Genomic DNA, 53,264 nt, shown 5'->3' on the forward strand with positions numbered 1-53,264 from the left:
CACACCAACACTCATGCCCGGTTGACTCTGCCGACGCACCCGCTTCAAACGCGGACCGACAAGGCCGGTCAATCTTCATGACGGTTGTGGCTATGACGTCTCCGTTGTTTCGGCGGATACCGGACAACCGATCGTCGGAGCACGGATCTCGTTCGGCTGGACCGACATCTCGCGAGACTATCAAACGGGCGATGACGGCACGGCGAGGATTCGGAACTTGGGAGCGGACGATTGGTACTTTGTCATTCAGGCAGACGGCTTTGCAACGGAATTCAAAAAGACGTCCGAGCAGAAACTCGGGTCGGTGTTGCCGATGCGATTCGAATTGAAACGCGGGGGTAGCCTCGTCGGCACCGTTCGCGATGAAGACGGAGTGCCCCTCGCCGACGCCAAGGTCTCCGTCTCGCCCGCTGACATCAGCATGTCGCCCGGCTACGGGAAAACCGCGACCGACTCGAAAGGAAACTACTCCTTCGACGGATTACCGATCGGACGACCGCTCCGGGTGATTGGGAAAGCTTAAACAGTTGACGCTAAAGGCCGAGAAGCCGTCCGTCGTTCACATTGCGATCGACTTCAAAAAGTATCCTTCCGCTCACAGCGTCTCACTCTCCGCCGAGGACTACTCGCGAGGCCCGAACGCAGTGAATCTGGCGTACAGCAGCGAATCGAAAACGCTTGCCGCAGACGACCAAGAAGTGACGTTCGATCATTTGCCATCGGGGCACTACGTGATTGGGCTGAGCGAAAAACCCGTTCCGATGGAACGCACCGGAGGTTACCGCGTCAACACGATCACAAGCAAGTCGATCGTCATCCCCGAAGGCAGCGAATTGCACGTCGGATTCTAGTGCGTTGTCAGGCTTAAGAAGTGGGGTAAGCTTCTAGCTTGCCGTCTCGTTTCACTCGTGAAACGCAAGCTGGAAGCTCACGCTACTTTCTTGCTGACGCTAAAACTTAGAATTGACAAAGCACTAGTTTCCCGACGCAACAAAGCGACCTGACCCTTTGTTGACCTGCCCCCAACGTTTTGCCCCCATGTACAGTTAACCCGGCCGGATCGGGCGAGACGCAAAATCGCTTGTGAGAAAATCTGAAAAGAATCAGCAACGAATCCCTGGATGCGACGAAAACCAAAGATCACGCAGTCGATGGCATTCTAAACGGGGAATTCAACGTGAGCTGGTCCTATGACAGTGCAAACCAAGTGTGGCGCTGCACCAACTTTTCGGATCTTCAGTACGCCGAAATCAATAACTTTGCCGAATACGGCCAACCCGTCAGCCCTTATCAACCGGGTTACGACCACGACCACGTTCCCGATTTCGGCAATGTGGTGATCGAAATGTCGCAGGCCGCGGTGATGAACAGCGGCTACGGCGAGAACATCACCGCACTCGATTTCCCGCTGGTTAACCATTTCTTGGACAACGGCGTGATGATGGGGGACACCCGTTACATGCCCCAAGTGGTCGAACGCGGTGCCGATGCCGTGTTGGCAGCCATCGGCGCGATTGATCGATTGCCGTCCGGCCGGCACCAGCTGGGGCACTTGATTGCTCGGGGAACCGTGCGAAACAGGGATCGATTCATCTCGACCAACCTGTACGGATGGGGTGACTACGGCATCACGCCGGGTAGCATTTCGGCCGGTGACGCCGCCTACATTCACGGCACCGTCAGCTTTGCCTTGAAACGCAACACCGTCTTCGTGGTGACCTCGGCTGAACGCCGCGTGGAAGCGGAGATCGGTGCCGGCGACGACAACTGGGATTTCAATTCCAGCACCATCAACCCGGTGATCAACGCGACCGTGGCCACGTTACTTGGCCCGGACCACTACAACCTGACCGCCCCGATCCGAATTCAATTCCGCGGCACCGGCAAACGCATGACTGCGACGAAACGACTGTGAGTGGCGTAAGCTTCCAGCTTGCGTTGCCGGAACCCAAAAGAGGTTAGTGATCCGCAGCGCTAGACCATTCCCCAACGCCTTCTTAAAAACCACTCCGCCGACAACATCCCGGCGAACAGGGTGAACACCAGCCAGCCGCTCGCGGGTCCATCGCCCAAGCGATTCTTTTCGATCACCGGCGTTTCGGCACTGCGGCGTTTTTGGGCAATCGCATCGATCAACGCATCGATCTGTTGCGGATCGAACGAGGCACCGCCGTGGTCGGACGTCAGGTCGGCCAATTGTTTCATGTACACCGGATCGGCCATCGGTCGCGCCAGTTCACGACTGGTTTCGGTCACTTGAAACGCGACTTCGTCGGGTTCGATCGATTCGTCACTGGCCCGAACGACCAGCTTGTAAAAGCCCGGTTCCAATTTGGGAATCGTCCCGCTGATCCTCGCTTCGCCGCTGGCCGTTGCGGTCACATCCAGTGACGTTTCGTTGCCTTGATCGTCGACCACCACTGCGGAAAGCGTCACATCGGTCGCGGTCTCACCGACACGCATCAACCTGGCACGAAACTCCGGTCCGCGGTCGGATTCGAATCGCCGCAGGTCCAGCTCCGCGATCAGGCGATCGCCGCTGGATTCTTCGCGCGACATCAGCCACAACATCAACTGTCGCCAGAACCGTTGATGGGCTTCTGCTTTCCCCGCCCGCCACCAGCGATAGGTTTCATCGATCGCCAACGACGCCACGCGGCCCTTGCCGTAACCGCCGATCACCAACAGCGGTTGTTGCTTGTCGGTCGCCAGCAGCGTTTGCACCCCGGCGGCGGCCTTCGCGCCGACCAGTCGGTTGGCGCCGGACAGATCGGGCAACGACTTCCAAACCGACGCAGGGTCTCGTCCGCCCAGATCAACAATGGGGTGGCGCCGGGCGACTTCGATTTTGATTGGTCCTGGAACTTGCGCGGTTGATCGCGCCGCCCGCTCCGCCGCGCTCATCACACCGCGTGTCGGTTGCCGACGTCGTGACGGATCCATTTTGATCGGCAGCACGTCGGCCAATGCTCCGTCAGCGTAGCCGCCGGTGCCATAGGTTTGTAGCCCGCCGAGGGTGATCAGTCCGGCACCCTGGCTGACGCGCTCGGCAAGCTGTTTCAGCTGTGCATCGCCCAAGGCACTGGAATCCAAATCGCCGATGATGAAGATGTCGTAGCGTCCCGGTTTCAAGACGGCATCCAACGAAACCGGCCAGGTCCGGTCACCGCGAATCGGAGCGTAATCCAGTTCCAGATCGGGGAAGCGTCGCAGGGACCGCCGCAAGAACGTTTGCTCCGGCCGCCCGGGACCTTCTAAGATCAAAATACGACCGCCGCCTTCACGGACGTCGACAAATGCCGTTTGAGCGTTGTTGCTGGTCACCCATTCGCCGTCTTGTGCGGCCGCCTCCACTTGCAAGCGATACAGCCCTGGCGCGGGAGCCGTCATCGGGATGGTCAGCGCGACCGATTCACGCGCGCCGCGGGGATCGATCTGACGTGACCGCGCTTCGGTCTTGGTTCCATCGGCATCGATCCACGACACCGTCACGGGGATTTGTCGATTCGCCAACCCACTGGCCTCGACCGTCACGGAGACATCGAATTGATTGCCGGCGAACAATTGAAAACTGTCCGGCAAATTGGACAGCGCGACGTCACGAGCCGACGCGTCGGTGCTGGGCGGCCCGATCGGGACCGTCCACAGCGGAACCGCCAACGCATCGAGCACTTCGGCGCCGCGCCGGGCGGCGGTACTTTCGTCCGCCGTCTGGCTTTCGGAATCCGTAACTGCGGTTTGCGTTCCGTCACCGAACAACACGACGCCCGCCATCGGTTTGCCGGCGGCCGCATCGATGGCGCCCTGCATCGCCAACCCCAGGTTCGTTTCATCGCCGGCCGGTTTCATGGAGTCCACGGCATCGGCCAGCCGCGCGATCGCATCACGTTGTCTGGCCTGGGCAATCGATTCGGATCGGGAATCATAGCGGAGCAGCTGCACTTCCAACATTTCATCCAGCGTGCCGACTTCCGACAACAAGCGTCGGAGCGCCGTTTGCTGGCTGGTCCATCGATCCGCCCCGTCACCATCGGGCAGCGACATGCTGCGTGAGGTATCGACCGCCACGACCAGCGTCGCCGCTGCGGGGCGATTGTCGGTTCGTACCACCGTCGGGCGCATCGCGGCGATCAACAGCACGATCGCGGCCAAGGATCGCAGCAAGATCAACCACTTGCGTTTGCTGGGATCGTCCGTCGGCGGTGCAACGAGAGTGATGACCGCCGCGATGGCGATCATTGCCGCCAGGGCAACCCAGATCGATCCATACAGCGGTTCCAGGGTGAATCGTGTCATGCCGCCGATCTCCGCCTCGTCGAGCCGGACTTTGCCGCCGGCGAGCGACGGTAAAACCGGTTGCCCAACACTTGTTCCAACATGAAAACAAACAGCGCCAACAGCATGATCGGCGACCACAGCGAGACGACCCGAGCGTCATCGCTGGAGGTCCACTCCATTTCATCGAGCGAATCGATTCGCCGCAGACGGTCGGGACCGAACAGGCGTTCCAATCTGGCCGCATCGATCCGCGTGGTCGCCAGTTGCTCGCGAGGCAAATTGGTCGTGAAGCCGAGCCCGATTTCATCGCCACGAATCCAATGCACGCCACTGTGTTTGGGTTGCCCGACCACGATTCGCAGCGTCCCAACGCCGCCCGCGTCGTCGCCCTGCGGGACATTGATCGGAATCGGAGTCGCTCCGACCGGAGGAAACCATTGCAACCGTCGTGGATTGCCGTCGACTTCGGCCGCGACTTGTTGACGAATCGGAATTGAAACCGGCGCACCGACGCGGGTCATCCAGCTTTCGGCGCTGCGGCCGGTCACATAACGCGTGAGATCGCGAACCAACGAAAACGCCGGCCAGTACTCGTCGGCTTGAAACAGTTCGTTCCAGGCCGAAGAGGGAGGCGTGATGGCTGGGATCGGTGTGGTCATCAACAAAATCCGCCCGGAGCCCGATGCGTTCTCGGTTGTCGAACCCTCGGCGGCGGATTTCAAACGCCATTCGACGACCGCGGCATGATCCGTGCCGGCGTATCGCATCAACACCTGGGCGTTGTCCGAGGAGGCGAGTTGCCAATACTGGTGGATTCGAAAATCTTGAAAGGGGACACCGCCGGGCGTGTTGGCCAGCGTGACGAGGGCGGGATGGGATGCGGCAGAGATTTCCAGGAACGTTCCCGGTTCGGGGACGCGCCAACGTCGCCGAAACACCGGCCAACCTTCGACCGCGACGTTTTCTTCGCCCAGCCGATCGCCTGCGGCGACCCACACCGAACCGCCCTGTTCACGATACCGAATCAGCTCGGGCTCGCCGAGCGCGCTTGCGGGCGGGTCGAGCAGGATGACCCCGTCAAAGTCGGTCATCCGCGAGGCAGCAATGTCATCGTAGCCGATGCGTTCGATCGCGTACTGGGATGCAGGGTCATCGATCGGCGCCGGCGCCGAGACGGCCCAGGCAATTTCTTCGGCTTCTTCGGGTTGGTCGCTGACCAACAACAATCGACTCGGCGGCAACACCGCCACGCTAAAGTAACTCGCGTCATCGATCGCCAACGCGTCGGCACCGACCAATCGGATCGCACCGTGGTGCAACCCGACCGGCAACGGCGGCAAGGTCATCTGCAGCTCGACATCGCGGCCGGGTTGCATCGTTACACTCAGGCGGTCCACCGGCTTGGCCTGGGGGCGAACGATGTCGCCGTCGCGGACCACGGGCAGGGCGGCGCTGCTGGGAAACAAGACGCATTCGGCGGTGACGCTGAGAGAACCCGGCGGCGTTTCGCTCGTCTCGCCGGGCGCGCCGTCTCGATTCGTCTCCGAGTCGACCGCCTCGTCAGCTGGAGTTGCGACGGCTTCAAGTGACAGGACCGCCGCGACGGTGATTGAGGTTTCCGGAGCCGGCGACACATCGGAAAGGGTTGGCGACGAGACGGAGCGATTGGTGCCGACGGGACCGCCCATGTCCCAAACCGTCACAGCGACGCCGGACGATTCCAGCAGCGCGGCCAGCGACTGACCCGAGAGCTCATTGGCGAAACTCGACTCGGTCAATCCGCTCAAGATCACCACTTGTCGCGACGGAATCTCGGACGTCTGAAGCAATCGGGCCGCCGCTTCGACCCGCGATTCCAGCGGTTGCACCACTTCCAGTGCACGCAGGGCATCGGTTTTGGAGAGCGCCCCGGTCACGTCGAGTGAAAACGCGGCGGGGGCGCTGGACCGATCGATCACGGCGAACCGGCTTTCCCGGTTGGCGGCCAGGATCAACTGCTTGGCGGCCGCACGGAGACGATTGAGTTGTGTTTCATCACCCGTTCGCCAGGCCGCCAGCGGGGCATTGTCGACGACGACGGCCAGGGCGACCGGCGACGCGTCATCGATCTCCGGCTTGGTGCCGCTGGCCAACGTGTACCCGCCCCACCCCAGGGCAACGATCAACGCCAGGGCTGCCGCAGCGAGCAACGACCGAACCAGCGTTTTTTGATTCGGTTTGCCGGCCGCAATCGATGCCATCGCCAACAGTGCGATCCCAGCGATCGACAGGATTCCGATCGTCGACCAGGTCAGCGAGAGCGCACCGGCGATCACCGGGCGGGCCAGAGCCAACGCGACCACGGCGAAGGCCGCGATACGAAGCGCCAGCAACCACCATCGTCGCACCCGGACCTTGCTGCGGTTGGTCTCGAACCGTTGGGTCAGCAAGCGGACCGACGGAAACATCACCTGCTTGGGTTCTTTTCGCGCGATCAGATGCAACGCGATCGGAATCCCGACCGCGGCCAGTGCGAACAACAGGGCGGTGTTAACGAACGTCACAGATTACTCTTCCAGTGCCCGTTTCCGCATCCGCCGAACCTTGTCTTGGTGATGACGGTGGGTGCGAAAGGCATCCAGTCCGGCAAGGATCACGATCACCATCAGGATCAACGACACGATCGACCAAGCCGCCACAAAGACAACCCCCACGTCGGCAAACGTCGCCGCCAGGATCAGTAACCCACAGATTCCGATCAGCACGTTGACGCGCAGACGAGATTTTTTGCGGCGGCGACGGTATTCGACGTCTTCATCGCCGTCGAAGGTGTCGTGGGGCCAACCGCGGTGTTCGGTCCACTGCAACCAGCACGCGAAAAACAACAGCGTGACGCCCAGCAACAACCCTCCGGGAAACATCGCAGACACTCCTATCGAGTCGGATCGGTTGCGGTGGAACTCAACGAGACGAGCCACTGGTGTGCGACCCAAACGACCGCCGCGATCGACTCGCCGCTGCAGTTTTCGGGCACGTCTTGTTCGGTGTGCCAGTACGACGGCGCCCCGATTCCCGGCCGCGGATAGTCGAAATCGATCACATCAATCGTGGGGATCTTGGCGATCTGGTTGAGCGGCAGATGGTCGTCTCGCAATTCATGCCGCGTCCGCATGACAAAGGCTTGGACACCGAGCTGATCCGCCTTCTTCCAAAACGATCGCGCCACCGTTTTGGCGAATCGGATGCTGTTGACTTCATAATAAAGCTTCAGCTCCTTGTCCCCGATCATGTCAAACAAGACCCCGGCGGCGTAGGGCACCGTGGGAGGATTGTTTCGGTATTGTTCGGCGAAGTAAGTCGATCCTAGAAAATAACGACCGCCATCGCGTTGCCAAATGAATTCTTCGCCGTCAAACAGGACCAAGTCGACGCCGATGTCGCTGGGCAGGTCATGCAGCTGATTGGCCAATTCCATCAATCCGGCGGTGCCGCTGGCGCCGTCGTTGGCACCGACAAACACGCCTCGTGGATTGTTCGGATCGCGATCCGGGTAGGGGCGGGTGTCATAGTGGGCGCAAAACAAAAAACGCTTCGGGCGCTCGGGATGCCAGGACGCGATCAGATTGACCATCGTCAACGGCGAACCGTCGCGGGGGTCGCGTGTTTCAAAGGCCTGCCGGGTCACCGCGCCGCCACGCTCGCTGAAGAACGCTTCCAACAGACGTTGTTGACGCACCATCGCGGCGCTGCCCGAGGGTCGCGGTCCCAGATCGCACAATTGTTTCAAGTACGACATCGCCCGCTCGGCATCATAGCGATCGGGAATCGGATTTCGCGTCGGGCTCTCCACCGCGACCACTCCCCGTTGGAACGCACCGGTGGAGACGATGATCAACCACGATCCGGCCCCGAGTAACAGACCGATCAACAGCCAAGCGATGGCGGAGCGTGATCTGGCGGCCGGCCCGGACGACTCCGCCGGGCTGGGATCCTCGCTCTGAGGCATCGGCTGGCGGGATCGCGCACGCGGCGAAGACGTCATCGCAGCATCGGATGTTGGGGTCATTCGAAGTCCATTTGAAGACGTCATTCGGTTCGCCGGTGGCACCACAGACATACCGGCAGCTTCATTGTACGCGTTCATGCCGCCCTCGGGCTAGGAGTTGATGCCGGCACGGCGATCATCAAAACAGCCGGTTGTACCCATTCAGCGCCGCGACGCGGTAGGCTTCGGCCATCGTCGGATAATTGAAGGTTGTTTCGACAAAGTATTCCAACGTCAGGTCTTCGGAATCCATCACCGCCTGCCCGATGTGAACGATCTCCGACGCGTTGGCCCCGAAACAATGCACCCCCAGGATCTTCAAGGTTTCGCGATGGAACAAAATCTTGAGCATCCCGACCGTGGTGCCCATGATTTGAGCCCGCGCCAGACTCTTGAACTGGCTCTGGCCGACTTCGTAGGGAATACGATTTTCGGTCAATTCCCGTTCCGTTTGGCCGACCGAGCTGATTTCGGGACTGGTATAGATTCCGGTGGGCAGATCCTTGACGCGGAGGTTGCCGTCTTTGCGTCCCAGGACGTGCATCCCGGCCGCCCGGCCTTGGGTGTAGGCGGCACTGGCCAGCGAGGGATAGCCGATCACGTCCCCGACGGCGTAGATGTGTTCTTTGGCCGTTTGGAATTGTTCGTCGACATCCAGTTGCCCACGCTTGTTGGGCACCAAACCGATCGCCTCCAGCCCCAGATCGTCGGTGTTCCCGGTACGTCCGTTGGCCCACAGCAAGACGTCGGTTTTGATCTGTTTGCCGCTTTGCAAGTGCAAGACGACGCCGTCGTCTTGGCCTTCGATACGATCAAACGTTTCGTTGTGACGTATCACGACGCCCTGGTCACGCAGGTGATACGACAATGCGTCGACGATTTCATCGTCCAAGAACTCCAGCAGCTTACCGCGTGTGTTGACCAGATTGATCTTGACGCCGATGTTTCGAAACATCGAGGCATATTCGGTGCCGATCACGCCGGCGCCATAGATCGTGATGGAACCCGGTTTTTCAGGGAGATCCAGAATCGTATCGCTGTCAAAGATTCGCGGATGGTTGAAATCGACTTCCGGCGGCCGATAGGGGCGTGTTCCGGTGGAAATCACGAACGCCTTGCTGCGAATGGTTTCACCGTTTTCGATCTCAACGGTGTGGTCATCGACAAACCGTGCATGGCCGAAATAAATGGGGACGCTGTTGCGGTCGTAAAACGACTGCCGCATCGTTACCTGTTTGGCGATGATCTCGGCGGTGCCGCGACGGAGTTGCTCCATCGTCGGGGTGGTGTGAATCCCGAGTTCGCGGAAGATTGGGTTTTTCAACACGTTCATCGTGTTGGTGATCGTGTACCGTAAGGCTTTGCTGGGGATCGTCCCCCAGTGCGTGCACCCGCCGCCGATCTGTCGGTATCGTTCGGCGATGCCGACGCGCAGCCCGCCCTTGCGTGCCTGCATCGCGGCCCCTTCCCCACCGGGGCCGGTCCCGATGACAAACAGGTCAAAATCAAAGTCGTTGTCAGCCATTTGCGTCCGCTTTTTTCGTTCGAGTTCTCAGTTCTTACTCCGCTTGTTTTACGATGTTGATCGCTTGTGTCCAATCCGATGTGAGTTTTGCTCAGCCTGAGGCCAATTTAGCGAGAGTCCTGGCGTGGATGCAAAAAGCGGCTCATGGCCCGTCCGATTCGGCGCCCCACGCGGCAGGCCCCGCCGCCGCAGAATTAGTCGTTTTTCCCGAGTGCATGCTCACCGGATACACGTTTGACTCGCGCGAGCAGGCCCGCGAGGCGGCACTGGAAACGGAAAGTCCAATCTTTACCAGTTTGGTCGAAGCGGCGACTGATTGGAATCAACTGGTCACGATCGGTTTTTTGGAGCGATCTGGAGAGCGACTCTACAACTCCGCCGCGCTGCTGGGGCCCGACGGCATGATCGGTTGCTACCGCAAAATCCATTTGCCGGGTTTGGGGGTGGATCGCTTCGTCGACCGCGGCGAACAAGCGTATCAGTCCTATCCAGTTGAGACCGCCCGATCGGGTGAAGCCAGCATCGGATTGGCGATTTGCTACGACGCTTCGTTCCCGGAGCCGATGCGCGTGCTGGGGCTTTCCGGGGCCGACGTGATCGCGTTGGGAACCAACTGGCCCAAGGAAGGTCTCCACACGTCGATGATCGTCCCGCCGGCGCGAAGCATGGAAAACCACCTGTATTTCGTCGCGGCGAACCGCGTCGGCAACGAGAACGGATTCGCGTTCTGTGGGCGAAGTTCGATTTGCGGCCCCGATGGCGTGGTGCTGGCAAGGAGCGACGATGACCAAGAAACGATCCTATTTGCCGAAGCCGATTTAGCGATCGCCCGCAACAAATCGATCGAGCGCACCCCCGGTGCGCATGTCATCGACCGATTTGCCGACCGTCGCCCGGAATTCTACGGGAGGATCGTCGAAACCCCGGACAAGTAACATCACGTGGCATTCTCATCAACACGTTGTTCGACCCTCCCTGCCAGGGAGGGTTACTGAAGACGTTATCGCACTTCGATGTTCAACGGTGGGATCGCCGCATACACGCCGCGGGTAAAGATCTGTTCGATCCAATTGTCCAGGCGGACGATGGGACGCTGGGGCACGATCACCACGTCGTTGTCACGCAACCAGATTTCGTCCGCCGGTGTCGGTCGCTTTCCAAAGACCGCTCCTTGCAGATCCAGCATCGTCGAAATCAATCGCCAATCTTCGGCCCGTCGCAGCACGACGACTTGACGCATGTTCCCACCGGGCAAGTGGCCGCCGGCTTGGGCGATCGCGCCGAGCACCGTCGTTGGGCCTTCCAATTGAATGCGATTGGGTGTCGCGACTTCGCCGAGCACGTACACGAAATGACTGGCCTGCTGCGTCAAGATCGGTTCGGCTTCCAATCCGACGACCAGTTCGCGATAACGCAGGTTGATCTCTTTCTTCAACTCGGGAAGCGAGAAACCCTGAACACACAGTCCGCCGATGCCTGGCAGACGAATCTTTCCATCGGGCATCACGGTGACCGCGAGTGCTTGTTGCTGCAATCCACTCTGTCCACCGACGGCGTTTCGAATGTCATCGGCCAATCGGTTGGTGCGAACGGGCGTGACATCGATCGAAGGCTCGTCGTAGAGTTTCTTGTATTTCTGTTCCAGCACCTCTCGCAGCTGACTGATCGAAAGGCCAGCGGCATGGACTTGCCCCAACAAACGTACCGTGATCGTTCCATCGGGCTGAATTTCCAAACCGCGTTCGAGTGTTCCTCGCTGCAGATCCGCATCGGCCACCGACTCGATCAAAACTTCGTCACCGGGAGCCAACCGATAGTCGCCCTGTTCTTGGCGTCGGGTGATCAAATAAATCACTTGCAGTTCGTCGCCTGGACGCAGACGATATTCGCCCAGATGCGCGTAACGTGATGGACCGGCATAGCCCCCCGGTCCGTAGGCATCAAACGGCATCGGCGACATGTCTCGCCAACGTCCTTCGGCCCCGCAATGGTCCTGACAGTCGACCGCCATCATGCATTTGGCGCAGCCGCCCCGGCACGGATATCCACCGGGGACGTTTCGACAGCCACAATCGGTTTCGCTGGCTTTGCCTGCGCCGGTAACCGACAGCTGGGGTGCCGCTGTCATCGACGTCTGGGCGGACCCCTCCTGGCAAGTGCACAGGCACACGGCGACTACGACGGTCGCGGTCAGCGTTGATACGAGATTCAGGCGAATGGATGATGGAGACTGCATGCCAAATCTCACGGACTCGAATGACGTTGGGAGTGATCGAATGAAACGCTTGCGGATGAACGCGGATGAACAACGAGCGACACGCCGCTACCACAAGGTTGGGAACTTGCCGAAGAATCGTTTGATCGCTGATCCTTGCTGCTCCGGCGCGGGGCCGGTCGCCGACGCATCGTAAACCTCGAACTCGTCAGCGCGATAGCGTTCATCCACCCTGGCTTCGATCACATCGGGATCATACGTTGATGCTTCGTTCGGTTGCGGTTTCGAAGTCAGTTTCGGCAACCGAAACCCGGCCAGTGAGGCGGGGATGAATCGAGACGTTTTTTTCTCCGGCTGTGTCGTGACCATTGCGTTCGGTTCGCCCGACGATGTCGGACGCTGGCCGTCATCGCGGGACGCGGGGCGGGCCACCGTCGCAGGTGATGTCAGCGTGTTGACCGCCGGTGAGATCGACGCGAACTGGGTCGGTGAAAGTTCAATCACTTTCGGAAAACGCGTCTGTGCGGCAGCGGGCGTCGCAGCTTGGACCACACGTCGGTCAAAGGAGTCGTCGTCGACCGAATGGGGCTGTCGCGCCGTCACGCGGTCTAAAGCTGTTGCGATTTCTCGTGTGGGTGAAAGCGACATTGCGTGTCGAAGTGTCCATTGTGCTTCTGCATCAAGCCCCATGTCGGCCAACTGCATGCCCAAACGCGCCGCCAGACTGGCGTTGGACGGTTGGCCCTGGAGTGCTGCACGACGGAGACAAAGCGATGTTTCTTCGGGCAACCATTTGGTTTCATTGCGGCCGAGCTGGATCGCCGCAATCAGGTCCATTGCCTGGGCGGCTTGCACGTGACGGGCGGCAAGCGGTGCCAGTTTCACGCGTGCATAATCCAGATAGCGGTCGGCAGACTGAGTCGGCGTCAGACCGACCGACCCGGCACCGGCCAGCGCGGGTGTTTGGTGCGACGCGGCGATCGCGGCGATCAATTCGTCATCGACCGCCGCCCCGGATGCAACGAAATCCCTCGCCTCGCGAATCGCGGTGCGAGCGATGCGAACCTCCTTGGCAGCGGTCGCGGGACGCTGCAACGATGCGGTCTGTCGATCGGCGACGTCGATTCCCGTCGCGGTGAGTTCCAGCGCTTTCCAAGCCGACGCTTCGGCCGATGACCACGCCCCGACGGAATATTCGCGGTACGCATCGTCCAGATGTCGGCTGGCTCGCGTTAAGCACGAATCGGCCGTGATCGACTGCAACCAAGGCGACGAAACCACCTCTTCAGCGGCCATCTGCGGCGGTGCCGATGGCAGGGCAGCCGGCTTCGATTCCTGCGGCGATTGAATCGAGCGTGATCGCACCGGCGGTAAACGACGGGGCACCGTGACGGTGGCTGGGGCCACCAAGGCAACGTCGTCTCGCCCGATCCCCGCGTGTTCGACCTCAGCGGGCGGATCCGGCAGGGGGACCGTTGTGGTGGGACGGTTCGTCGGGCCGGCGGTGATGGATGGGCCGGCGGTGATGGATGGGCCGGCGGTGATGGATGGGCCGGCAATCGACGGGGCGGCGCAATACGGATTCTCACGCGTTCCGGCGTGCACCGTCGAAGCGGCTCCAGAGAGCACGATGCCGATCAGCACAACGCGTGGTCGATTGCGAAGCGTCATCCGTTTCCGCTGTGTTCGGTTCATTGGTCTTCCGTGTCCGTGCCGTCCGGTCGGGCGTCAACTCAAACGTGCTCACCCTGTTGAGAGAGTGATCACCGTGGTGATGATCGGACAGGTTGCAACGATGATCCCTGTCATTTCGGCGATCGGCACCTGTCGTTGGCGGTTCTGGACGGTTGATCTGCTACAACCGGCATAAGTTCGCCAAAGATGAGAAATGACAGCAATAGCTGGTTGCACTACAGCGGTGCGGGGCGACCGTAGAAATAGCCCTGGGCCAGGTCGAAGCCGAGCCTTTGACAGGCTTCCGCTTCGGTGGACGTCTCGATGCCCTCGGCCAGCGCCTTGATTTCCAGATCGCGGACCATTCGGACAAGCGTTTGGAGCATGCGGTGCCGTGGCTCATCGGCGTGATCGATGGCGTGAATCAGCGAGATATCGAATTTCACGTAGTCGGGGCGTGCTTCGATCAACTCCGCCAGCCGCGCTTGTCCGGAACCGAAGTCGTCGAAGGCCAATTCGATTTCCAGGTCTTTGACCGCGGCGGACAACTCTCGCATGACCTTGCGATTGGTGACACTGGCTTCGTGGATTTCGAGCACGAGGTCGGTATTGCCGGACATCTGACGAACTTGGACCAGCGATTCGATCAGCTTGTCGGCATCCTCCATTTCCTTGGGGTGCGTGTTGACGAACAAGTTCGGCCGCGCGGGCAGGTCTCGTCCGACGCGAACGCCTTCCCAACGCAACAGTTCACTGAGTTCGACTTCCAGATTCAATTGGCTGGCGGCGTGAAACATGGCGGCGACCGATTCGAGCCCGAACACGCTGCCGCGTCCCAGAATTTCGTGCCCGACGACGCTTTCGCTGTCGACGTCGACGATCACCTGGAAGTGCGGTCGCACGAGTTTTTCACTCATCATTCGATCGAATTGCACCAGCGCCAACGCTTCGTCGCAGACGTTGCGGGCGATCGTTCCGGCAGACTGCCCGGTGGGCGATTGTCGAAGGACTCGGAAGGGTGCTTCGGCAAAATGGATCAAGTCTTCTTCATCGACACTGACTTGCCCCTGGATTCGTTCGCCGTTGACGTAGGTGCCGTTGGTGCTGCCCAGGTCGGTCAGCAGCAATTTTCCGTCTTTGGCCGATAGGATCGCATGTCGTCCACTGACGGTTTTGAAATTCAGTTTCAGCGAGGATCCGGGTTTTCTGCCGATCGTGAATTCGGGCTCGTCGATCGGCAAGTGACGCAGATTGTCTCGCGGCTCGAGGGCCCCAGACAAAAACCAAACGTCACTCCCAACCACCGTGCTGTGGCAGAGTCGATCGAGTGCGGAAGTGTCGAGCGAGGTCATTGGGTAACGAGCGGATGGGGGCATCAGATTGAGAGGTTCGGGAGGGACAGGTCCGGCGATGGACTCAAATCCCCCCGAGTGAATCGGTGTCAGGGAAACTGTAGGTCGTGAATTGGCCCCCCCATCAACCGATTGCGGAATTCTTTGGGGGGAAGGATTCTGCGGAGGGATTTGTTGCGCCAGCGGGGGCGGGGAGGAAAACCTGCCAGGGAAGCGTTTCCCTGGACGCAATCGCCGTGACGCCGGCTATTGGTGAGCTAGTTTTCATCCAATCGCGTTGACAGAACCTGCCGTGATCGCCCCGTCGGCGATTGCGCCACCTGTCACGCGTCCCCAGGATCCGATCTTCCCGACGACGTCCTGCGACACCCACCCCACTCCCAATCCATTCATTCGGTATGAACGCCGCGATCCACGAAACCCATGCCGTTGATGCGGGCTTGCTCGGCAGCCTTCTGACTGACGATACATTTTGGCCTGCCGAGACCCAATCGCTCTCCGAAACCGGATTGAGCGACTCGTTTATTGAAGGGCTGATTCTGAAATCCGTGTTGAGCGTCGGCACGCTCAGCGGCCGCAGCTTGTCGGAGTTCATCGGTTTGCCCTTCAAGGTGGTCGATCCGCTGCTCGATGTGATGCGAACCCGCAAGATGATCGCGCACGTCCGTCCGGCGCCTTTTAACGACTACTATTATTCATTGACCGAACTGGGGCAGAATCGCGCCGCCGCTCAGATGAAGCAGTGCAGCTACGTCGGCCCCGCGCCCGTCCCGCTCTCGGATTACGTGCTCAGCGTCGAAGCCCAGTCGGCCGGTTTGGAGCCGGTCACCCAAGACCAATTGCGTCAAGCGCTGTCGGGAATCTCCTACCAGCAAGACCTGTTGGACTTTATCGGGCCGGCGATCAACAGCAACACCGGACTGTTCCTGTTCGGTGAACCCGGCAACGGCAAAACCACCATCGCCCGCTGTTTGACGCAATGTCTCGGCCAGGAGATCTGGATCCCCCACTCGATCCTGGATGACGGCAACCTGATCAAACTCCAAGACGACGCCTTTCATTGCCCCGCACCGGTCCCCGAAACCGCCGCAAAGATTTTGAAGGCTCAGGAATGGGACCGTCGCTGGTTGCGGATCCAACGACCGACGGTGATGGTCGGCGGCGAACTGTCGATGGAAAACCTCGAAGTCCGACATGACGCCCGCAGCAACATTTGTGAAGCACCGTTGCAAATGAAGAGCAACTGCGGCTGTTTGTTGATCGATGACTTCGGACGCCAACGCATCGAACCAGAAGAATTGCTCAATCGCTGGATCGTTCCGCTGGAAAACCGCTGTGATTTCCTGACCCTTCCGACGGGCAAGAAAATCCAAATCCCGTTTGAACAGATGCTGATCTTTTCGACCAACTTGGATCCGGGTGACCTGGTCGACGAAGCGTTCTTGCGTCGAGTGCCCTACAAGATCTTTGTCGGTGATCCGGGGCCGGATGAGTATCGACAATTGATGAAAACGGTTGCCCGGCAAATGGGATTCCCCGAGACCCCCGAGGCGGCGGAATACCTGCTGTCGTTCTATCAGAAAAAATCTCGCAAGCCCCGACGTTGCCATCCACGCGATCTGCTGAAACAAATCGAAGCCTTTTGTCGGTACCGGCAACTGCCCTTGGGGATCCGCCCGGAGTACCTGGAACGCGCTTGCCGCAGCTACTTCAGCGACCTGTAGCGGCCACCCGAATCCACCAGAGCTGAGTCCACCAGAGCAACGGAAGATGACAACTGTCAAATCGAAACGTATTCAAGCAGGCTACGAGCCGATCGAAGGGTACGTGCTGGAAAAACGAATCGGCCGTGGCGGGTACGGCGAAGTCTGGCGCGCCGTGGCCCCCGGTGGATTGAAGAAAGCTGTCAAGTTCGTTTTCGGACAACAGGACGAACGGCGTGCCGAACAGGAACTGAAGTCGCTCGAGCGAATCAAGAGTGTGCAGCATCCGTTCATTCTGACACTGGAACGATTCGAACTGATCGAAAACCAATTGGTCATCGTGACGGAGTTGGCCGACGGATCGTTGGAGGACGTGTTCAAGCAACACCAGGACCGCGGTTCCTGCGGCATCCCCCGCGACGTGCTGCTCGGGTACATGAAAGACGCCGCAGATGCACTCGATTATTTGCACCAGCTCTACAAGCTTCAGCATCTGGATATCAAACCGGCCAACCTGTTGATCGTTGGCGGACGGGTCAAAGTCGCTGACTTCGGTTTATTGAAAGACCTCGGCGAGGTCGAATGCAGCATGGTCGGCGGGCTGACTCCGATCTATGCGCCGCCGGAAGTCTTTGACGGTCGCCCCAGCCTCCACAGCGACCAATACAGTTTGGCGGTGATGTACCAGGAACTGCTGACGAGCACGCGGCCGTTCAGTGGACGGACGATCGCGCAGCTCGCGACCCAACATGTTCACAACGCCCCGAATCTGAAGCCGCTGCCGGCCAGCGATCGCCCTTGCGTGGCACGGGCATTGGAAAAGTCGCCGGAACGGCGATTCGCCAGTTGCACCGAATTCGTCGAAAAACTGCTGCGTCCCCATGCCGGACACACCGCTGCCGCTGATCACCCCGTCGAAGCGGCGACCCAACCGGCCGCCCACGTGGTCGAAAACCTGCCGCAACTCGATGGCACCGTCGGCTCGGCGAGCGATGTGCACCAGTGCCAAGCATTGGTGGTCGCTCTGGGCGGAACCGGTGCGGATTGTCTCAGTGAGTTGCGGTCGCGAATTTATGAATTCGGCGCCGGATCTCCCGTCGTCCTGCACAGCGTCCTGATCGATACCAACCCCGTCACGACGCAAACCGCGTTGATGGTCGACGGCACCGATGTGGTCCCGCGCTGCCGCGTCGTCGAAGCCCGATTGCGGACGCCCAACGAGTATCGCAACAGCGGGACGGAGCGTTTGAAGACCATTTCGCGACGCTGGATCTATAACGTTCCACGAAACGGCCATACCGGTGGGATGCGGCCACTGGGGCGTCTGGCGTTGATCGATCACGGCGAACAAGTGATGCAGACATTGCGTGACGCGGTCAAGGCCTTGAACGTTGCCAGCGGCGACAACGCCCCACCCAAAATCTATGTCGTCGGCTCCTTGACCGGAGGGACCGGCAGCGGAATGTATCTCGACATCGTCTACTTGCTGCGCCATTTGCTCGACGAATCGGCGTTGGAAAACGAACCGATCTTGTCGTTTCTGACGACCAATCGATTCCAAGGCGATCCCTCGCGACCGCTCGCCCTGCACTCGACCAAATCCGCGATCCGAGAATTGGCGCACTTCTTGATGCCGGGCAATAGTTATCCCGGAGACGCCGGCGTGGGGTGGCCGAGTGTTCCCGCTGCCCGAACGCCATTGCACCACACCTACGTCATCGCCCAGTCCGATCGTCCCGGTGCCCCCTCACCGCTGCACTCGGTCGTCGATTACCTGTGGGCCGATGCGAGCGATTGCGGCGAACTGTTTGCCAGGGGACGACTCGAAGAAGACGACTCACCATCGGGGCAGCGGACCATTCGGACCCTGTGCGTCGCCCAAATCGGTGACCCCGGGGAACGACAACCGAGTCTGCTGGCGCCACATGCGATCAAATTGCTGTTGCTGCGATGGCTGGGCAACCCGCGTGATGCAACGCCCGCAGCGAAAGAGTTTTCATCACGTGTCTGGCGACGCTGCCGTTTGGACGGCGATGCGCTGCGCGGGCAAACCGAACAATGGTTCGGCAACAACCGCCAAGACCGTCGAGCCAAACTGATGGAACGACTCGGCAGCCTGGACTCATCGCTGCTGAAAAATCCAGCCGCCGTCAGGTCGCATCTGGTCAAATGGCTGACGGGCGTGATCGATCTGGACCAAACCGAGGTGTTGGCCGGGCAGATCGTCGAACAGATCGAACGCGAAATCAATGCTCGAATCCAAGACGCCAGACTCAATCTGTCGTCGACGATTACCGGGCTGAATGAAATCCGTCACGCGCTGACAGAACTCCAGCAGACACTGCTGCAGAAATCGGAAGACGAATTTCGCCAGCTTGCCGACCAAGGCAAAGCTCCGCAGGACCAACCGTCGACGATCGGTGGCCAGCCACCGCGACGGCCGATGGCATCACTCCGCAGCGCCTGTGGCATCGGCGAATTACTGGTCGGAATCATCGCCTGCCGCGCCGCCGCATCGGTCGCGACGACGCTCGCGGAGAAACTGGCCGACCTTACCGAAACCTATGTCGACGCCTCGACCCGTCTCGCCCAGGCGATCGCCAACCTGGCCGAAGACGACAGCCGAGCGGTTGACCAATGGTCGATGCTGCCCCCATCGATTCGTGACCAGTTGCCCGGCATCGTCGACCGACTCCACACCGCCAACGCCGTCAGTCAACTGTTCCGCATCATTCAGGCTCCGGCGAGCGTGACCGCGGACACGGTGGTCAACGATTTGTCGATCATCGCGGCCGGTCTGATCCGCGAAGCCATCACCTCCTCGGGCGATTCGCAGGCCTCCGACTCCCGGGCGATTGAGTCACGCGGTTCGGACTGTCTGGATACCAAGACGTCGTCGATCGCCACGACCGATGAACTTGTCCTCGGCAAGACCACATGCTTCAACCCGCAATCCGATCCGGTCGCGATGACGCAGACCCATTCTTGGTCGTCTCCCAGCAAACCGCCCAGCCTGACCGCGGAGTCCGCGTTGGAAGCCGTTCGACCACCGCTGTTGGAATGTGGCGGCAAACAACGCATCTACCTGATCACTCGCGATGCATCGGAACAGCGGATGCTGCAGTCGCAACTGCCCAGCTCCAAGGATGTGTCGCTGACCACGTTCCAGACGCGGGCTGCGATGCCCATGCTCATCCACGAAGCGCGGGACATCAAGTTGGACAACGTGCTGTCTTGGCTGGATGCGTTGACCGGTGACGACGGTCGCATCAGCGATCGTCTCGCCACGCGATGCGATCTGGATTGGGGCTGAGGATCGAGCCGGTGGCGCAAGCTGCCAGCTTGCGACTCTACGCCCGCGGCAGACGAATCGTGAATGCCGTCCCGACGCCCACCGTGCTCTCGACTCGAATCTTGCCGCGATGCGCGTCGATGATCTCTTTACAGGCTGCTAGCCCCAGTCCTGTGCCGCCTTTGCCCGATTCGTCGGGCCCTACTTTGGTCGAAAAGAAGGGATCAAAAATCTGCGGCAGCGTCTCCGCGGGGATCCCCGACCCGCTGTCACGGACGACCAATTCGACCCACTGGGGGTCCTCGCTGTTGGCCAGCCGGATCAACAGGTTGCCACATTCGCCGATTGCCTGTCGGGCGTTGATCAAAAGATTCAGCAACACGCGTTGGATTTGATTTCCACTGACGACCGCCTTGGCCACCCCCGGCTCAATTTCGGTCGTCACCGACACCCGATACTTGTTCATTTCGCGTTCGAGCAAGACCAGGGTGTCCAGGATCAGGCCGCCCAGGTCGGTCGGTTCGAACGATTCGCTGCGATTGCGTGCCTGGGCCAAAATCGTGCCGGTGATTTTCGAGGCACGTTCGGACGCTTCCAGGATTTTTCCGAGCGCCTTGTCGCGTGAAGCGTCGTCGCGATTACGGATCCCGAGCCGGGCGTAGTTGATGATCGTCATCAACACGTTGTTGAATTCGTGGGTCGCGGTGCTCGTCAATTCACCCAGGGTGGCCATCGATTGCGACTGCCTGAGTTGTGCTTTGAGGTGTTGGATGTACTGCTGCTCGTCACTCAACGGGGAACCACCCGCCAGCGCACCGGTGGAGACCGGTTTGCCGCTTGACGAGGAGGTTGACGTCGCGGGCGGCGTTGGGATGGCGTTGGGTGCGTTCATGATCCCCGGGTGGGTTGGCTGGCGATTGCATCGTGACTCCTTTGACCTATCGTCTGCCGCAGTTGATTTGCTACACCCCGTCCTGGGCCGCAGGCAAAGCTTGCCAGTGCTGGTGACGGCCCGCACAATCGGAAAAGTTGCCGGAGAAAGAGATGCCAACCGTGCCCCAACAGTCCCACCCACGTTCTGTGACCGAATCTCCCAATATCGTCCAGCGTTTGGCCCAAGCGATCGGCACCGCCAAAGAAATGGGCTTTGAAGTCCGCAAAATCGTGTTGCACGACCAAATGCCCGGCTGGTGTCAAATCGGCCCGAAAAAAATCCTGTTTCTCGACCTGACTGCCTCCACCGGCGAACAACTGGAGCAGATCGACGAGATCATCGCGTCGTATTGCAACCAACGCGAAGCTCGCCGCGAAGCCAGAGTCGCTGCTTAGAGCCAGAGTCGCTGCGGCCAGCGTGCGGGGAAAAACGACGGGCCCAGCGGAACGTCGCTTTCACCGCGCAGCGTGCGGCCTGATCGATACAATGGAGGCGCTCGGGTACAACGACACCTCTTTTTATCAATCTTTCAGGCGTAGCGGATGTTCTTTAGGCGAATGGGAATAGCGGCAGCCGGCGGGTTTTGTCGGCGGATGGGGATCGGGTTGCGCGCCGGTGCCGATCTCCTGCGACTGCTCCATGCCGAAACCCAATACGGTTCGCCACGCCAGCGTGAAGCGATTTCGCATGTGTTGGAAAGTGTTAAAGCGGGCTTTCAGATCAGCGACGCGATGAAACAGCGTGGAGGTTTTTTTCCCCGCTTGATGATTTCCATGACGCGCGTCGGGGAGAGCACGGGCACCTTGGAACGCACCTTCCTAACGTTGGCGACGCACTTCGAGCAACAGGTGACGCTCCGACGTCTGTTTCTGACCTCGATCGCTTGGCCGGTGATTCAGCTGGTACTCGGATTGGGCGTCATCTCGATTGTGATCTACTTGATGGGAATCTTGACTCCGTCCACCGGAGGCCAGATGACGGACATCCTGGGATTCGGGCTTCGCGGTGGCAAAGGCGTGTTGATTTTCTGGGGCTACATCGCCTGTGTCGCCGCCATCCTGTGGTCGCTGTACTACGCCTATCGACAGAACCTCGCGGGCGTCCAGAACCTGGTTCCGCTGTTGTACCTGATTCCGAAATTTGGACCTTCCCTTCAAACGATCACCTTGTCCCGATTCACCCGCACGCTCGCGCTCGCCCTCGGCGCCGGCTTGGATCCGATCCGCAGCGTCAAACTGAGCTTGGACAGCACCGACAGCGACTATTACCGCAGCGGCGGCGAGATGTTTGAGGCGGCGATCCGTGATCGGGGCGACACGCTCGCCGGCGGATTGCGGGGGACCGACTTGTTTCCCGATCCGTTCTTGCACCTGGTCGAAGTCGCTGAGATGTCGGGCACCGAAAGCGAATCCATCGACCACTTGGCGGTCGAGTATGAAGAGCGAGCCAAAATGGCGATGCGAACGCTTGCGGGCGTTGCCACCGGCGTCATTTGGCTTACCGTCGCCGGCATCCTGATCTTTTTTATCTTCCGCTTTGCGTCGGTGTACCTGGGCGCGGTCAATGAAGCAGCGGGATTGAACTAAAACACTTCGGCAACGAACGTGTTAGCGGAAGGGCGCGAGCGGGCTGTCGNNCAGCGGCTCACCATTGACTCAGCAGATCCCGACTCAATCGACAGCCCGCGAGCCGTCCGGTTTCGGATCAAATGAAAAACGTGAAAGACCGGAGGGCTCGCGCCGCCCGGCCAACAGATCGCCGTTAGACTCCCGACGGACGCCGCACTTGTCACCGACTGCCCTCGGGCCATTCGGCCGGGATCAACTGAACGCCGTGACGTCCCCTGGGTTCGGCGACCCGCAACGAATCGCGAACATAGTCGTGACATTGAATGCACAGGTTCGTCATTTGCAAGTAGGTGAACGTCACACCCTGATGATTCTGTTCCTCGGCCAGCTCTTCGAGCTGATTGCATTGACGGCGGAACTCGGCACTGAAATGCTCGTACACCGTATCCCGTGCCCTCGGCCATTCGGCCGCTTCGCTGATCAACTTCATTTCCTTCGCACCACGGGCGATCGCGGGGAAATCTTTGCGCAGCAAACCCTCCAAAACGTGCTGTGATCGTTTCAACTTGGAACGCATCAGAACGCCTTCGGATCGTTCGATCGGCTGAACCACCGGATCGGCCCACGTGAGCATGGCGAGCGGAATGCTGGTAAGAATCGCCAACAGGACGAATTTGAATCTCATTTCAAAGCCTGGTGCTGAAGCGCATCGCAGCCAAGCCTCCCGGCGGCGACACCACGGATCGAAGTCTCATGGACAAGCGTCATCAATTGCTCTTCAGTAGCAAAATTGCCGGACACCGAAAACGGCAACACGCAGTCGAGAATCGATTTGAGCCAAAATCCCATTCGGGTGTGCAACAACGCACATGAAAAGAGCGATGCGTTCTCACCGCCCGAGGGACGCACGGAGGAGGAATTCCCTCAACCCGGTGGCTTTCGCCGGTTGATGGTGAACCGCGTGTTAGCGTTCCCATGAGGAAAAGGTCAGCCGACAGCGGTCGACGGCTTTTTAAAAAACGTTTCATTGCAAATCACGTTGATTTGCGTTACCGGGAGTCGGCTAGGGTGACCGTCTTATTCGTCGATGATGAACCGCACGTGCTGCGTCAGCTGGAACGGCAGCTGATTGCGGAGGATGTCGATTGGGATTGCGATTTCGCGACCAGCGGCGAACAGGCGATTGAGATGTTGGCGACCGCCAAGTACGACGCCGTGGTCACCGACATGCGAATGCCGGGCATGGATGGCGCGGCGCTCTTGAACTATGTCAGCAAGCACTATCCCAACACGGTGCGGATCGTTCTGTCCAAGCCATCGGATCGCGATGCCGTGCTTCGATCGATCATGGCGATGCATCAGTTTTTGCCAAAACCGTGCGACGCACTCGAACTTCGCACGACGATTGACCGCGCCTGCGCGTTGCGAGACGTCTTGATTTCCGATTCGCTGCAACGCTTGGTCGGTGGGCTTTCTCGTTTGCCCAGTGTCCCGGCGGTCTATCGAGAACTCACCAACGCACTGCGCAACGAAGACGCCTCGATCTCGTCCATCGGCCAGATCGTCGCCAAGGACGCCGTGATGACGGCAAAGGTGCTGCAGCTGGTCAACTCGGCGATCTTCTGTTTAAGCCATCATATTTCCGACCCGATCAAAGCGGTTTCGTTGCTGGGTGCATCGACACTGAAGTCACTCGTGCTCGCGATCGGCATTTTCCAAGAATTCGAAGCACTCGGCGTGAACGGGTTTTCCGCCGAAGTGTTGATGCAACATTGCTTGCGCGTCTCCCGGATGACCAAGCTGATCGGCCGACGGGAACGACTCGACTCCCAGGCACTTGAAGACGCCATCACCGCGGCCACGCTCCACGACATCGGCAAGCTCGTGCTGCATTCGATCGACCCCAAAACGTGTGCCCAAGCGGCGTTGAAAGCGGAGATCGATGACATCCCCTTGTGGCGGGCCGAACGCCAGATCTTCGGCGCCGATCATGCCGCCATCGGTGCCCACCTACTCAGCGTCTGGGGGCTGCCACAAACGATCATCGAAATCGTCGCGTTGCATCACACGCCGACCAAAGCATACGAGATGTCGTTCTCGCCGCTGACCGCCGTCGTTGCGTCCAATTTTCTCAGCCGGGCCGGCAGTCAGTTGCCTCTGCCTACGCCGGATGACGAGCTGATCCGCTATTTCGAGATGGTCGTGTGTGGCGAAAAGCTCGAATCGTGGCACAACCTTTGCTCCGACGTGGGCAAGCGAAACGACGAGTCACGCAAAGCACCGCTCCCGCAAGACGTCAGTCTCTAAACGGCGTCACGGACGCGCCGCGGATTTCTGCGCCAGAAGCTGCCCCTCGACGTTGGCCGTTAATGCCGACAGCGCTTGTTCGATCGATTCCCGATTGCCGAGTTCGGTTTGTCCATACCGGCAGCGTTCAAAGGCATCGGTCAGAAACCGCAAATCGGGATAACGCTCGCCCACGCGTTGCAACAATTCACTCGGTGTTTCGTCCGAACGTCGTGTGACCCCGGCACGTCCGAGTTGCTTCAGTGTTTCGGCATAAAAAGGCAACCGGGGCTGCAGGGCGTGTGCCTCTCCGCTCGCCTTGCCGCGGCGTCGAAACTGTGGCCATCGCAACCGCAGCAACACGGCGAGTATCGCGAACACGGTGGCGGCGATGAAGACGGAAATCGCCAAGGACTGCAGGGGTAAATCAATCTCCCCGCCCTCCAGTCGCCCGGCACGGATCGCAGCCAACTTGCTTTTCAGATCGCTCCACATGCGTTGATACGAACTCCGAACGTCGCGCAGTCCGGTCGCTTGCACCAGGTCATCGCGTTGGCGTTGCGCATCCATCTCGACGACGTAATCTTCCCAAACATTGTTCGCCAAGTTCAACAGTCCATCGACGCCCTCCGGATTGCCGTCGTCGAGCGCACTTTCGGCGGGTGTCGGGTCGAGTCGCATCCAGTACCGCGGGGATCGCCGCTGACCGGCCCGCTGACCGGCCCGCTGACCGGCCAAACGACCGTCCGCCGAAATCTGGTCTCGCTCGATCAACGCTTCGACCCAGGCATGGGCGTGCAACTGCCTGGCGATGTAGTACTTGCCGATGTTGTTGTATTCCTCGGTCCGATACCCCACGATGACGCGACAGGGAATCCCGACGCTGCGGAGCATCAATGCCAGCGATGATGCGAAGTACTGGCAGTGACCCCGTCGATCGACGGACAGAAACTGCTCGACCGGATCAACACCGGGGATCGGCGTCGCGTCCAAGTTCAACGTGTAGGAAAACGCAGGATCGGTCTTCAAATATTGCTCCATCGCCACCGCCGCGCGCGACAGGCTGAGGGTGTCGCCACGGATGTCGTCCAAGACCTGTGTCGCCAACCGGACCGCGGTCGGCACACTGGCCCGATCGATTCGAAGCAAGTCCGTTTCGTAGTCCCGCTTCGGCCGCGGCGCTCGGGTATTCAACCTCTGTTGCCAAGTCAGTTCGTAGGGTGAGATCACTCGCTCCGACTCCGACGCTTGGGCGATCCAGCGTGTCTGAATGCCATCGAAAAACGCGTGCGTGCCGAATTCGTAACTGATACGTGGATACGGCGGTTCGGACGATTCGCGGGCCAGTGTCCATCGATCGATCGCGTGAACCACGTCGATGGCGTCGCCGTCTCGATGGTAGGGTGCGATCGAAAACAACGCCGGCCGGCTCATCGCTTCACACGTGATCTTGACATGCACACGGTCATACGGCATGCGGTCGGATCGTCCGCGGGGGCGATCGGCGCTGGGAATGCGGCCGCGGCGACTGATCGAATTCTGGTCGGTCGAAACCCACTTGGCGATCGGCCGGTCCGTGGAGTAGTCGACTTCGTAGGACTCCAGCACTTTCCCCCGCAAATACAAACTGTCGTTGATCAGGTAAGGTTCACCGCTGTCCTTCTCGGTCAACTTGACCCGCACCGCCGGGTCAGAGTTTTGCATCACCTGGCCCAATTGTTCCATCCGCACTTCATCATCAAATCCGACCATCGCGGGACCCCGCGCGTTCGATCGTGACGGCTGGACGCGACGCGGCAAAACGTAAAAAAACGCCGCCGCGATCACAATCACCGCCGGCGAAAGCACCAGCAGGGCGTAGCGTGACCAAGGCCCGGCCGCCCAATAAATCGAAATCACCGATTCCGGCGACGACGTGGCCACGATCGCGTTGCGCGGCGGCACGTCGTCACGACTCCCAATGATGAACTGGACGAAACGTCCGAGTCTGGTTTTGGGAGGCTCGGGGACCGGTCGGTCCAAGGTCACATCGAGACTCTCCATCATCGTGACCAGCCCCAACAGGCTGAGCGCACTGGCGCCGACAATCGCGATCGGAATCATCCACACGCCGAAGCCGATCGCATCACTGAAGATCGCCGCGACAACCAACTCCAGTAAACAGAACACCGCCAACTGTTCCAAGATGCGCCGCGATTTCCGCTGCATCATCAACACGCCCTGGACCAAGACCAACAACAACGCGACGGAGACCATCTGCGGCTCGCCCCGCTGTTGCAGCCCCCAGAAATCTTGCACGCAGTACACCGCGGCGCCCGCCATTGCCAAATAGGCGCCGATCGGCGGCAATTCGATCAAACGCAACCAATCGACGAATACGAATCCGACGACCGCGGAAAACACGGCCAACAGGGCGATGCTCTCGGTGCCTTGACCGCCCGCCAACACCAACCCACCGGCCGCCGACAACAACGCAAATTGGAACTCCAATCGCGTCCGGACCGACGGCACGGCCAGCAACTCACCACGCAGCGAATCGGGAAGATCCGCAGTGTCCCCCTCAGTCATGGACATACCCGGCCTCCTCCGTCTTGCCATCGGTCACCACACGGTCCGCGTCGACGGCCAACAATCGTCGCACCGGCGGCGAGCTGACATCGATCCAAGACAGCCGCGACCGTTGATCAAAGTAACGCCACACCGACAACGCCTGTTGGCTGGACCGATCCGACGATTGACACGCGTCTTTGAATCCTCGCTGGCTGACCACCACCAGATCGTAAGCCTGGAGCTGGGACGATCGATCGACGACCGCGCGCAGCAACGGATCGGCTTGCGACGCATCAAGATGCACGGATTCGGCAATGGCCAGACGCTCCAGCAGCGCCGTGGCATCCGCCCCGATCGACGCATGGACGTTCGAACGCGGCGATGCGTTGGCGACAAAGGCGTCGGCGACCAGCAACGCCACCGAGCTGGTCGGTGATGCCAGTTCATTGATCAGCGTCGCGGCGACTTCCAAAACCTGTTCAACGATGCCGGGTGCGTCGGGGCGGTCGACCGCATCGACCACCAGACAGATTTGATGTCGGTTCCGCTGTTCGAATTGTCGCACGGCCGGTTCGCCGATCCGCGCCGTTGTCCTCCAATGGATGTGTTTGATGTGATCGCCCGATTGCCAGGGACGCAGCCCGAAGAACTCGCCGTCTTCATTGCTTCCACCGGTCGACCGATGACCATCGCCGCCCCGCCGTGGCGGCAACAGCGACTTCCACCCCCGACGCAACGTGATCAGCCGCGGGTAGATGTAGAGCGGTTCGACCGTCTCACGAGAAAGTCGTTCGCAACTCATCAGACAGAACGGAAACGTCGTGGAGACGACAACCGGCCCCAACTGGTATCGCCCGCGACGATGGAAGCGACACAGCACCGACATGCCGCGTGTTTGACCGGCCGGAACATTGCCCACACTGCCGATCAAGGGGACCGGTTGCCGGAGTTCTGATTCCTGTGGTTTTGGCAGTGGATCGTCACTGGATTGGTCGGAACGATCGGCATCGACGTCTGGCTGTGCGATCACGCGGTCTTCGATGCGCAAACACCAAAGCGGCAGCAACCGTCCCGCATTGTTGATCTCATAGCGGATCGCCATCGGTGTCTCGGCAAACACGCCGCTCACCTCGTGACGATGCAGTCGCACTTGCCGAATCGCATGGCGTCCCTGACGCCATTGCAACAGAACGATGCTGATCAGCAACCCCGCCAACACCAGCAACAGATTGAATCCGCGCAGCGACCCGCCGATCATCGCGAACAATGCGACGAACAAAAAATGGAATCCCAGACGCGTGATGCGGTAACGGAACAGCGGTTTGGATCGACTTGTCGCCATCAGTACCGTTGGAGGAGAGGTTTTTCAAAGGCTATAGTATCACGACCGGCCGATTCACGTTCGCTCCCCCCATTGTACCGCTCGCCCCGATGCCCTCTAGCGCCGATCAAAACGACTTCATTGTGATCGGTGCCGGCATCGTAGGGCTAGCGACCGCATGGCGTCTGGTGCAGCGTTTCCCCGACTGCTCGGTCGTCGTCGTCGAATCGGAATCCGACGTCGCCGCTCACCAAAGCGGCCACAATTCCGGGGTATTGCATTCCGGGATCTACTACAGACCGGGTTCCATTCGGGCCACGACCTGTCGCAGCGGCAAAGCGGAGCTGGAAGCGTTTTGCGAGGAACACCAGATTCCCTGGGATCGCTGTGGCAAAGTGATCGTCGCCACCGATCCCGACGAATTGGAATCGATGGAAAAAATCGCCGCCCGGGGTTCCGAAAATGGCATCGTTTACGAACGTCTTGATAGCGATCAATTGCGCGAGCTGGAACCCAATGCGGCCGGTATTGCAGCCCTGCACGTGCCCGAAACCGGGATCGTGAACTACGCGACGGTGTGCAAGAGACTGGCCCGCTGTGTCCGCGATGCAGGCGGGCGGATCGTGTTCGGATCCGAAATCGTGGCCATCGATGCGACGGTCCGATCGATTCGTCTGACCGCCGCCGACGGCAAAGTGTTCCACGCCGCGATGATGATCAATTGCGGCGGATTGCAGTGCGATCGAATCGCTGCCTTATCTGGCGTCTCGCCGGAAATTCGAATCGTCCCGTTTCGCGGTGAATATTATGAACTGGCGCCTGGCCGCGAAACACTGGTTCGAAACCTGATCTATCCCGTCCCGGATCCCTCGTTTCCTTTCCTGGGGGTGCATTTCACGCGGATGATCGACGGGGGTGTGGAATGTGGCCCCAATGCCGTGCTGGCATTTTCTCGCGCGGGATACGATTGGAAAACCATCCGGCTGACGGACCTCGCGCAAACCCTTCGGTTCGGCGGGTTTCGAAAACTGGCGCTGCGACATTGGAAAACCGGGTTGGGAGAGATGCACCGTTCGCTCAGCAAAGCGGCCTTCGTCACTGCGCTGCAAAAGTTGATGCCCTGTTTGACCGCGTCCGATCTGGTCCGAGGCCGTGCCGGTGTCCGTGCCCAGGCGGTTTCGCGTGACGGCGAATTGGTGGACGACTTTCTGTTTCAGCGGAGTGATGCTGCCGTGCACGTCTTGAACGCTCCATCGCCCGCGGCAACGGCTTCGTTGGCGATCGCCCAAACCATTGTCGACCAGGTCGAGCGTTAAAGCGTGAACGCAATGATGCCCAACGATCGGCCGGACGCCTCATCGATCCATTGCCGCGACGTCACGGTCCAATTCACTCCGTCCTCGGTGGCGGTCGATCGTGTGGAACTGACGGTCCAGAGCGGGGAAATCGTTTCCCTGATCGGCCCCAGCGGTTGCGGCAAGACGACGCTCTTGCGCGCGATCGCGGGCCTGCAACCGATGACCCAGGGCCGCGTCGAACTCGATCCGGTCGCCATCGCCAGAAAAGGACAAATCGGCTTCGTCTTTCAACAACCCGGCCTGCTGCCGTGGGCGAGCACGCTGCAAAACGTCCTGTTGCCGCTGGAGTTGATCGGACGGGGAACCAGCCGACAGCGACGTGAGGCCGCCGAACATGCCCTGCGGTCGGTGAAACTGGCCGACGCCAGAGACAAGCGACCGCACGAACTTTCCGGCGGCATGCAGATGCGGGCGTCGATCGCGCGAGCCCTGGTGACCGGCCCCAGCATCTTGCTGTTGGACGAACCCTTTGCCGCCCTGGACGACATGCTCCGGAACGAACTGGGCCGGCTGCTGCTGTCGCTTTGGCAGCAGCAACAATTCACCGCCGTGATGGTCACCCACAACATCAGCGAGTCGATTTTGCTTTCGCATCGAATCGCCGTGATGCGTGCCGGAGTCTTGGAATCGGTGATCGACAATCCGATCGCCTGGCCGCGCAGCCCGTCACAAATGAGAACGCCCGACTTCGCTCAGTTCTTCGGCGTCGTCAGTGATTCGCTACGCGGCCCCTCGTCCGCGACCGACCGATCGCAGGAGGACACGCCATGAGCGGTGCCGCCCAACGCTCTCCGGCAACTCAAGTCTCCGACGCGGCACGCCAGTGGGGACCCGCGCTATGGGTCGCCGTGATCGCCGTCGCGATTTGGCAGCTGGTGGCCTGGGGATTCGACATGCCGTCGGCGCTGTTGCCCAGACCGGCGGAGGTTTGGAGGGCGGCGGCGGAGAACCGAATGGAATTGTTGAAGGCCTTGTATGCGACCGGATTGGCCGCGGCTGCCGGCTTGCTGGCCGCCATCGGGCTGGGATCGCTGATCAGCGTTGCGTTTTCCCAGTCCCGGCGTGTTCGGCTGGCGTTCTTTCCCTATGTGATCTTCCTGCAAACCGTGCCCATTGTCGCGATCGCCCCGCTGTTGATCATCTGGAGCGGATACCAGTTTCGCACCGTGGTCATTGTGACGGTCATCGTGTGTCTGTTCCCGATCGTCAACAGCGTGACGGCTGGACTGATGGCGATCGATCGTCAGTGGTCGGACCTGTTTTCGTTATACGGGGCCGGGCGGGCAAAAAAGCTGACGCGATTGCAGATCCCCGCCGCCGTGCCCTACCTGGTCTTGGGGGCAAAGACGAGTAGCGGGCTGGCGGTGATCGGCGCGATCGTGGCGGAGTTTTTTGTCGGCAATGGCACCGATTATGACGGCTTGGGAACGCTGATGACGCACTGGCAAGGCTTTGTCAAAACCGACGCCCTGATCGCCGCCGTGTTCACCTCGACGCTGTTGGGCCTGTTTCTCTTCGGCCTGGTCCACGGGATCTCGCGGACCCTGCTGCGGCGCTGGATGGACGCCGCGTGAATTGTTCCGGGGCCAAGATACACGCCCCAGCGCCGGCCACCGGAGCGTGCAAGGTGCGGTCCAAAACCCGCTTCGGTCGCCGACACCTCCGCGCTAAAGCGGATTTCGTTCGAGCTGGCGGTTGGTCCAACTTCGGCGCTGAAACCGGCCCAATCTCGAATTGCCGAATGGCGTGGATTCTGGCATTGAGGTGTCTGGATATTTTAACGCGATAGATCCTGAGGGAGCCACCTCGACGAGGTGTGAAGTGATCTGCCGGTGCGGGTTCGCTACATACTCTTCAGGAAATTCAGCCCAAAGCGACCATAGTCTTGACCGTCGATATCGCCATCACCATCCGAATCAAGGGGGGCATCGTAGCCGGGATCGTCGAATGACTTCAAGAAACCCAGGCCGAACCGTCCGTAGTCCTGGCCATCAACGTCCCGATCGCCGTCGGTGTCTCCGAAGAAACGAAACAGTAGATCGGTCGCGTTGTCGCCGAATTGTTCATCGCGAAATAATTGCTGACCGTTACTCGATTGAACCTGCTGGGCAAAGATGTCTAATCGATAGTTTCCGTCTGCGAGAGAGTTTCCGAGTGATCCGGTGCCTTGACGAGCAATCGTGGAAACCCCATCAAACGTCAGTGTCGCGATCGTCTGCGTGCCTTGGTCGACCGCGGCAATCTGGATCGTGCCAACTGCCAAGCCGGAATCAAGATTGGTCAAACGGAAAGCAGTGGCGAGATCCGTGTGATCGACCAGGGCGTCAAACGTGACCACCAGCGACGTGATCTGAGATCGCGTCGACGATCCGTCATTGATCATCACGACAGGGTCAATCGCGCGAGCAAGGATTGCGTTCGCACCGACGAAGACATCAAGAATCGGTTCCGCGTCCGGATCGATCAGTTGCAGACTACTGGCGAGCGTTCCGCTGGTGATGATCTTTGCCACCTCCGCCGCCGCTCCGATCCCCGCGCTCGGATCAACCGCCACGTCGATCGAAAACAGGACGACTCGCTCCCCTTCTGCGAGTTGCAAAACGTCGCCGAGCGATGCTGCCACTCCGTAGGCATTCGGCAACGCGAACGCAGTCACATACTCATTCCCGTTTTGAAAGGACGCGTTAGGATGGAAAGCCGACGCATCGCCCGCAAACGTCACACCGGGAACATCAATCATCAACGGTGCGTTGAAACCGGCGATCGAGACCGGTCCCCCCAGCGCTTCGGCCATGAAATCCAGCGTATACGTCCCCGCGCCATTGAACTCCTGAACCGCGCCGGTCAATTGGATCCCCGGCCCGGGCGGAGCCAGCACGGCGCCGCGAACAAAATTCGGCGGGTCGATCACCTCGATGCCGGTTCCGATGAATTGAATCCCCTGCGCATCGGGCCCCTCCGTGATCGGCACGGCGATTTCCAGCTCCGATGCGACGTCGACCGACGCTGAAACATCAACGACGATGCTGAACAGTACTGCCGTCTGTCCCTGGGCCAAGGCAAGGCCGCTTGAACTTGATGCCGCGACGCCGAAGTGGTTGGCTTGGCTGAGCGGCGCAACATATTCATAGCTGAACGCTGGGTTGCGAACGAAATCGTCGATCGTTCCGCCAAACGTCACTCCGGGGACGTCGAAACGCAGCGGCAGATTGAATCCGGCGATGGTCTGGTCCCCGCCAATTGCCGTGATCGTAAAATCGAACGTGTAGGTCCCTGGACCGGAATAGGTTTGACGACCACCGACCAGGTCCAGGATCACGGTCGGTGCATCCGACAATGACTCAGTCGGCGCCTCGGCCGCCGCAACAGTGGTGCTCGATCGCAACGCAATCGGTTCGGTGGGTGACGCTTCACCCGGCTTCAGATCGGATAAAGACGCTCGTGCGATCGCGTTGATGACGAACAACGCATCGCGAGGAGTGATCTCGGCGTCACGATTGACATCGTATTGCCAATCGGTCGTGCCGACGAACTGTGTTGCGATTCGGTTGATCACATTCAAGGCGTCCAAGGGCGAAGCCATTCCGCTGCCGTTGACATCCGTCCGCTCGATGATCGTCGCTTTCGCACGCTCGAACGCTTCGGCATCGATCCATGCTGGATCAATTGATTCGGTCATCCCCGGCACATCCAGCTTGACTGCATAGTTGGCTTCAAATCCGGCCAGGTCGTCGATCGTGATGCCCCCGATGCCGTCGTCATTGACATAGTCGGGTACGCCGCCGGGGATGCCGGACCAGTAAGCAAAAGTCTCGAGGTCTCGCAGGTCGACACTGCTGTTCCCGTCCCAATCGCCGCGCAAGACAAAGAACCGGTTTTGATCATCAGCGATGAAGGCGAACGCCGACCCGCTCGTGACCTCCGGCGACAATTCCAATTTGTAACGTCCGTCGGGCAATTGGTTCGCGTCCAGCAAGATCGTGATCGCGATTCCGTTCGCATCGAGCGAAACTTGGTCGACTCGCAGCTCGATGACCGTTTCCGGATCGCCGTCGTTGGCGCCTAGGTTTGTCAGCGTGATTCCACCGGCGGGCAGTGCCGCGATCGGCGTTTGAAGTTCAATCACGATGTCGCGGATTTGGTCGCGCTGGATGTCCCAAGACGAAGGCTGGGCGCCTTGCGGCAAGTCTGCGGGATCCGTCGCAAGTGAATTCAGCAAAACGACCGGCGGGACAGGCACGGTGATCCGAGCCGCCGACTCGATGGTGACATCTTGGATCGTTGCCAAATCCGCATCGGTGAATTGCAACGCGGATGCGAACGGACCTTCGGTGATGATGCTGACGACATCCGCGGCGGTATCAAAGTTCGAATCGACCACCAGATCAATCGAGAACAGAATTTCACTTTGGCCCGCATCAAGTTGCAATCCCGGCCCCAAAGATCCGGCCACGCCGTAGACGCCGGGCGTCCCCAGTCCCGTCACGAATTCCAGATCGAACGAAGCGTTGGGCGCAAACGCCGTGTCGTCACCGGCAAAGCTGACGCCGGTCCCATCGACCAACAGCGGCGCGTTAAAGCCCGCAATCGAAACCGGCCCGCCGACCGCCTCGACATACATGTCCAGCGTATAAGTTCCCGGTCCGTTGAACGTCTCGATTTCGCCAAACAATTTCACTCCGGCCGCGCCAGCGTCTTCGCCTTCGGCCTCCACCATCAGCGACACCGGGGCTTCCCCTTCGGCGGGCGGACTCGGCTCTGGGGGCAAGAACGTGAATTGTCGACTATTCGTCAGTAACACATCATTGGCAAAGACCGCTCCGGAGCCGTCGATGTCGCGGAAGGCGTCGTAGCCCGCCGCACCGGCGAACGTGAATTGACTGGCATTGATCGTCAGCACATCGGTGGCCAAGACACCGCCACTGCCATCGACGTCACCAGGCAGCACGTTGAACCCAAAGATCGAGTTCCCGCCGAGTGGATTGCCGGCCAAATCGACGATCGAATCTCCGATGCCCAACGCGATGCGATCCGCGCCAAAGTCAACCGCTCCCGCCAACTGAATCGTCAACAGGAACGGACCATCGCCTCCGCCATTGGTATAGCTGGTTGTGATTCCAAACTCCGGTGCGGTCTCATAGTCCGGCACATTGGCACCGGCCAACGTCAGGTCGGCCGCATCGATCGAGCCGCCGGTCGTTTTTTGAATGTCTTCACTGAACTCAATAAAGAGCGTGTCCAGGCCGTTCCAAGAGAGCGGCCGCAACGCAGTCGGTCCCGGAAGTTCGACACCGCGCAGATTTTGCGGATCAACGGCGGATCGAAAACTCGTCGTCCAACCGGACGCGGCGATCCGCACGTCCGTGACCAACGGGGGAACCACGTCACCGGTCGGTGTGACGATGAAGTCCAGGCCTGAGATCGAGTTCAGCCCATCCAGAGCAATCCGGTGACCGCCATCGACGAGTCGATTGAGTAGCACATTGATCGTCGCCGTCGATTTCGGAATTGCAACAATATCGATTGTTCCCTCGCCGTTGGGTCCGGAGACATCATTGTCAAAGTTGGCGAGAACGATCGGTGCGCGTTCAAACACCGAGAATTGCCCCGTGCCAAAACTCTCCAGTGGTTCAAACCGAACATGAACGGGACCAGCGGATGTGTCCGTAATGTTGCGAAAAACTGTTATCCTACCGTCTTGTAATCGTGTTGCGATGATGTCTAGGTCACCATCACGGTCAATGTCAGCCACTCCCATGCTATCGACGCCCAGAGTTCCACTGCCGACGGGATATTCCGTCTCGTTCTTGAGAGTACCGTCGCCATTGCTGGTGAGGATCGACAGGGTATTTTGCAGGACGTTTGCAACGGCCAAGTCGGGAATCGCATCACCGTTAAAGTCTCCCGTGACCATCTCCAGAGGTCCGCCTTCGACAAGGGATCGACCGGAAAGCGAAAACCCGCCACCTCCGTTTCCGGAGTAGAGGGCGACGTCGCCAAACGGCGTATTTGGCAACGTCGGGGACAGATGCAGGACGACCAAGTCCAGATTGCCGTCGTCGTTGAAGTCCTCAGAAAGGATTGCGATCGGGTCGTCTCCCGCGACTGGCACCGCTGTCTGCGCCGCAAAGTTGCCGGCGCCGTCGTTGAGCAGCAATTGAAAGTCTTCGGCAGACTTGGCGAACACCAGCGGTGACTCCTGAGCAAGCACGCTGAAACCGAAATTCAGGACGGCCAAGTCAACCGTCCCGTTCTTGTCAAAGTCTCCTGACGTCAAGCTGACCGGATTGTTCCCTACGGAAACCGACCTGCGGTCGAGAAAATCTTTGGAGGAGTGCTCATAATCCAGCAGCACCAGCACGTTGTTGCTCGCCTGCCCGACGATGGCAACGTCGAATCGTCCGGCGGAATCGTCATTGAACTGACCGACGATCATCTCGAGCGGGAGTGAAGTTCCAGGAAGTGTCGCTGTTTGGCCAAGTGAGATGTCGATATCGACCGGATGAAACGATCCGTCCCCGCCATTGAGCCGAATGGAAAGCTGATTCCCATCGCTCAGCAACACGGCGAGATCTTCGTCGCCATCCTGATCAAAGTCGGCGTGCGTGGCCGAACTGGGTGTCCGAAAGCTGGTCGGGCCCGTGAACAGGTCGTAGGTCGCCGCTGCGAAGTCATTGCCGACCGGATTGGCAAGCACCGACGCTTCGTCGAGTTGTGCCCTGACCGTAACAATTCGAGTTGCTTGCCCGGTGAATTCGAATGTTCCGTCAAGCTGCGTGACTTCAATCGGTTCATCGGTGCCGGCGGTGTGTTGCCCATCATTGTTGGCATCGAGAAAGATGGGGATGTCGGACACTGGCATGTCGACACCCTCGTCAAACTGCTGGTTGTTATTCAGGTCCTCGTAGACACGGCCGGCAGCAACCGAATGAGTCGACTGTCCGGTGCTGATGATCCGTCGAACTCCGAAATCTCGCCCGCTGATTGCCCCGGCAGCCGGCAAGAATATGTCCCACTGATAGTCATCGGCCGGGCCCGGAGTCACGTGTTCCCATCCGGAGTGCGACAAGACCCTGACCTGATACTGCTGATAGCCGGCTACATCGGTGAAGGCGTAGCTGCCGTCCGAACCGGTTTCAACAAAGCGTTCACCTGCATCTAGCAGCTGGTTTCCGTTGGTGTCCAGGAATACCGTCCATTGCGAGAGCCCCGGTTCGTTGGGATCGGCGGTCTGATTCTGGATGACGTCTTCGAACACGCGTCCGCTGATCACACCGGTATCGGGGATCAACCCGATCCCAAAGTCATTGGTCGTCGAACCGGGCTGAACGGTACGAGAGATCACATAAGGAACGAAGGGATTGAGAGTCACGAATCGATCGTGGGCGCCGTTACCATCACCTGATGTCAGATTCGAAGCACCAGACGAGAAAGCGATGAAAAGTCCGTCTCCGGTGATCGTTGGATCGCTGCTTGTGCCATTTGCTTCGTTGCCATCGACATCTACACTGACCCGCGCGACACGGTCTTCCTGGCGATCGTAGACGAAGATGTCGGCAGTGCCGTTGTTATCGTCAGGAACCAGGTTTGAATCTTCCGCGGGAAACACCACGAAACGTCCGTTATCACTGATAGCGGGGGCCGGTTCGTTTACGGCAAATGCGGGATTCCCTTGGAGATTGGTTGGGAATTGTTCGGACGCTCCCGTCTGGCGATCCCAAATTCGAAGACGGTCTGACGACTCATAGACGTAGAATCGGCCATCGGCACTGAGCGCCGAGTAGCCAAAGCCATTCCCAAAACTGACGGTTTCAAAGCTGCCGGTATCTCGATCAAGAATGTAGGCATCACCGCCTGAACCGGTGTTGTAACCGTAAGCAATAAATCGGCCGTCGGGACTAATCGCTTTCAGGGTGCTGTCAAACGTTCGCTGCGAACCGTTCGCGTTCAAGCTTAACCGTTGCGAGGTTCCCATTTGACGATCGAAAACGAAAACGTCATAGACGTTGTTCGTGTCATTTGGCACGAGATTGGATGCGGTCGTGTCAAAGAATACATATCGCCCGTCCTCACTGATCAACCTTTGGAAGACACCCGCGTTTGCTTCAGCGCCGTCGCTGCCAATATTCACCCGTTCGGTCGTGCCATCGATGCGGTCGTGCACGAACAAATCATAGGTTCCATTGGCGTCGTCGGGCACGAGATTGGTCGCATGAGATGCAAACAGCACAAATCGACCATCGGCACTCATTGAGGGTTCATAGGAATGACTGTTTCCTTCCGTCGCATCGCTATTGACGCTGACGCGTTCGACCAACCCACTGGAGAGATCCTTGACGAAAACATCCGAAGCATCATTTGTGTCGTTGGGCACAAGGCTAGGCAGGAACGAGCTGTACGCAAGAAATCGGCCATCTTTGCTCAGCGCCGTCCGGCCAAACCCACCGCTTGCTTGGACGCGCTGTATCGTCGGTTGCGAAAGCGTCCAGCCCGGGGGCGCGATGACTTCGAAACCGTACTCGTCAGCAGGTAAACTCGCGAACTCCGCCAAGCCGGCTTCATTGACCGTCGTGGTTGTCGGGTCATCGATGACCGACGACGTGCGAAAGACTTGACCACCGCTGCCTCGGGCGATGACCTCGATTTCGGGAACTCCCGCCTCCCCCGGCCCGATCCGCTGGTCCGCGTTGCGATCGATGAAGACTCGAGTCGAAACCATTCCCGCCACGCTCTCCTGGGCACCGATGTCGGGAACAACGCGCGGAGTGCCGAGTTGATCAACATCGCCGATATATTGTTCCGAGCCCGCATTCATTGCCGGGTTACCGAACAGTAGCCGATGGATCGGCGGTCCGCCCGACTCCTGTTGCAGCGGGCCGATCAGGCCTGTTTGTGGCACGACGTTGTCCAGCGATACCGTTGAACCGATTCCTGCAGCGTCACTGGACACCAACGTGTCAACCAGATGCACGTTGCCCTGTACGGAATTCGCCGCCTGTTCGGTGTTCGCAACGGTTGTCTGGCTGACCGTCACCAGCGACTCAACCTCGTCGAAGATCGGGCTCAGTGCGTCGGGTAAATCAAAGACGTACACATGACGGCTGTATTCGGGCGGTTCAAAGACGCCTTCTGTGACAACAGCAACGGAACCACCATCGGCGCTCAATGCCGGTCGGAAAATGTCTGTGCCCGGCGGCAATCCGTCGTCGCTACCATTGACTTGTTCGAGCGATTCGGTTTCTGAATCGTACAGGTAGATGTCTTCGTAAATATATCCAGATGAGACTCTGAAATTCAGAAAGGCCACGTACCGACCGTCGTCGCTGATTGTCGGTTGGTAGGCATCGTCCGCGTCAGGATTCTGATTCGCGCTGATCAGTTCGCTCGTTCCCGCCTCGCGGTCGTATAGAAAGATGCTATTTGGAAGGCCACTCAGCAGCCTGCCTGTGAACGTGATGAACTTCCCATCACCACTGATTTCAGGATCACCAACAGAGTACCGAAGCTGCGAACCGTTGAAATGGAGACTGACTAATTCGGTTGTACCGGCGATTCGATCTCGGACGAAGACATCGGTACTGTTTCCGTTCGTGTCGGACGCGACCAGATTATCCGCGTCCGACTCGAACGCCACGTATCGACCGTCATTGCTGATGGTAGGTTCCGAACTGTCGTCATTTGTTTGCCCACCGGAGTCGCTGACGCTGATCCGTTCGGTCGTCTGATTGACACGGTCATAAACGAAAATATCGTCCTTCCCGTTGGTATCATTGAATACCAGGTCGGTGGCACCGGATTGGAAAACGACGAATCGACCGTCAGCACTGAGGGAACCGTTGAGAGTATCGCCGTTGCCGTCGGTTCCGCCGATTGCGGGTCGGATCCGCGCGAGCTGTCGATTCTCGATGTCGTACACGTACAAGCTGGTCAACGCATTTCCGGCCATCAATGGCTGATCCGATGAGAAAACCACAAATCGACCGTCTGCGCTCACCCTCGGATCCCAGCCGCCGGATGCCAATCCGTCGTCCGAAACACTGATTCGTCGAAGCGTTCCATCGACTCGATCACGAAGATAGACATCGCTCTCGTCGTTGCTGTCGCCTGGAAGCAGATTGCTTGCGAAAGATGCAAACGCGACGTAGCGTCCGTCTCCGCTGATCGATGGACTGAAACTATTCCCGTTCGGATACAAATCACCGTTGAGCTTGCCATTGAATATTGCGCCGACTCCGCCGCGATTACCGGAAAACGTTGAGTTGCTGACGTTGACGTCGCCATCGGAATGGGAGTGTAGGCCGCCCCCGTCATTCTCACTGAGCGTGCTGTGAGAAATCACTCCCGTGCCGTCTCCGCAAAAATAGATCCCCGCACCGTAATTGCTCTCGTTGTCATGGATCCACGACCGATAGACGGTTGCTTCGCCACCCCAGACTGCAACGCCACCGCCGTGTTGGTAGTTATTCAATCCGACTTCACTCGCCGTGTTGTCACGCACTTCCGTGTCGTGGAGTTCCAACTGTCCGGATGAAAGGATTCCGCCACCTCCCTGAAAGGGCGGAGAAACACCACCGCTGACGGTCAATCGCTCCAGTCTTAGCTCCGCCCCCGGATGGACCTTGAACACGCGGTCGATCCCTGCGCCGTCGACTACCGTGCTGCCGACATTTGCTCCGATGATCGTGATCGAACCGGAGATGTCTAAATCGCCACTGGCGGCGTCAGACCAAACCGCACGGTCGTCATAGCGGCACACTTCCACGACATCTGGATCGGCAAAAGGCGACGTCGAGTCCAACTCGGGCGGGATCTGCAGAGAGTAATGTCCGGCATCGACAATGATGGTACGCGGCTCAGGTGCGGCGTGATTGGCGGCGACGATCGCATCACGAAGTGAACTTATGCCGAGTATATCGCTCGGCTGCTCGACGTAGAACACGGTCGGATCGTCTTCGACTCGCACCTGAAAAGTGCCGATGTCCAGCGCATTGATCGATTGTACTCCAATCAGTGGGGCCACCGAATCGGCGACGGTTGATACGGTGTACGAGCCGTAGTCCACCGCATCCCAGCTGCCGTTGAAGTCGAGCGACCATCCGTTGAGCGATCCGCTACTTGCCGATGACACATCCTCAATTTCAAGCGTCCAGACGCCGTTGGGGCCCTTCGCTCCGAGCGCCAAGAGACTTTCGACGGGGCGATAGAATTGGCCGGCCAGCGGGGTTGTCGCAGTGATCAAAATTGCCGCCCGATCGTCCAAAGTGACTTGCGCTAAATCACCCCCGGCATTGCCGACACCGGAAAACAGGATTGCCTCTTGCCCACTGGGTGCGATCAGCTTCACTGTCAGTGCCGAGATGTCGCTATGTTGAATATCGAGCGTTAGCGTCAAGTCGGCGATCAATTGTGAAACATCCGACACCATGATTTGGGACGTGATGGTTCTTGGGGATGCGTCTCCGATTGGGACATTGACCGGATTGTCAAAGTCTCCACCGCCCGGAGCATCGATTACATAAGTCGCCGCGATGCCGTTGCCCCCGTCAAGCGGGACGATCGACCCTGGCTTGAGCTTGGCCGGGATCGGCGCTTGCGGCCCCCACGAACGTCTGACCAGCAGATCATCATCGCCCACGCTGCTCGTATCGATCCCACTACGGTGAAGATACTCGACTGTGAATTCAGTGCTTGTTCCCCCACTGTTCGCAATATCCGGTTTGGTCACGAGTCGAGCCGCCGGTCCGAACACGTCTGCATCGATCGCGGCAGACGCATTCAAGGTACCTCCGCTGGTCAGCAGTGCATCGCCACCGACCATCGGATCGACCGACCCGACAATCGCCGATTTGACTTCTTCTACGGTCGCGTTCGGAAGGGCGGACCAAAGGAGCGCCGCGGTGCCGCTGACGTGGGGCGCCGCCATGCTCGTCCCGTTCGCACTGCCGTAGCCGCCCCCGCTAACTGAGCTACGTATACCGGTCCCAGGGGCGGCCAGATCGACCGATGACGTACCGAAGTTGGAAAAGGTCGCGAGCTCTTGTGAGACCGTTGACGCCGCAACGGAGAGTACATTCGCAGCCTCATAGCTTGCCGGATAAAAAGGGGTTGTATCGTTGTTAACACCGTTTCCAAAGATGTCTCCATTGCCAGCGGCGGCAACAAACAACACACCAGACGCTCCGAGTTCGCCGATCGCCGATTCGAACGCGGGTTCATAGCCTCCCGGCTGTCCCCAACTGTTATTGAGGACGCGGACATTGGCTCCCTCCGACGTTCGGCCTGCGGCATCCACTTCGTGCCGCTGGCGCATCATGCGGGCGTAATTGACCGCACGCAATCCCGCTCCGGCATCGCTGCGGTTGTTGTTGTCCAAGATCCGCAGCGACATGAGTGAAGTCTGCCAGTTGACGCCGACAACGCCAAGGTTGTTACTGCCGATCGCACCGATCGTGCCCGCCACGTGAGTTCCGTGGCCCAGTGCATCGATCGGTTCATTCGGGGCAAACACCTCTTCAGCGCCATTACGAAAGTTGACTCCGAACAGATCGTCAAAGAAACCATTGCTGTCGGTGTCTCGTCCGTCCGACCACTTGGGATCGTTTAACAGATCCACCGCGCTAATCAAACCGTCGTGGTTGAGGTCTTTCAACCAGTTTGCATTAGGACCCGCAGCGTAATCGGCGCTTGAGAGGGCGTACTGTGGCGCAGGACCAATCGTCACGTTATTCAAATCGTAGAAGGTAATCAGGCCGTCGTTGTCGATGTCGACGAGATCGCGTTTGAAGCTCGACGGTATCTCCCCTTGGTTGACCCAGATGTTGAGATAGAGGTCGGGGTGATTCAAGTCGATTCCCGAATCGACGACTCCGACCACCGTATTCAAATCGCCGCGTGAACTGTTCCACGCTGCTTCGGCGTCGATTGCTTGCAATCCATCAAGCAGCCCAGCCGTATAGTCCGCATCGTTGGGGACGGTCGATTGTCCGGTGATCACGGAATTGAGCGTGAACGACGCCACTGATTTGTTGTTAAGCAAACTCGTTTCGATATCAGCCTGCGTCACGCCTTCTCCGCGGACCAGGACAAGGCCTTCAGCACCGAGTCCCGCGATGATCGTGAAGTCGATCGTGTCACCATCCAAATGCCGGTCAGCCGTCTGCAACACGTGAACTCGCCCGGCGACCGAGTCGGTCAGTTGCAGGATCCATTCGCCGGCGGCGAGTTCACGTGGACCTTGAAAGCCATCGGGATAGACCGCGTCGACCGCGGCGAGTGATTCCAACTCGAGCCGCGGGACGTTCTCAAAGGACTCGAACCAACTGATCGGTGCCGGAGATTCAGGCGGCGGCTGATCCGCGGTGCCGCCGAAATCGCCGGCCAGCAGGTAACGCGATTCGAGTTGCTCGAGATGCAATCGCAGTCGCTGGCGCTTTCCGAGTTCTGCGTTCTTACAAGTGCGAAGAGACCGACCACGCTTTTCGAAAGCGTGCGATGTGGGGTAATCATTGCCCATCGATGGCGTACCTACCAAAAAAACCAGTCACTAGTCATATGCGACTCCGCACATCACCAACGACAGGCTTAGGTGCCGATCGAACCCCTCAGCGTCAGCGGAAGCTAGGATGATAAAACAAATGGCTCACCGATGCGAGAATCGATGCCGTGAGATGCCGTGTTTTTGTGGAAAACTGAAACGGACTTGGCTCCCGCCGTTCTTCATCTCCCTACCTCCATTTTCTTACCAACGTCTCTGCTACTGGTCCGGTTGAAACGAAGACTTCTGTCAAGCGTTTGGTTCGCTGTTGCAAAACAACTTGATGCCGGGCTCTGCGGCAAGCTCGCCCTCACCGTCTGAAGTAATCGATTCGAAAAACTCGTCGACCGAGCCTGGGTCCAACGTCGGTGGTGCCGCGGGCGATTCTGGCGGCAAAAACGTGAACTGGCGACCGTTGGCCAGCAAGACATCGTTGGCAAAGACCGCTCCCGAGCCATCGATATCTCGGAAGGCGTCGTAGCCCACCGCGCCGGCGAACGTGAATTGACTGACGTTGACCGTTAGCACATCGTTGGCCAAGACACCGCCACTGCCGTCCACATCACCCGGCAGCACGTTGAACCCAAAGATTGAATTGCCGCCGAGTGGATTGCCGGCCAGATCGACGATCGAATCCCCCAGCCCCAGCACCACCCGGTCCGCGCCAAAGTCAGCCGCGCCGGCCAACTGAATCGTCAACAAAAACGGCCCCTCGCCTCCGCCATTGGTATAGCTGGTCGTGATGCCAAACTCCGGCGCGGTCGCATAGTCCGGCACATTGACACCGTTCAACGTGAGATCGGCCGCGTCCATCGGGGCGCCGGTCGTTTTTTGAATGTCTTCACTGAACTCGACAAAGAGCGTGTCCAGGCCGTTCCAGGAGAGCGGCCGTAAGGGAGACGGTCCGGGAACTTCAACGCCGCGCAAATTTTGCGGATCAACGGCCGACTTGAAACTCGTCGCCCATCCGGACGCGGCGATCCGCACGTCTGTCACGGACGGTGGCACCACATCACCGGTCGGTGTGATGATGAAGTCCAAGTCGCTGATCGTGTTCAAACCATCCAGTGCAACCCGGTGGCCACCGTCGACCAGGGTATTCATCATGATGTTGACCGTCGCGGTCGATTTTGGAATCGCGACGATGTCGACCGTGCCTTCGCCGCCCGGCCCCGATACATCGTTGTCAAAGTTTGCCAGCACGATTGGCGCCCGTTCAAAGACAGACGCCTGCGCGACGCCAAAGCTCTCGAGCGGCTCGAAACGAATGGCCGGCGGATCGGCTGCAATGTCGGTGATGTTTCGGAAGATGGACACGCCGCCATCGGACAGTCTTGTCGCGACGATGTCCAAGTCCCCGTCGTTGTCGATGTCGGCCACGTCCATGCTGTCGATGCCTTTTTCACCGGTGCCAATCGGGTGTGCCGTTTCGCGAATGATCACCCCGTCGGCGCGACCAGCCAAGATCGACAGCGTATTCTGGCTGACGTTAGCGACAGCCAAATCCGCGATGCCGTCACCGTTAAAATCACCACTGACCATCTCCAACGGTCCGCCTTCGACGAGTTCCCGGTGCGACAACGCAAACACGCCCGCTCCGTCGCCGGTAAACAGCGCGACATCACCGAAGGGCGTGTTGGGCAATGTCGGCGAATTGTGCAACACGGCGAAGTCAACGATGTCGTCACCGTTGAAGTCATCCGAGACAATCGCCACAGGATCGTCACCGGGGACGGGGACGGCGGCTTGAGCCGTAAACGTTCCGTTACCATCGTTGGTCAGGATTTGAAATGACTCGTTGATTTTGGTGTAGACCGGCGGCGAAGCTTGGACCAGTTGCGAAGTCCCTGCGTTCAGCACGGCGAGATCCAGCGTCGTGCCCGCATCAAACAAACCGCTGGTCAAGCTGACCGGATTTTCGCCCACGTCGACTGCTTGCTGTGAGAGAAACTGGTTGGTGTCTTCATCAAAGTCCAGCAGGATCAACACATTCCCGGCCGACTGTCCCACGATCGCCACGTCTTTTTTACCCGCCGCATCCCTATTGAACTGGCCCACCACCATCTCAAGCGGCAGCGACGTCCCCGGCATCGTCTCCGTCGTCCCCAGCGGAATGTTGATCTCGCTCGGAGAGAATCCTCCCTGCCGATCGTTCAAGCGAATCGCCAGCAAATTTCCATCGCTGATCAAAACCGCCAGATCTTCGAAGCCATCCAAATTAAAATCGCTGGGCGTAGCCGCACTGGCGGTATCAAACGCAACCAGACCCGATAACAGGCGAGACGTTTCCAGATCAAACGAATTCCCTAGCGGCGTTGTATGCACAAAACCGTCGTTCAAGCTGGTTCGCAGTGTGACGATCCGAGAACTCAAGCCGTCGATTGCATACGTTCCATCCGCATTTGTGAGAGTGATTGGTTCATTTGACCCGATGTTGTGCCGACGGTTGTTGTTGGCATCGAGGTAGATGGGGATATTTCCATGTGAAACATCAATTCCTTGCTCAAACAGACCGCTACCGTTCGTGTCCTCGAACAGGCGTCCACTCACTATTGACGACGTCGACTGCCCCGTCGCCTGCACCCGCCGAAACCCGAAATTGCGATTGGTGACGTCGCCTCCGGCGGGCAAGAAGATTTCCCATTCGAAATTGCCGTCTGCATCGGGAGCGACTTGCTGAAATCCGGACGGGAGCGTCGCTAAGATTGAATACGAGACGTGGGCATCAACTTCAGCAAACTCATACAACCCCTCGGCATTTAGGGTCGCGGTGGGCTCGCCCACATCAAATTGTTGATTAAAGTTCAGGTCCAGGAAAACGACTGTGTTCATTCCCACCGGTTCTCCAGGGTCATAGACCCCATTTGCCACAACATCTTGGTAGATCCTTCCGCTGACTCTGCCAGGATCGGGCACGACTCCAAGATCGAGATCGGTAAGGATTTCACCGGGCCTTAGATTGAGAGTCGCAGCAGGTGTGACCAGCGGGCTGTGAGCCAGAAACGTGTCTGTCAGTCCATTGGTGTCCCCAGGAACGAGGTTGCCGGCGTCTGACTCAAACGCTACATAGCGTCCATCGTCGCTGATTGACGGCGCGTAACTAAAACCATCCCCTTCCGTTGCGTCACGACCGAGGCTGATGCGCTCGATCGTGCCCTCGGTGCGATCGTGGACAAAGATGTCTCCCCAGCTGTTCGTGTCGCCAGGGACAAGGTTGCTGGCCCATGATGAAAACGCCACATAGCGGCCATCCCAGCTAATTGACGGGGGGTAGCTCCAGCCATTCCCTTCGCTTGCGTCTCCGCCGAGGCTGACACGCTCGATCGTGCCCTCAAAGCGATCGTAAACAAAGCCATCTCCCACGCCGTTCGTATCGCCAGGGACGAGGTTGCTGGATTCTGACCCAAACGCCACGAAGCGTCCATCGCCGCTGAGTGACGCTGCGCGACTTCGACCATTTCCTTCCGCTGCGTCATCACCTCGGCTGACACGCTCGATGGTGCCCTCAATGCGATCGTAAACAAAGACGTCTCCCACGCCGTTTGTGTCACCAGGGACGAGGTTGCTGGCGTCGGACTCAAACGCCACATAGCGTCCATCGCCGCTGATTGACGAATTCCAACTTCCGGCATTCCCTTGCATTGCGTCACCGCCAAGGCTGACACGCTCGATCGTGCCGTCGGCGCAATCGTAGACAAAGACGTCTCCCGTGCCGTTCGTGTCGCCGGGGACGAGGTCGCTGGCCCCTGATTCAAACGCCATATAGCGTCCATCGGCGCTGATTGACGGCCTGGAACTCGAACCATTCCCGCTGACTCGCTCGATCGTGCGCTCGATGCGATCGTAGACAAAAACGTCCTTTCCGCCGTTCGTGTCGCCAGTGACGAGGTTGCTCGCGTTTGACTCAAACGCAACAAAGCGGCCATCGCCGCTGATTGATGCGTTGGAACTCATACCATTGCCTTCCGTTGCGTCAGCGCTGAGGCTGACACGCTCGATCGTGCGCTCGGTGCGATCGTAGACAAAGATGTCTCCCATTTCGTTGGTGTCGCCAGGCACGAGGTTGTCGGCGTTTGACTCAAACGCCATGTATCGACCGTCCGAACTCAAGTCCACGGACCACGACGCGCCGTTCGGTTGCAGAGACCTGCTTTGCGCCCAATCGATGGGAGGAACGAAAGCCGACCACGGTCTGCCCGAATCGACATCGACGGAGAGAGCGTGTTGTCCAGGCTGAATACCGTTGATCTCGACTTTTCCCTCCGTATCGGGGCTGAAAAGCACGGAGGTTTGCGGCGTTGAAAGTTGAACTTCAAAGTCGGAGATTCCTTCTTCTCCCGTGTCTTGCCGCCCATTCTGATTGTGATCGACATAAACCGTTGCGACCACCGAAGCGTTCGTCGCTTCCACTGCCCCGGCATCGGCGGAAAGTGGGCGCGTTTGTCCCAATTGATCCAGCGTCGTCCGCGTTGATGGTGCTCGCCAGTCGATCGCGGGATTTCCCAGAACCAATGGGTGAACGGGAGGAGCGTCATCCACACGCGTTAGCGGCAAGATTAAATCGGAGCCCGGGGAAGTCGAGAAAATGTTTTGTGAAGATAGCAATCCACTTCGGTCATCCAAGTCAAAGGTCACGTTATTCAGAGTGAATAGCGTGTTTGCTACACGGACATCTCCAACGATCGAGTGGTTTGACCCTGTGACGCCGGAGTGAGCAATCGTCACGTGAGATACATCAGATACATCCGTGAGAGGCTCCGGAGTATTGAAAGTGAGAGCTTGAATGCCATCGGTGGGACGATCGTGGACAAAGACGTCTGCCGCGCCATTCGTGTCACCAGGGAAAAGGTTGCTGGCCCCTGATTCAAATGCCACGAAGCGGCCCTCGCTGCTGATTGACGGACTCCAACTGTCGCCATTCCCTTCCGTTGCGTTACCGTCCAGGCTGACACGCTCGACCGTGCCCTCGGTGCGATCGTAGACAAAGATGTCTCTCGCGTCGTTCGTGTCCCCAGGGACGAGGTTGTTGGCCAATGATACAAACGCGACAAAGTGGCCATCACCGCTGATAGACGGCGCTTCACTCCAGTCGTTCCCTTCGGTTGTGTCTCCACCGCGGCTGACACGCTCGATCGTATCCTCGTTGCGATCATAGACAAAGACGTCTGAACTGCCGTTGGTGTCGCCAGGAAAAAGGTTGCTGGCCCGTGATTCAAACGCCACAGAGCGGCCATCGTCGCTGATGGACGGCGAGAAACTGTGACCATTCGCTTCCGATGCGTCGCCAGCGGTGCTGATGCGCTGGATCGTGCCCTCGGTGCGATCGTAGACAAAGATGTCGTAGCTGCCGTTCGTGTCGCCAGGGACGATGTTGCTGGCGTCTGACTCAAACGCCACATAGCGTCCATCGGCACTGATTGACGGACTCCAACTGTCGCCATTCCCTTCCGATGCGCCAGCACCGAGGCTGACACACTGGATCGTGCCCTCGGCACGATCGTAGACGAAGACGTCTGCACTGTCATTCGTGTCGCCAGGGACCAGGTTACTGGCCCATGATCCAAACGCCACATAGCGGCCATCGCTGCTGATTGATGGTGCGGCACTCTCCTCATTCCCTTGCGTCGCGTCACCACTGGTGCTGACACGCTCGATCGTGGCCTCGGTGCGATCGTAGACAAAGACGTCTCCCCAGTCATTCGTGTCGCCAGGGACGAGGTTGCTGGCCCGTGATGTAAACGCCACAAAGCGTCCATCGCCGCTGATCGACGGCCTGGAACTGTGGCCATTCCCTTGCGTTGCGTCACCACCGAGGCTGACACGCTCGATCGTGCCCTCGGTGCGATCGTAGACAAAGACGTCTCTCACGCCGTTGGTGTCGCCAGGGACGAGGTTGCTGGCTCTTGATTCAAACGCCACATAACGTCCATCGCCGCTGATCGACGGGTTATTGCTTTGGTCGTTTGCAGTGAGGATGCCGTCCGGAGGTGCCGTCGCGATCACGGCCAGGCCACCAAGATTCGCCGAAAACGTGGAGTTTTCGATGCGGCGGCTGACCCCCACGAGCGCGTGAACGCCGCCACCCTGGTTGTGATCAAACGTACTGCGTTGAATTTCGCCACCCGCCGTCTCACCGTAGAACACTCCGCCGCCAAAGTCGGCCTGATTCCCCGTCAGCCAAGACTGACGGATGGAAGCCTGACCTGACCACGCCGCGATTGCACCACCAAACGTGGAATCGGAGCCTTCCGCGTTCCGGACACCGTTCTCACGAGCGATCACGCTGTCCAAATGCAAGTCGCCCAACGACAGAACTCCCCCGCCACCTTGTGATGCGGGGGACACGCCTCCCTGGATCGTCAATCGCTCCAGCGTGAGCTGTCCTTGGGGATACAACTTGAAGACGCGATCGTGTCCTCGGGCATCAATGATTGTCGTGTCGTCGATGCCACCGATGATTTTGAGATTCCCCATGACGTCGAAGTCGCCAGTGTCGGCGTTCGACCACCCACCGGGATTCTCCAGGCCGAGCGTTTCGATCGAGGCCGCAAACGATGATTCAGGATCGACCACGGGTGGAAGATCGATCGTGTAGATTCCTGGTTCCAATAGAATCGTCCGCCCAGCCGGAGCGGCCGCATTCGCGTCGAGGATCGCACTGCGTAGCGACCCCGCAGCGAGCGAATCGACGAACGAATCGACATACAAGATCGATGGATCATCGGTGATTCGAACATCGAAAGAGCCGGCCAAACGCGTCTCGGTTGAAAGGCCGCCGGTCGTGGTGTTGACCCCACCGGCAACCGTTGAAATCCGGTACTCGCCATAGTCCAGCGGATCCCACTGTGGGGCAACATCGAGTGTCCAATTCTCCAGCAAACCTCCATCCAGGCTCGCTGCGTCGTCAATCTCGAGCGTCCACGCGCCGTTGACGTTCGACGTGAGAAGTGACGCAAGACTTTGCTCGGGCTGGAAAGTTCCCGTGAACGGTGCCGTCGCCTCCACGATGGACGTGTCGGCATTGTCGTCAAAGGTGCTTGCAACGATGTCGTCCGCCGAACCTCCTCGACCGGAGACCAGTGTTGCCCGAGCACCGTCGGGAGCGATCAGCGTAACCGTCAAATCAGAAACGGAGGTGTGCCGGATGTTCACCGTGACCGTCAACGCCGACGGAAGGCCCGATAGGTCGTCCACCCAAATCTGTGACGAGACCGTATTGGGGGCATCGCTTTGAATCACCACATTGGTCGAGTTGGTGAACGAGCCGCCGCCGGGAGCCTCCATGACGTAGGTTGCGACCGCACCGTCTGCGGTCGCCGACTTTGACCCCGGTTTGTAGGATACGGGAATCGCGTCGGCCGGTCCCCACTGTCGCGTGACGATGACGTCGTTGTCATCAATCGAATCCAAATCGATTCCGTCCCGGTGGCGGTATCTGACCGTGAATTCGGTTGACTTCCCGCCGCTGGTCGCAATGCTCTGCTTTTGTGTGACCCGGGCGGAAGGAGCAAAGACATCGGCGGCGATCGCACCGGAAGCACTCAGGCGTCCACCGCTGGAGACCAACTGATCACCGTTTTCGAGTGGTTCGACAGATGCGGCGTCTAGCAGGGCCGCGCGGATTTCGCCGACCGCCCCTTGAGGTTGTGAGGACCAAATCAACGCAGCGGCGCCGGCGACGTGCGGCGTGGCCATGCTGGTTCCGTTTGCCGTCCCGTAGCCGCCGCCTTTGAGTGTGCTGCGAATGCCAGTGCCCGGTGCGGCGATGTCAACAGTCGTGCGGCCGTAGTTGGAAAAGGATGCGAGCCCGCCGACGAGAGTGGATGCCGCGACCGCGATGACGTTGTCGACGTCGTAGCTGGACGGGTAGAAGGGCGTTTGGTCGTTGTCGACACCGTTGCCAAAGATGTCGCCGTTGCCCGCCGCTGCGACGAACAAGATGCCTTCGTCAGCTAGCTCGCCGATCGCGGTTTCAAATGCCGGCTCATAACCACCGGGCTGACCCCAACTGTTGTTGAGCACCCGCACGTTTGCGCCTTGGACCTCGCGATTGTTGACGTCGACTTCGTGTCGCTCGCGCATCATCTTGGCGTAGTTCACCGCCCGCAGCCCCGACCCCGCGTCGCTGCGGTTGTTGTTGTCGAGAATCCGCAGCGACATTAGCGATGTCTGCCAGTTGACGCCGACCACGCCGGTGTGGTTGTTACCGACCGCACCGATCGTCCCCGCGACATGCGTGCCGTGACCGAGTACATCATCGGGCTGATTCGGCGAGAACGGATCTTCGCCACCGCTGCGAAAGTTGACGCCAAAGAAATCGTCGAAGAATCCGTTCTGGTCGGTGTCACGTCCGTCCGACCAAAGCGGATCGAACAGCAGGTCTACCGGATCGATCCGGCCATTGACCGAGGAACGGTCTCCAACCAGATCTCGGACGTATGCCGCATTGGCTCCCTCCGCATAGGGCGTCGCAGTGGTCAACTGCGCTTCGGTCGCCAGGTCGCCGGAGACGAAGTTGTTGCTTCCGTCCAGAACCACCGTCGAAGCGACATAGATCGAACCGTCGATCACGTGCAAATTGTTCAAATCATAAAACGTGATCAGCCCGTCACCGTCGATGTCGACCAGGTCGCCTTTGAAGGTCGATGGAATCTCGCCTTGGTTGAGCCAGATGTTCAAGTACAAATCGGGATGATCGAGATCGATTCCCGAATCGACGACACCGACAACCGTTTGCATGCTGCCGGTCGATTCGTCCCAGGCCGCCTCGGCACCGATCGTTGTCAGACCCGCGAGTAGTCCCGGCGTGTAGTCCGAATCGTTCGGCGCCGTCGCTTGGCCCCTGATGATGGAGTTCAGGCTAAACGATTCGACGGAATCGCTACGCTCTAAGCTCGCTTCGATATCCGCCGCGGTGACCCCCTCGCCGCGTACCAAGACCAGACCTTCAGCACCGAGTCCGGCGATGATCGTGAACTCGATCGTGCCCTCGTCCAAATGCTGGTCAGCGGTCTGCAGGACGTGAACGCGCCCGGCAACTGAGTCGGTCAGTTGCAGGATCCATTCGCCGGCGGCAAGTTCTCGCGGACCTTGAAAGCCATCGGGATAGACGGCGTCGACCGCGGCGAGTGATTCCAGCTCGATCCGTGGGACGTCGTCGAAGGACTCGAACCACGTGATCGGAGCCGGAGATTCAGGCGGCGGCTGTTCGGTGGTGCCGCCGAAATCGCCGGCCAGCAGGAAACGCGATTCGAGCCGCTCGAGATGCAATCGTAGTCGATGGCGTTTCCAGAGTTTTGCACTGTTAGAAGTGCGAAGAGACCGACCACGCTTCTCGAAAGCGTGTGATGTGGGGTAATCATTGCCCATCGATGGCGTACCTACCAAAAAACCAATCACTAGTCATATGCGACTCCGCACATCACCAACGACAGGCTTAGGTGCCAATCGAACCCCTCAGCATCAGCGGAAGCTAGGATGATAAAACAAATGGCTCACCGATGCGAGAATCGATGCCGTGAGATGCCGTGTTTTTGTGGAAAACCGAAGACGTGTCGCCTGCGCTCCAGAAAGGAGATCGTGCAGCTTTTAAGTTGATGATAACACTGGGTTTGGGTCACTCTCCCCCTGGGGGTTCTTCGCGGATTTTA

The 53,264-nt window shown here is 59.2% G+C and carries 27 protein-coding genes; 12 read left to right on the forward strand and 15 right to left on the reverse strand.

Annotated features, from left to right (window positions below):
* The first annotated feature begins 217 nt into the window (after positions 1-217).
* From NZK35_RS27570 to NZK35_RS27580, 3 genes are all read left to right on the forward strand, one after another.
* On the forward strand, positions 218-523 hold the full coding sequence (locus tag NZK35_RS27570; protein ID WP_259635744.1) for a carboxypeptidase-like regulatory domain-containing protein: 306 nt from the start codon (positions 218-220) through the stop codon (positions 521-523).
* Positions 510-851, forward strand: a complete 342-nt coding sequence (locus NZK35_RS27575) for a hypothetical protein (protein WP_259635745.1) — start codon at positions 510-512, stop codon at positions 849-851. Before NZK35_RS27570 ends, NZK35_RS27575 begins: the two co-directional genes overlap by 14 nt.
* Before the next feature lie 326 nt (positions 852-1,177).
* On the forward strand, positions 1,178-1,915 hold the full coding sequence (locus NZK35_RS27580) for a hypothetical protein (protein ID WP_259635746.1): 738 nt from the start codon (positions 1,178-1,180) through the stop codon (positions 1,913-1,915).
* Between the two features lie 59 nt (positions 1,916-1,974).
* Here the strand turns inward: NZK35_RS27580 and NZK35_RS27585 are convergent, their stop codons facing one another.
* The 5 genes from NZK35_RS27585 to sthA all read right to left on the reverse strand — a co-directional run bounded on the left by NZK35_RS27585 (position 1,975) and on the right by sthA (position 9,827).
* Positions 1,975-4,296 carry a VWA domain-containing protein gene (locus NZK35_RS27585; protein WP_259635747.1) on the reverse strand — a complete coding sequence of 774 codons (2,322 nt, stop codon included), beginning with the start codon at positions 4,294-4,296 and terminating at the stop codon, positions 1,975-1,977.
* Entirely contained in the window at positions 4,293-6,821 is a 2,529-nt protein-coding gene (locus tag NZK35_RS27590; RefSeq protein WP_259635748.1) for a BatA domain-containing protein, read from the reverse strand. Before NZK35_RS27590 ends, NZK35_RS27585 begins: the two co-directional genes overlap by 4 nt.
* Before the next feature lie 3 nt (positions 6,822-6,824).
* The gene (locus NZK35_RS27595) at positions 6,825-7,178 is read right to left on the reverse strand and encodes a hypothetical protein (protein ID WP_259635749.1); all 354 of its coding nucleotides are present in this window, start codon (positions 7,176-7,178) and stop codon (positions 6,825-6,827) included.
* An 11-nt stretch (positions 7,179-7,189) separates the two neighbouring features.
* The gene (locus NZK35_RS27600) at positions 7,190-8,323 is read right to left on the reverse strand and encodes a M28 family peptidase (RefSeq protein ID WP_259635750.1); all 1,134 of its coding nucleotides are present in this window, start codon (positions 8,321-8,323) and stop codon (positions 7,190-7,192) included.
* A 118-nt stretch (positions 8,324-8,441) separates the two neighbouring features.
* A complete protein-coding gene (gene sthA / locus NZK35_RS27605) occupies positions 8,442-9,827 on the reverse strand; it encodes a Si-specific NAD(P)(+) transhydrogenase (protein WP_259635751.1) in 1,386 nt (461 codons plus the stop codon).
* Positions 9,828-9,880: 53 nt separating this feature from the next.
* Here sthA and NZK35_RS27610 point away from each other — a divergent pair, with 53 nt between their 5' ends.
* Positions 9,881-10,762: a carbon-nitrogen hydrolase family protein gene (locus NZK35_RS27610; RefSeq protein ID WP_259635752.1), complete on the forward strand. Its 882-nt coding sequence runs from the start codon at positions 9,881-9,883 to the stop codon at positions 10,760-10,762.
* A gap of 65 nt (positions 10,763-10,827) precedes the next feature.
* Here the strand turns inward: NZK35_RS27610 and NZK35_RS27615 are convergent, their stop codons facing one another.
* From NZK35_RS27615 to NZK35_RS27625, 3 genes are all read right to left on the reverse strand, one after another.
* On the reverse strand, positions 10,828-11,955 hold the full coding sequence (locus NZK35_RS27615; protein ID WP_259635753.1) for a polysaccharide biosynthesis/export family protein: 1,128 nt from the start codon (positions 11,953-11,955) through the stop codon (positions 10,828-10,830).
* 195 nt (positions 11,956-12,150) lie between these two features.
* Positions 12,151-13,737 carry a hypothetical protein gene (locus NZK35_RS27620; protein ID WP_259635754.1) on the reverse strand — a complete coding sequence of 529 codons (1,587 nt, stop codon included), beginning with the start codon at positions 13,735-13,737 and terminating at the stop codon, positions 12,151-12,153.
* 215 nt (positions 13,738-13,952) lie between these two features.
* Complete coding sequence (locus NZK35_RS27625; protein ID WP_259635755.1) at positions 13,953-15,092, reverse strand: EAL domain-containing protein; 1,140 nt, start codon at positions 15,090-15,092, stop codon at positions 13,953-13,955.
* A gap of 374 nt (positions 15,093-15,466) precedes the next feature.
* On the opposite strand from NZK35_RS27625, the gene NZK35_RS27630 reads away from it, so the two are divergent.
* Both NZK35_RS27630 and NZK35_RS27635 read left to right on the forward strand, forming a co-directional pair.
* Complete coding sequence (locus NZK35_RS27630) at positions 15,467-16,792, forward strand: ATP-binding protein (RefSeq protein WP_259635756.1); 1,326 nt, start codon at positions 15,467-15,469, stop codon at positions 16,790-16,792.
* 46 nt (positions 16,793-16,838) lie between these two features.
* Positions 16,839-20,084, forward strand: coding sequence for a protein kinase domain-containing protein (locus NZK35_RS27635; RefSeq protein WP_259635757.1), 3,246 nt, complete (start codon positions 16,839-16,841; stop codon positions 20,082-20,084).
* A 37-nt stretch (positions 20,085-20,121) separates the two neighbouring features.
* Here NZK35_RS27635 and NZK35_RS27640 read toward each other — a convergent pair whose 3' ends face one another.
* The gene (locus tag NZK35_RS27640; protein ID WP_259635758.1) at positions 20,122-20,955 is read right to left on the reverse strand and encodes a sensor histidine kinase; all 834 of its coding nucleotides are present in this window, start codon (positions 20,953-20,955) and stop codon (positions 20,122-20,124) included.
* A 152-nt stretch (positions 20,956-21,107) separates the two neighbouring features.
* On the opposite strand from NZK35_RS27640, the gene NZK35_RS27645 reads away from it, so the two are divergent.
* Positions 21,108-21,392, forward strand: a complete 285-nt coding sequence (locus NZK35_RS27645; protein WP_259635759.1) for a hypothetical protein — start codon at positions 21,108-21,110, stop codon at positions 21,390-21,392.
* Positions 21,393-21,539: 147 nt separating this feature from the next.
* The gene (locus tag NZK35_RS27650; RefSeq protein ID WP_259635760.1) at positions 21,540-22,583 is read left to right on the forward strand and encodes a type II secretion system F family protein; all 1,044 of its coding nucleotides are present in this window, start codon (positions 21,540-21,542) and stop codon (positions 22,581-22,583) included.
* 202 nt (positions 22,584-22,785) lie between these two features.
* Here the strand turns inward: NZK35_RS27650 and NZK35_RS27655 are convergent, their stop codons facing one another.
* On the reverse strand, positions 22,786-23,250 hold the full coding sequence (locus NZK35_RS27655; RefSeq protein ID WP_259635761.1) for a hypothetical protein: 465 nt from the start codon (positions 23,248-23,250) through the stop codon (positions 22,786-22,788).
* Entirely contained in the window at positions 23,247-23,414 is a 168-nt protein-coding gene (locus tag NZK35_RS27660) for a hypothetical protein (protein WP_259635762.1), read from the reverse strand. The genes NZK35_RS27655 and NZK35_RS27660 overlap by 4 nt, the downstream gene beginning before the upstream one ends.
* A gap of 219 nt (positions 23,415-23,633) precedes the next feature.
* On the opposite strand from NZK35_RS27660, the gene NZK35_RS27665 reads away from it, so the two are divergent.
* Positions 23,634-24,872 (forward strand): response regulator, encoded by a 1,239-nt coding sequence (locus NZK35_RS27665; RefSeq protein ID WP_259635763.1) that lies wholly within the window; start codon positions 23,634-23,636, stop codon positions 24,870-24,872.
* A gap of 6 nt (positions 24,873-24,878) precedes the next feature.
* Here NZK35_RS27665 and NZK35_RS27670 read toward each other — a convergent pair whose 3' ends face one another.
* Positions 24,879-27,425 carry a transglutaminase TgpA family protein gene (locus NZK35_RS27670; protein WP_259635764.1) on the reverse strand — a complete coding sequence of 849 codons (2,547 nt, stop codon included), beginning with the start codon at positions 27,423-27,425 and terminating at the stop codon, positions 24,879-24,881.
* Positions 27,412-28,743: a DUF58 domain-containing protein gene (locus NZK35_RS27675; protein ID WP_259635765.1), complete on the reverse strand. Its 1,332-nt coding sequence runs from the start codon at positions 28,741-28,743 to the stop codon at positions 27,412-27,414. The genes NZK35_RS27670 and NZK35_RS27675 overlap by 14 nt, the downstream gene beginning before the upstream one ends.
* Before the next feature lie 89 nt (positions 28,744-28,832).
* Between NZK35_RS27675 and lhgO the strand changes: the two genes are divergently transcribed.
* The 3 genes from lhgO to NZK35_RS27690 are packed head-to-tail and all read left to right on the forward strand — an operon-like array spanning position 28,833 to position 31,654.
* On the forward strand, positions 28,833-30,038 hold the full coding sequence (lhgO, locus tag NZK35_RS27680) for an L-2-hydroxyglutarate oxidase (RefSeq protein WP_259635766.1): 1,206 nt from the start codon (positions 28,833-28,835) through the stop codon (positions 30,036-30,038).
* A gap of 12 nt (positions 30,039-30,050) precedes the next feature.
* The gene (locus NZK35_RS27685) at positions 30,051-30,851 is read left to right on the forward strand and encodes an ABC transporter ATP-binding protein (protein ID WP_259635767.1); all 801 of its coding nucleotides are present in this window, start codon (positions 30,051-30,053) and stop codon (positions 30,849-30,851) included.
* Entirely contained in the window at positions 30,848-31,654 is an 807-nt protein-coding gene (locus NZK35_RS27690) for an ABC transporter permease (RefSeq protein ID WP_259635768.1), read from the forward strand. Before NZK35_RS27685 ends, NZK35_RS27690 begins: the two co-directional genes overlap by 4 nt.
* Before the next feature lie 269 nt (positions 31,655-31,923).
* Here the strand turns inward: NZK35_RS27690 and NZK35_RS27695 are convergent, their stop codons facing one another.
* Positions 31,924-43,494 carry a S8 family serine peptidase gene (locus NZK35_RS27695; RefSeq protein WP_259635769.1) on the reverse strand — a complete coding sequence of 3,857 codons (11,571 nt, stop codon included), beginning with the start codon at positions 43,492-43,494 and terminating at the stop codon, positions 31,924-31,926.
* Between the two features lie 369 nt (positions 43,495-43,863).
* Entirely contained in the window at positions 43,864-52,884 is a 9,021-nt protein-coding gene (locus tag NZK35_RS27700; protein ID WP_259635770.1) for a S8 family serine peptidase, read from the reverse strand.
* Positions 52,885-53,264: the final 380 nt, after the last annotated feature.

This window comes from Stieleria sedimenti, from assembly GCF_025060895.1.
Lineage (GTDB): Bacteria > Planctomycetota > Planctomycetia > Pirellulales > Pirellulaceae > Stieleria > Stieleria sedimenti.

Bases quoted from the DNA above. Each gene is read 5' to 3' on its own strand.
- NZK35_RS27585 (WP_259635747.1), bottom strand. From the start codon at position 4,296: ATGACACGATTCACCCTGGAACCGCTGTATGGATCGATCTGGGTTGCC.
- NZK35_RS27595 (WP_259635749.1), bottom strand. From the start codon at position 7,178: ATGTTTCCCGGAGGGTTGTTGCTGGGCGTCACGCTGTTGTTTTTCGCG.
- NZK35_RS27600 (WP_259635750.1), bottom strand. From the start codon at position 8,323: ATGACCCCAACATCCGATGCTGCGATGACGTCTTCGCCGCGTGCGCGA.
- sthA (WP_259635751.1), bottom strand. From the start codon at position 9,827: ATGGCTGACAACGACTTTGATTTTGACCTGTTTGTCATCGGGACCGGC.
- NZK35_RS27610 (WP_259635752.1), top strand. From the start codon at position 9,881: ATGTTGATCGCTTGTGTCCAATCCGATGTGAGTTTTGCTCAGCCTGAG.
- NZK35_RS27615 (WP_259635753.1), bottom strand. From the start codon at position 11,955: ATGACAGCGGCACCCCAGCTGTCGGTTACCGGCGCAGGCAAAGCCAGC.
- NZK35_RS27620 (WP_259635754.1), bottom strand. From the start codon at position 13,737: ATGAACCGAACACAGCGGAAACGGATGACGCTTCGCAATCGACCACGC.
- NZK35_RS27625 (WP_259635755.1), bottom strand. From the start codon at position 15,092: ATGCCCCCATCCGCTCGTTACCCAATGACCTCGCTCGACACTTCCGCA.
- NZK35_RS27630 (WP_259635756.1), top strand. From the start codon at position 15,467: ATGAACGCCGCGATCCACGAAACCCATGCCGTTGATGCGGGCTTGCTC.
- NZK35_RS27635 (WP_259635757.1), top strand. From the start codon at position 16,839: ATGACAACTGTCAAATCGAAACGTATTCAAGCAGGCTACGAGCCGATC.
- NZK35_RS27640 (WP_259635758.1), bottom strand. From the start codon at position 20,955: ATGAACGCACCCAACGCCATCCCAACGCCGCCCGCGACGTCAACCTCC.
- NZK35_RS27645 (WP_259635759.1), top strand. From the start codon at position 21,108: ATGCCAACCGTGCCCCAACAGTCCCACCCACGTTCTGTGACCGAATCT.
- NZK35_RS27650 (WP_259635760.1), top strand. From the start codon at position 21,540: ATGTTCTTTAGGCGAATGGGAATAGCGGCAGCCGGCGGGTTTTGTCGG.
- NZK35_RS27655 (WP_259635761.1), bottom strand. From the start codon at position 23,250: ATGAGATTCAAATTCGTCCTGTTGGCGATTCTTACCAGCATTCCGCTC.
- NZK35_RS27660 (WP_259635762.1), bottom strand. From the start codon at position 23,414: ATGGGATTTTGGCTCAAATCGATTCTCGACTGCGTGTTGCCGTTTTCG.
- NZK35_RS27670 (WP_259635764.1), bottom strand. From the start codon at position 27,425: ATGTCCATGACTGAGGGGGACACTGCGGATCTTCCCGATTCGCTGCGT.
- NZK35_RS27675 (WP_259635765.1), bottom strand. From the start codon at position 28,743: ATGGCGACAAGTCGATCCAAACCGCTGTTCCGTTACCGCATCACGCGT.
- lhgO (WP_259635766.1), top strand. From the start codon at position 28,833: ATGCCCTCTAGCGCCGATCAAAACGACTTCATTGTGATCGGTGCCGGC.
- NZK35_RS27685 (WP_259635767.1), top strand. From the start codon at position 30,051: ATGATGCCCAACGATCGGCCGGACGCCTCATCGATCCATTGCCGCGAC.
- NZK35_RS27690 (WP_259635768.1), top strand. From the start codon at position 30,848: ATGAGCGGTGCCGCCCAACGCTCTCCGGCAACTCAAGTCTCCGACGCG.